Source organism: Pseudomonas batumici, assembly GCF_000820515.1.
Lineage (GTDB): Bacteria > Pseudomonadota > Gammaproteobacteria > Pseudomonadales > Pseudomonadaceae > Aquipseudomonas > Aquipseudomonas batumici.
This window is the reverse complement of record NZ_JXDG01000018.1, coordinates 1-57,224: the sequence shown is the minus strand read 5'-3', so window position 1 is coordinate 57,224 and position 57,224 is coordinate 1. Positions and strand designations below refer to the sequence as shown.

General features: G+C 61.9%; 52 protein-coding genes (1 of these 52 running past the window's edge). 26 read left to right on the top strand and 26 right to left on the bottom strand.

What is annotated here, in order from left to right; all coding sequences use genetic code 11:
* The 3 genes from fabB to UCMB321_RS08330 all read left to right on the top strand — a co-directional run.
* Nucleotides 1-492, top strand: partial view of a beta-ketoacyl-ACP synthase I gene (gene fabB, locus UCMB321_RS08340; protein ID WP_040065310.1) — the final stretch only. It extends 729 nt beyond the left edge of the window; the window shows 492 of its 1,221 coding nt (coding positions 730-1,221); its start codon lies beyond the left edge, outside the window; the stop codon is at nt 490-492.
* A 175-nt stretch (nt 493-667) separates the two neighbouring features.
* The gene (locus tag UCMB321_RS08335) at nt 668-1,084 is read left to right on the top strand and encodes an OsmC family protein (RefSeq protein WP_040065308.1); all 417 of its coding nucleotides are present in this window, start codon (nt 668-670) and stop codon (nt 1,082-1,084) included.
* A gap of 59 nt (nt 1,085-1,143) precedes the next feature.
* Nucleotides 1,144-2,034: a pirin family protein gene (locus UCMB321_RS08330; protein ID WP_040065307.1), complete on the top strand. Its 891-nt coding sequence runs from the start codon at nt 1,144-1,146 to the stop codon at nt 2,032-2,034.
* 150 nt (nt 2,035-2,184) lie between these two features.
* Here the strand turns inward: UCMB321_RS08330 and UCMB321_RS08325 are convergent, their stop codons facing one another.
* From UCMB321_RS08325 to UCMB321_RS08310, 4 genes are all read right to left on the bottom strand, one after another.
* The gene (locus tag UCMB321_RS08325) at nt 2,185-2,913 is read right to left on the bottom strand and encodes a dienelactone hydrolase family protein (RefSeq protein WP_040065306.1); all 729 of its coding nucleotides are present in this window, start codon (nt 2,911-2,913) and stop codon (nt 2,185-2,187) included.
* Between the two features lie 66 nt (nt 2,914-2,979).
* A complete protein-coding gene (gene htpG / locus UCMB321_RS08320) occupies nt 2,980-4,884 on the bottom strand; it encodes a molecular chaperone HtpG (protein WP_040065518.1) in 1,905 nt (634 codons plus the stop codon).
* An 88-nt stretch (nt 4,885-4,972) separates the two neighbouring features.
* A complete protein-coding gene (locus UCMB321_RS08315; protein ID WP_040065305.1) occupies nt 4,973-5,428 on the bottom strand; it encodes a PaaI family thioesterase in 456 nt (151 codons plus the stop codon).
* Nucleotides 5,425-5,901, bottom strand: a complete 477-nt coding sequence (locus tag UCMB321_RS08310; protein ID WP_040065513.1) for a PaaI family thioesterase — start codon at nt 5,899-5,901, stop codon at nt 5,425-5,427. The genes UCMB321_RS08315 and UCMB321_RS08310 overlap by 4 nt, the downstream gene beginning before the upstream one ends.
* A 167-nt stretch (nt 5,902-6,068) precedes the next feature.
* Between UCMB321_RS08310 and UCMB321_RS08305 the strand changes: the two genes are divergently transcribed.
* Nucleotides 6,069-6,323, top strand: coding sequence for a hypothetical protein (locus UCMB321_RS08305; protein WP_040065303.1), 255 nt, complete (start codon nt 6,069-6,071; stop codon nt 6,321-6,323).
* Between the two features lie 101 nt (nt 6,324-6,424).
* Here the strand turns inward: UCMB321_RS08305 and brnQ are convergent, their stop codons facing one another.
* The 10 genes from brnQ to sdhC form a co-directional block, all read right to left on the bottom strand.
* Entirely contained in the window at nt 6,425-7,738 is a 1,314-nt protein-coding gene (gene brnQ, locus UCMB321_RS08300) for a branched-chain amino acid transport system II carrier protein (protein WP_040065302.1), read from the bottom strand.
* A 293-nt stretch (nt 7,739-8,031) separates the two neighbouring features.
* The gene (sucD, locus tag UCMB321_RS08295; protein ID WP_040065301.1) at nt 8,032-8,913 is read right to left on the bottom strand and encodes a succinate--CoA ligase subunit alpha; all 882 of its coding nucleotides are present in this window, start codon (nt 8,911-8,913) and stop codon (nt 8,032-8,034) included.
* The gene (sucC, locus tag UCMB321_RS08290) at nt 8,913-10,079 is read right to left on the bottom strand and encodes an ADP-forming succinate--CoA ligase subunit beta (protein ID WP_040065299.1); all 1,167 of its coding nucleotides are present in this window, start codon (nt 10,077-10,079) and stop codon (nt 8,913-8,915) included. Before sucC ends, sucD begins: the two co-directional genes overlap by 1 nt.
* A 197-nt stretch (nt 10,080-10,276) precedes the next feature.
* The gene (gene lpdA / locus UCMB321_RS08285; RefSeq protein WP_040065297.1) at nt 10,277-11,716 is read right to left on the bottom strand and encodes a dihydrolipoyl dehydrogenase; all 1,440 of its coding nucleotides are present in this window, start codon (nt 11,714-11,716) and stop codon (nt 10,277-10,279) included.
* A gap of 112 nt (nt 11,717-11,828) precedes the next feature.
* A complete protein-coding gene (gene odhB, locus UCMB321_RS08280; RefSeq protein WP_040065294.1) occupies nt 11,829-13,058 on the bottom strand; it encodes a 2-oxoglutarate dehydrogenase complex dihydrolipoyllysine-residue succinyltransferase in 1,230 nt (409 codons plus the stop codon).
* A 42-nt stretch (nt 13,059-13,100) separates the two neighbouring features.
* Entirely contained in the window at nt 13,101-15,932 is a 2,832-nt protein-coding gene (locus UCMB321_RS08275) for a 2-oxoglutarate dehydrogenase E1 component (RefSeq protein ID WP_040065292.1), read from the bottom strand.
* A 293-nt stretch (nt 15,933-16,225) separates the two neighbouring features.
* Nucleotides 16,226-16,930, bottom strand: coding sequence for a succinate dehydrogenase iron-sulfur subunit (locus UCMB321_RS08270; RefSeq protein WP_040065291.1), 705 nt, complete (start codon nt 16,928-16,930; stop codon nt 16,226-16,228).
* A gap of 12 nt (nt 16,931-16,942) precedes the next feature.
* Nucleotides 16,943-18,715 (bottom strand): succinate dehydrogenase flavoprotein subunit, encoded by a 1,773-nt coding sequence (sdhA, locus tag UCMB321_RS08265; RefSeq protein WP_040065289.1) that lies wholly within the window; start codon nt 18,713-18,715, stop codon nt 16,943-16,945.
* A gap of 3 nt (nt 18,716-18,718) precedes the next feature.
* Nucleotides 18,719-19,087: a succinate dehydrogenase, hydrophobic membrane anchor protein gene (gene sdhD, locus UCMB321_RS08260; protein WP_040065287.1), complete on the bottom strand. Its 369-nt coding sequence runs from the start codon at nt 19,085-19,087 to the stop codon at nt 18,719-18,721.
* Nucleotides 19,081-19,455 carry a succinate dehydrogenase, cytochrome b556 subunit gene (sdhC, locus tag UCMB321_RS08255; protein ID WP_040065285.1) on the bottom strand — a complete coding sequence of 125 codons (375 nt, stop codon included), beginning with the start codon at nt 19,453-19,455 and terminating at the stop codon, nt 19,081-19,083. The genes sdhD and sdhC overlap by 7 nt, the downstream gene beginning before the upstream one ends.
* Nucleotides 19,456-19,819: 364 nt before the next feature.
* Here sdhC and gltA point away from each other — a divergent pair, with 364 nt between their 5' ends.
* On the top strand, nt 19,820-21,109 hold the full coding sequence (gene gltA / locus UCMB321_RS08250; RefSeq protein WP_040065283.1) for a citrate synthase: 1,290 nt from the start codon (nt 19,820-19,822) through the stop codon (nt 21,107-21,109).
* 303 nt (nt 21,110-21,412) lie between these two features.
* Here the strand turns inward: gltA and UCMB321_RS08245 are convergent, their stop codons facing one another.
* The 3 genes from UCMB321_RS08245 to UCMB321_RS08235 all read right to left on the bottom strand — a co-directional run bounded on the left by UCMB321_RS08245 (nt 21,413) and on the right by UCMB321_RS08235 (nt 24,456).
* Complete coding sequence (locus UCMB321_RS08245; RefSeq protein ID WP_040065281.1) at nt 21,413-23,071, bottom strand: cation acetate symporter; 1,659 nt, start codon at nt 23,069-23,071, stop codon at nt 21,413-21,415.
* Nucleotides 23,068-23,379, bottom strand: coding sequence for a DUF485 domain-containing protein (locus UCMB321_RS08240; RefSeq protein WP_040065279.1), 312 nt, complete (start codon nt 23,377-23,379; stop codon nt 23,068-23,070). The genes UCMB321_RS08245 and UCMB321_RS08240 overlap by 4 nt, the downstream gene beginning before the upstream one ends.
* A 228-nt stretch (nt 23,380-23,607) precedes the next feature.
* Nucleotides 23,608-24,456 carry a glycine betaine ABC transporter substrate-binding protein gene (locus tag UCMB321_RS08235; protein ID WP_040065277.1) on the bottom strand — a complete coding sequence of 283 codons (849 nt, stop codon included), beginning with the start codon at nt 24,454-24,456 and terminating at the stop codon, nt 23,608-23,610.
* A gap of 331 nt (nt 24,457-24,787) precedes the next feature.
* On the opposite strand from UCMB321_RS08235, the gene UCMB321_RS08230 reads away from it, so the two are divergent.
* Nucleotides 24,788-26,380: a glycoside hydrolase family 17 protein gene (locus tag UCMB321_RS08230; protein WP_052451098.1), complete on the top strand. Its 1,593-nt coding sequence runs from the start codon at nt 24,788-24,790 to the stop codon at nt 26,378-26,380.
* Nucleotides 26,381-26,531: 151 nt separating this feature from the next.
* On the opposite strand, the gene UCMB321_RS08225 is transcribed toward UCMB321_RS08230, so the two are convergent.
* A complete protein-coding gene (locus tag UCMB321_RS08225; RefSeq protein WP_040065275.1) occupies nt 26,532-26,891 on the bottom strand; it encodes a hypothetical protein in 360 nt (119 codons plus the stop codon).
* A 236-nt stretch (nt 26,892-27,127) separates the two neighbouring features.
* Here UCMB321_RS08225 and UCMB321_RS08220 point away from each other — a divergent pair, with 236 nt between their 5' ends.
* The 3 genes from UCMB321_RS08220 to UCMB321_RS08210 all read left to right on the top strand — a co-directional run bounded on the left by UCMB321_RS08220 (nt 27,128) and on the right by UCMB321_RS08210 (nt 30,198).
* Nucleotides 27,128-28,426, top strand: a complete 1,299-nt coding sequence (locus UCMB321_RS08220; protein WP_040065272.1) for a serine/threonine protein kinase — start codon at nt 27,128-27,130, stop codon at nt 28,424-28,426.
* Nucleotides 28,419-29,207: an MlaA family lipoprotein gene (locus tag UCMB321_RS08215; RefSeq protein WP_040065271.1), complete on the top strand. Its 789-nt coding sequence runs from the start codon at nt 28,419-28,421 to the stop codon at nt 29,205-29,207. Before UCMB321_RS08220 ends, UCMB321_RS08215 begins: the two co-directional genes overlap by 8 nt.
* Nucleotides 29,208-29,388: 181 nt before the next feature.
* On the top strand, nt 29,389-30,198 hold the full coding sequence (locus UCMB321_RS08210) for a Cof-type HAD-IIB family hydrolase (RefSeq protein ID WP_040065270.1): 810 nt from the start codon (nt 29,389-29,391) through the stop codon (nt 30,196-30,198).
* Between the two features lie 16 nt (nt 30,199-30,214).
* Here UCMB321_RS08210 and UCMB321_RS08205 read toward each other — a convergent pair whose 3' ends face one another.
* Both UCMB321_RS08205 and UCMB321_RS08200 read right to left on the bottom strand, forming a co-directional pair.
* On the bottom strand, nt 30,215-31,393 hold the full coding sequence (locus tag UCMB321_RS08205; protein WP_040065269.1) for a patatin-like phospholipase family protein: 1,179 nt from the start codon (nt 31,391-31,393) through the stop codon (nt 30,215-30,217).
* Between the two features lie 62 nt (nt 31,394-31,455).
* Entirely contained in the window at nt 31,456-32,388 is a 933-nt protein-coding gene (locus UCMB321_RS08200) for a lipid A biosynthesis lauroyl acyltransferase (RefSeq protein ID WP_040065268.1), read from the bottom strand.
* A 121-nt stretch (nt 32,389-32,509) separates the two neighbouring features.
* On the opposite strand from UCMB321_RS08200, the gene minC reads away from it, so the two are divergent.
* The 7 genes from minC to UCMB321_RS08170 all read left to right on the top strand — a co-directional run bounded on the left by minC (nt 32,510) and on the right by UCMB321_RS08170 (nt 39,402).
* Complete coding sequence (minC, locus tag UCMB321_RS08195; protein ID WP_040065509.1) at nt 32,510-33,247, top strand: septum site-determining protein MinC; 738 nt, start codon at nt 32,510-32,512, stop codon at nt 33,245-33,247.
* A gap of 204 nt (nt 33,248-33,451) precedes the next feature.
* Complete coding sequence (gene minD / locus UCMB321_RS08190; RefSeq protein ID WP_040065266.1) at nt 33,452-34,264, top strand: septum site-determining protein MinD; 813 nt, start codon at nt 33,452-33,454, stop codon at nt 34,262-34,264.
* 3 nt (nt 34,265-34,267) lie between these two features.
* A complete protein-coding gene (minE, locus tag UCMB321_RS08185; RefSeq protein WP_040065264.1) occupies nt 34,268-34,522 on the top strand; it encodes a cell division topological specificity factor MinE in 255 nt (84 codons plus the stop codon).
* Between the two features lie 188 nt (nt 34,523-34,710).
* Nucleotides 34,711-35,346, top strand: coding sequence for an RluA family pseudouridine synthase (locus UCMB321_RS08180; RefSeq protein WP_040065263.1), 636 nt, complete (start codon nt 34,711-34,713; stop codon nt 35,344-35,346).
* A gap of 131 nt (nt 35,347-35,477) precedes the next feature.
* Nucleotides 35,478-36,767 carry a M18 family aminopeptidase gene (locus tag UCMB321_RS08175; RefSeq protein WP_040065261.1) on the top strand — a complete coding sequence of 430 codons (1,290 nt, stop codon included), beginning with the start codon at nt 35,478-35,480 and terminating at the stop codon, nt 36,765-36,767.
* Nucleotides 36,768-36,990: 223 nt separating this feature from the next.
* Nucleotides 36,991-37,167 carry a hypothetical protein gene (locus tag UCMB321_RS31045; protein ID WP_167337430.1) on the top strand — a complete coding sequence of 59 codons (177 nt, stop codon included), beginning with the start codon at nt 36,991-36,993 and terminating at the stop codon, nt 37,165-37,167.
* 63 nt (nt 37,168-37,230) lie between these two features.
* On the top strand, nt 37,231-39,402 hold the full coding sequence (locus UCMB321_RS08170) for a mechanosensitive ion channel family protein (RefSeq protein WP_040065258.1): 2,172 nt from the start codon (nt 37,231-37,233) through the stop codon (nt 39,400-39,402).
* Nucleotides 39,403-39,555: 153 nt separating this feature from the next.
* On the opposite strand, the gene phnR is transcribed toward UCMB321_RS08170, so the two are convergent.
* Nucleotides 39,556-40,269, bottom strand: a complete 714-nt coding sequence (gene phnR / locus UCMB321_RS08165; RefSeq protein WP_040065256.1) for a phosphonate utilization transcriptional regulator PhnR — start codon at nt 40,267-40,269, stop codon at nt 39,556-39,558.
* A 386-nt stretch (nt 40,270-40,655) separates the two neighbouring features.
* Between phnR and UCMB321_RS08160 the strand changes: the two genes are divergently transcribed.
* From UCMB321_RS08160 to UCMB321_RS08135, 6 genes are all read left to right on the top strand, one after another.
* A complete protein-coding gene (locus UCMB321_RS08160; protein WP_040065253.1) occupies nt 40,656-41,723 on the top strand; it encodes an ABC transporter substrate-binding protein in 1,068 nt (355 codons plus the stop codon).
* Nucleotides 41,724-41,859: 136 nt separating this feature from the next.
* Nucleotides 41,860-42,666 carry an alkaline phosphatase family protein gene (locus tag UCMB321_RS08155; protein ID WP_040065251.1) on the top strand — a complete coding sequence of 269 codons (807 nt, stop codon included), beginning with the start codon at nt 41,860-41,862 and terminating at the stop codon, nt 42,664-42,666.
* Complete coding sequence (locus UCMB321_RS08150) at nt 42,663-43,508, top strand: ABC transporter permease (protein WP_040065249.1); 846 nt, start codon at nt 42,663-42,665, stop codon at nt 43,506-43,508. Before UCMB321_RS08155 ends, UCMB321_RS08150 begins: the two co-directional genes overlap by 4 nt.
* On the top strand, nt 43,495-44,292 hold the full coding sequence (locus UCMB321_RS08145) for an ABC transporter permease (protein WP_040065247.1): 798 nt from the start codon (nt 43,495-43,497) through the stop codon (nt 44,290-44,292). The genes UCMB321_RS08150 and UCMB321_RS08145 overlap by 14 nt, the downstream gene beginning before the upstream one ends.
* Entirely contained in the window at nt 44,289-45,278 is a 990-nt protein-coding gene (locus UCMB321_RS08140; RefSeq protein ID WP_040065245.1) for an ABC transporter ATP-binding protein, read from the top strand. The genes UCMB321_RS08145 and UCMB321_RS08140 overlap by 4 nt, the downstream gene beginning before the upstream one ends.
* A 34-nt stretch (nt 45,279-45,312) precedes the next feature.
* On the top strand, nt 45,313-45,966 hold the full coding sequence (locus tag UCMB321_RS08135; protein ID WP_040065243.1) for an HAD family hydrolase: 654 nt from the start codon (nt 45,313-45,315) through the stop codon (nt 45,964-45,966).
* A gap of 105 nt (nt 45,967-46,071) precedes the next feature.
* Here UCMB321_RS08135 and UCMB321_RS08130 read toward each other — a convergent pair whose 3' ends face one another.
* Nucleotides 46,072-47,034, bottom strand: coding sequence for a zinc-binding dehydrogenase (locus UCMB321_RS08130; protein ID WP_040065241.1), 963 nt, complete (start codon nt 47,032-47,034; stop codon nt 46,072-46,074).
* Nucleotides 47,035-47,217: 183 nt separating this feature from the next.
* Between UCMB321_RS08130 and UCMB321_RS08125 the strand changes: the two genes are divergently transcribed.
* Nucleotides 47,218-49,302: a carboxy terminal-processing peptidase gene (locus tag UCMB321_RS08125; protein WP_209437145.1), complete on the top strand. Its 2,085-nt coding sequence runs from the start codon at nt 47,218-47,220 to the stop codon at nt 49,300-49,302.
* Nucleotides 49,303-49,438: 136 nt separating this feature from the next.
* Entirely contained in the window at nt 49,439-51,214 is a 1,776-nt protein-coding gene (locus UCMB321_RS08120) for a bifunctional diguanylate cyclase/phosphodiesterase (RefSeq protein WP_040065238.1), read from the top strand.
* 41 nt (nt 51,215-51,255) lie between these two features.
* On the opposite strand, the gene UCMB321_RS08115 is transcribed toward UCMB321_RS08120, so the two are convergent.
* The 4 genes from UCMB321_RS08115 to bamJ form a co-directional block, all read right to left on the bottom strand.
* A complete protein-coding gene (locus UCMB321_RS08115; RefSeq protein ID WP_040065236.1) occupies nt 51,256-51,627 on the bottom strand; it encodes a hypothetical protein in 372 nt (123 codons plus the stop codon).
* Nucleotides 51,624-51,965, bottom strand: a complete 342-nt coding sequence (locus tag UCMB321_RS08110; RefSeq protein ID WP_040065235.1) for a helix-turn-helix domain-containing protein — start codon at nt 51,963-51,965, stop codon at nt 51,624-51,626. Before UCMB321_RS08110 ends, UCMB321_RS08115 begins: the two co-directional genes overlap by 4 nt.
* A 112-nt stretch (nt 51,966-52,077) precedes the next feature.
* On the bottom strand, nt 52,078-52,533 hold the full coding sequence (locus UCMB321_RS08105; protein ID WP_040065234.1) for a YkvA family protein: 456 nt from the start codon (nt 52,531-52,533) through the stop codon (nt 52,078-52,080).
* Nucleotides 52,534-52,841: 308 nt separating this feature from the next.
* On the bottom strand, nt 52,842-53,555 hold the full coding sequence (gene bamJ / locus UCMB321_RS08100) for a BamJ family beta-barrel-assembly machinery protein (RefSeq protein WP_040065233.1): 714 nt from the start codon (nt 53,553-53,555) through the stop codon (nt 52,842-52,844).
* 258 nt (nt 53,556-53,813) lie between these two features.
* On the opposite strand from bamJ, the gene UCMB321_RS08095 reads away from it, so the two are divergent.
* Both UCMB321_RS08095 and UCMB321_RS08090 read left to right on the top strand, forming a co-directional pair.
* Entirely contained in the window at nt 53,814-55,628 is a 1,815-nt protein-coding gene (locus UCMB321_RS08095; protein ID WP_425338540.1) for a di-heme-cytochrome C peroxidase, read from the top strand.
* A 37-nt stretch (nt 55,629-55,665) separates the two neighbouring features.
* Nucleotides 55,666-56,802, top strand: coding sequence for a catalase family protein (locus UCMB321_RS08090; protein WP_040065232.1), 1,137 nt, complete (start codon nt 55,666-55,668; stop codon nt 56,800-56,802).
* The last annotated feature ends 422 nt before the right edge of the window (nt 56,803-57,224 follow it).

The window sequence follows — 57,224 nt, the reverse complement described above, 5'->3', positions numbered from 1 at the left end:
GCCCTGGCCCGCGGCGCGAAGATCTACGCCGAAATCGTCGGCTACGGTGCCACCTCCGACGGCTACGACATGGTCGCGCCAAGCGGTGAAGGCGCCGTGCGTTGCATGCAGATGGCGATGTCCACCGTGGACGGCCCGATCGACTACCTGAACACCCACGGCACCTCGACCCCGGTCGGCGACGTCGCGGAAATGAAAGGTGTGCGTGAAGTCTTCGGCGACAAGGCTCCGGCCATCAGTTCGACCAAGAGCCTGTCCGGTCACTCCCTGGGCGCTGCCGGTGTTCACGAAGCGATCTACTGCCTGCTGATGATGGAAGGCAAGTTCATCGCCGGCTCCGCCAACATCGAAGAGCTGGACCCGGAAGTCGCCGACCTGCCGGTCCTGACCAAGACCCGCGAAAACGTCGAGCTGAACAACGTGATGAGCAACAGCTTCGGCTTCGGCGGCACCAACGCCACCCTGGTCCTGAAGCGCTGGCAGGGCAAGTAAGCCCGGCCTGATCGCAAGATGAAAAAAGCCCCGACTGGTTCGGGGCTTTTTTTTGCCCGCAGGGAGAGGCGCGCTGCACAATCGGGCACGACCGCGAAAAAAGCTGAACACCTCCCTCGCCGAGTGTTCTATAAGGTTCAGGGTCTTTTCCCGTCACTCTCTCCACGAGGCTTTCATGACCATCACCATCAACACCGAATCCAGCGAAGGTTTCCGTCACCGCGTGCAGATCGATGATCACCAGTTGTTCGCCGATGTGCCCAAGGCGGCAGGTGGCGAAGGCTCCGCCCCGGAACCCCACGACTATTTCGACGCTGCCCTGGGGACGTGCAAGGCCCTGACGCTCAAGCTTTACGCGCAGAAGAAAGGCATCCCGCTGACCGGGGTCACAGTCGAGGTCAAGCGCGACAACAGCCAGGAACAGAAAGGCAGGTATGGCCTGCAGGTCAAGCTGACCCTCAAGGGTGCGCTCAGCGATGCCCAGCGCGAAGAACTGCATAAAGTCGCCGACCGCTGCCCCGTGCACAAGTTGATGACCAGCACCGAAGTCAGCATCGAAACCCTGCTGGCCGAAGGCGCCTTCAGCCAGTAAAGGCACCGGCCAAAAAGCGGGTTATGCTTGACGCATTGCCCGCTGAGCCAGGAAGCCCCATGAACACACCACTGGTGATCCGCCCTCGCGCCGAGGATGTCGAAGGTCAACCGATCCTGCGCCCCCTGCCCTCGGCCCAGTGCCGCAGCGTCGGGCCCTTCGTGTTTTTCGACCATATGCTGGAAACCCGCTATCCGCCGGGGCATGGGATGAATGTGCGGCAGCACCCGCATATCGGCCTGTCGACCCTGACCTACCTGTTCGACGGCGAGCTCGTGCACAAGGACAGCCTCGGCTCCGATCAGCACGTCAAGCCTGGCGATGTCAGCTGGATGACCGCCGGCAGCGCCATCGCCCATGTCGAACGCACCCCCGCCGAACTCGTCGCCAGCGGCTCCAGCCTGCACGGCCTGCAGATCTGGCTGGCATCACCCAAGGCCCTGGAACAGGGTCCCGGCCATTACAGCCATCACCCCGCCGCCAGCCTGCCCAGCAGCGACAACCTGGGGGTGAAGATCCGCCTGATCGCCGGCAGCGGCTTTTGCCTGACCTCACCGGTACCGGTACTGTCGCCCACGCTGTATGCCGACATCCGGATGGAAAGCGGAACCACCCTGCTGATTCCGGATGAGTATGCAGAGCGCGCGGTCTATGTGCTGGAAGGCGAAGTGCAGCTGGAGGGCGAAGCGTTGGAGCCGCACAGCCTGGTGGTGCTGCCGACGGGAGCCAGCCCCACGCTGTTCGCCGAAGGCGAGTGTCATCTGGTGGTGATCGGTGGTGCGCCGCTGGACGGGCCACGGCGGATGAACTGGAACTTCGTCGCCAGCGATCCGGCGCTGATCGACAGCGCCCGCCAGCGCTGGGCGGCCGGCGACTGGCCGAAGGTGCCGGGGGAAAGCGAGCGAATCGAGCTGCCGACACGCCCTGACAGGCAAACGCAAACCTTGTAGGAGCCGGCTTGCTGGCGATGGCGGTGGTGAATTGCACATCGCCATCGCGGGTGTTTTGCGGCGTCCTTGCGGACGCCATCGTCGGAACGCCGCCCGCAGCAAGCCGGCTCCTACAGGTCGGTGCAGGGCCGTTGGTTCAGCATGAAGCCCTCAGCCCTTGAACACTTCTTCCAGCAGGTTGTGCATCGACACGAACGCGCGAGCGGCGGTCTTCGCGTCGTACATCATCATGCCCGGCACATTGGCATGCGGGTCAGTGAAGGAATGCACCGCGCCGCCATAACTCAACAGCTGCCAATCGACACCCGCGGCATTCATTTCGTCTTCGAAGGCCGGCAGTTGCTCTTTCGGCACCAGTGGGTCGGACGCGCCATGCAGCACCAGCACCGAGCCCTTGATGTTCTTCGCATCCGCCGGATTCGGCGTGTCCAGGGTGCCATGGAACGACACCGCCGCTTTCAACGGCGCGCCGGTACGGGCCAGCTCCAGCGAGCAGCAACCGCCAAAGCAGAAACCGAAGGTCGCCAGCTTCGCCGTATCCACCGCCGCCAGCGCCTGGCCTTGCAGTGCTTCGAAGGCCGCCTGCATACGCTTGCGCAGCAGGGCGCGATCGTTTTTCAACGGCATCATCGCCGCGCCGGCTTCATCGCCATTGCTCGGACGCACCGACTGACCGTAGAGGTCGGCGATCAACACCACATACCCCTTGGCCGCCACCGCCTCGGCGATCTTCTCGGCACCGGCGCTGACGCCCATCCAGTTCGGCGCCATCAGCAGGCCCGGACGTGGCCCCTTGTGACCGGCGTCAAAGGCCAGACGACTCTCATAGGACTGGCCATCGATCTGATAGACCACCGAACTCACAGTAACTTGGCTCATTTCGGACTCCGATAAAAACATCCAAGGATAAAAAAACCCGCCGAAGCGGGTTTTCGTGCTACGTGCTTAAACCGACAGTTCAACCAGCAGCTTGTTCAGCCGACGGACATAAGCCGCCGGATCCTTCAGGCTGTCGCCGGCCGCTAGGGCCGCCTGGTCGAGCAGGATGTGCGACAGATCGCCGAAGCGGTCTTCGTCCGGCTCGCCGTCGAGCTTCTCGATCAGCGGGTGCCCCGGATTGAATTCGAAGATCGGCTTGGAGTCCGGCACCTTCTGCCCGCTCGCCTCGAGGATCTGGCGCATCTGCAGGCCCAGGTCCTGCTCGCCGATGGCCAGGATCGCCGGGGAATCGGTCAGGCGGTGGGAAACCCGCACTTGGCTGACCGCGTCGCCCAGGGCAGTCTTGATGCGCTCCACCAGGCCTTCCTTGGTCTTGGCGACTTCCTCGGCAGCCTTCTTGTCCTCTTCCGAGTCCAGGTTGCCCAGGTCCAGGTCACCGCGCGCGACGTCGACAAAGCTCTTGCCGTCGAACTCGTTGAGGTAGCTCATCAGCCACTCGTCGATACGGTCGGTCAGCAGCAGCACTTCGATGCCTTTCTTGCGGAAGACTTCCAGGTGCGGGCTGTTCTTGACCTGGGCGTAGGTTTCGCCGGTCAGGTAGTAGATCTTGTCCTGACCTTCCTTGGCGCGGGCCAGGTACTCGGCCAGGGACACCACCTGCTCACCGTCTTCACCCTGGGTCGAGGCAAAACGCAGTAGGCCAGCGATTTTTTCCTTGTTGGCGAAATCTTCCGCCGGGCCTTCTTTCATGACCTGGCCGAAGTTTTTCCAGAAGCCCTTGTATTGCTCGGGCTCGTTCTTCGCCAGTTTTTCCAGCATGTCGAGGACACGCTTGGTCAGCGCAGACTTCATCGAGTCGATGATCGGGTCTTTCTGCAGGATTTCCCGCGACACGTTCAGGGACAGGTCGTTGGAGTCGACCACGCCCTTGATGAAGCGCAGGTACAGCGGCAGGAAGGATTCGGCCTGGTCCATGACGAAGACGCGCTGCACGTACAGCTTGAGGCCTTTCGGCGCTTCACGCTGGTACAGGTCGAACGGAGCACGGGCCGGCACGTAGAGCAGCGAGCTGTATTCCAGCTTGCCTTCGACCTTGTTGTGGCTCCAGCTCAGCGGGTTCTCGAAGTCATGGGCGATGTGCTTGTAGAACTCCTGGTATTCCTCGTCCTTCACTTCGGTGCGCGGACGGGTCCACAGGGCACTGGCACGGTTGACGGTTTCCCATTCCAGCGCCGGCTTCTCCTCGCCTTCGACAGCGGCCACTTCTTTCGGCAACTCGATCGGCAAGGCGATATGGTCGGAGTACTTCTTGATGATGTTGCGCAGGCGCCAGCCATCGGCGAACTCGTTCTCACCCGACTTCAGGTGCAGGACGATGCGGGTACCCCGGTCGGCTTTCTCGAGGGTGGCGACTTCGAACTCGCCCTCGCCCTTGGACGACCAGTGCACGCCTTCGCTGGCAGTCAGGCCGGCGCGACGGCTGAACACTTCAACCTGCTCGGCGACGATGAAGGCCGAGTAGAAGCCCACGCCGAACTGACCGATCAGGTGCGAGTCCTTCTTCTGGTCGCCGGAGAGATTCTTCATGAAATCGGCGGTGCCGGACTTGGCGATGGTCCCCAGGTGGGTGATCACATCGTCGCGGCTCATGCCGATGCCGTTGTCTTCGAGGGTGACGGTGTTGGCGTCCTTGTCGAAGCTCACACGGATTTTCAGTTCCGCGCCACCTTCCAGCAACTCGGGCTTGGACAGGGCTTCGAAACGTAATTTGTCGACAGCGTCGGAGGCGTTGGAGATCAATTCGCGAAGGAAGATTTCCTTGTTGGAATACAGCGAATGGATCATGAGGTGCAGCAGTTGCTTCACCTCGGTCTGGAAGCCCAGGGTTTCCTTTTGAGTTTCCACACTCATGGTCATCAAACTCCAATTGGATGGCAGTGGCCGCCCCGTGAGGGTTGGCGGCGGGTTGTCATCAGAGTTGGGGACGGTGTCGGGGATTTCAAGTGCCGGGGAGCGTTTCCTCGATCTTGAAGTGGGCCCGGGCGGTGGCAATCGGCTCGGCCTCGGTAGTCTGCCAGGCGGTGATCGCGACGTTCGCCACTCGTCGCCCCTGGCGACAGACCTGGCATTGGGCGTAGGTGTCGCGATATTGCCCGGCACGCAGGTAATCGACGGAAAAGTCGATGACCTTGGGCACGCCCGGCGAACCGGTGAACACCAACAGATGCAGGGCCGCGGCCAGTTCCATGAAGCCGGCGATCGCGCCACCGTGAATCGCCGGGAGCAAGGGGTTGCCGATGTTGTCCTGGTTGGCCGGCAGGCAGAACAACAGCTCATCGCCCAGCCGTGAGCACTGGATGCCGATCAACTTCGCATAGGGGATAAGCTGCAGCAATTGCCCGTAGTCGCCCTGCTGGTGGGCCTGCTGCAGCTGTTTCTTGAAGTCGTCGCTCATGCGGCACCGCCATTGATCGAGCCGCTGAAGCCCTGAGTGCCCTTGATCCCCTTGCCCATCCGCATGAAGGTGCCCACCACATGGGCGATGGGTCGTTCAGGATCATCCTGATAGGCGAAGCCGCGGGCGAAGATGATGTCGCGGGTGACCCGGTAGCACTCGGCGAAACCGTAGACATCCTGCTGGGGCGCGGCCGGATGCATGTAGTCGATGCGCAGGTCCAGCGTCGGACACACCTCGAACTCGGGCAGGACACACAAGGTGGCCATGCCACAGGCGGTGTCCATCAGGGTGCTCAGCGCCCCGCCGTGGATGACCCCGGTTCGCGGGTCGCCGACGATGTCGGCACTGTACGGCAGAATCAGGGTCAGCCCCTGGGCATCGGCGCTGTGCAAGCGCAGCCCGAGTACCTGGCAGTGCCGGATAGCGCTGAGAAAGCGGGTGGCGCGCTCGAAAAGGGGACTCTGGGTCATGAACTGATGGCTCTCATCCGGAGAAAAGTGCCCGATAAAACGAAACACTGGGAAAAAGTTCCGTTCGGTCGGTACTTATATATCTTTTAAAATCAAGGAACTTAACCCTGGGGGGTGTGTTCTGAATGGCCAGTAGTCAGTGATATTCACAAAGGAGCAACACCCCCATGCGTAAGACTTTAGCTATTGCCTTGATGTTGACCGCTTCCCTCGGTCTCGCCGCCTGCGATAAAAAAACCGAGGACAAAGCTCAAGACGCCACCAAACAAACCACCGAGCAAGTGCAGAAGAGCCTCAGCCAGGCTCAGGATAAGGTGAACGAGGCCGTCAAGGAAAACGTCGATGCTGCCAAAGCTCCGGCTGATTCCAGCAAAGCGCCGGTAGAAGCGCCAGCCCCAGCCAAGGCCGCCACCGGCTCCTGATTGGCCGAAGTTTCCTGCAAGCACCTGTTTGCAAAAACCGCCAAACAAAATAAAACCCGCCTTGCGCGGGTTTTATTTTGTCGGATGTCTGTAGGAGCCAGTCAGGCCAGGGCTTCGCTGCGCTTGCCGAGCAAGCGGTCGATCACCACCGCAATCACCAGCATCACCACCGAAGGCACCAGCCACGCCAGGCCCTGCTCGCTCAACGGCAGGTGCGACAGCTGCGTCGGCATCCAGTCCGCCAGCCCGGCCCCCTTGAGGGCGTCGATCATGCCGAACAGAAACGACACCAGCATCACCGGGCCGACGATACGCCCCTGCGCATGCCAGAACGATTGGCAGAAACTCAGGGCCACCAGGGCGATGCACGGCGGGTAGATCGCGGTCAGGACCGGGATGGAAAACGCAATCAGCTTGGTCAGCCCCAGGTTCGACACCAGCAGCGAGAACGCCGCCAGGATGATCACCAGGCTCTTGTACGACAGTGGCAGGATGCCGCTGAAGTACTCGGCGCAGGCGCAGGTCAGGCCTACCGCCGTCACCAGGCACGCCAGGGAGATCAGCACCGCGAGGAAACCGCTGCCCAGGGAGCCGAAGGTATGTTGCACATAGGCGTGCAGTACCGCCGCGCCGTTGCTGGCACCGGCCGCCACTTCATGGCTGCCCGCGCCCAGCCGGAACAGGCTGATGTACACCAGCGCCAGGCCGACACCGGCGATCAGGCCGGCAATGATGGCGTAGCGGGTGATCAACCGTGGCGAATCGACGCCGCGGGAGCGGATGGCATTGACGATGACGATGCCGAACACCAGGGCGCCCAGGGTATCCATGGTCAGGTAGCCATTGATGAAACCCTGGGAGAACGGTGCCGCGACGTACTCGGGAGTGGCCGTGCCGATATCGCCGGCCGGCAAGGCGAACGCCGCGATCCCCAGGACCGCCAGGGCAATGATCTTCAACGGCGCGAGGAATCGGCCAACGGTATCCAGCAAGCGCCCGGGGTACAGGGAGATGAAGAACACCAGCAGGAAATACAGCGAACTGTAGATCAGCAGCGCCAGCGGGCTTTCGCCGGTCAACGGCGCCAGGCCGACTTCAAAGGACACGGTGGCGGTGCGCGGCGTGGCGAACAGCGGACCGACCGCCAGGTAGCAGGCAGCGGCCAGCAAGCCGCCGGCAACCTTGCCGATGGGGCTGCTCAGGGCGTCCATAGCACCGCCGACCTTGGCCAGCGCGACCACGGTGATGACCGGCAGGCCCACCGCGGTGATCAGGAAGCCCAGCGCCGCCATCCAGACATGGGGTCCGGACTGCAAACCGACGATCGGTGGGAAGATGATGTTGCCGGCCCCGACGAACAAGGCAAAGGTCATGAAGCCAAGCGCCAGGATGTCCTGGCCTTTCAACACTTTCATTTTAAGGAAATACCACACTGCTGAATCGGAATTTAGAGAGGGATTTCCCGTGGGGTGAGGGAAATGCTGTCGGCCCGTATGGGGTCGACCCGTTTAGCGCGCGGCGGCCTTGTGGGCAGCGGACGCAAAAAGTGGCGGCCACCCTAACAAATTCGGGTGAAAAACGCACTGTTAGAGGGCAAATATTGTCCTGCCAGCGACGACCTTATGTCGCATTTATATATGAAGCTCAGAAAGCACAAAGGCCACCCGAAGGTGGCCTTTGTTGGTTTTGCGTCAGTTAAGCGCGAGGCTTACTTGACGGCCCAACCGGTCAGCTCGGCCAGGGCCTTGCCGATGTCTGCCAGCGAACGCACGGTTTTCACGCCGGCGTCTTGCAGGGCAGCGAACTTCTCGTCCGCAGTGCCTTTGCCGCCGGAGATGATTGCACCCGCATGGCCCATGCGCTTGCCCGGAGGAGCAGTCACACCCGCGATGTAGGAAACAACCGGCTTGGTCACGTGAGCCTTGATGTAGGCCGCCGCTTCTTCTTCAGCCGAACCGCCGATCTCGCCGATCATCACGATCGCTTCGGTCTTCGGGTCTTCCTGGAACAGCTTCAGGATGTCGATGAAGTTCGAGCCCGGGATCGGGTCACCGCCGATGCCGACGCAAGTCGACTGACCGAAACCGGCGTCAGTGGTCTGCTTCACAGCTTCGTAGGTCAGGGTGCCGGAACGGGAAACGATACCGACCTTGCCTGGCAAGTGAATGTGACCTGGCATGATGCCGATCTTGCATTCGCCTGGAGTGATCACGCCTGGGCAGTTAGGGCCGATCAGGGTGATACCCAGCTCGTCGCACTTGACCTTGGCATCCAGCATGTCCAGGGTAGGAATGCCTTCGGTGATGCAGACGATCAGCTTGATGCCGCCGAAAGCTGCTTCCAGGATCGAGTCCTTGCAGAAAGGAGCCGGAACGTAGATCACGCTGGCGGTGGCGCCAGTGGCGGCTACAGCTTCTTTCACGGTGTTGAACACCGGCAGACCCAGGTGCTCGGTGCCGCCTTTGCCCGGAGTTACGCCACCGACCATCTTGGTGCCGTATTCGATGGCTTGCTGGGTGTGGAAGCTGCCCTGCGAACCGGTGATACCCTGGCAGATAACCTTGGTGTCTTTATTGATCAGGACGCTCATTATTTGCCCTCCGCAGCTTTGACAACTTGTTGAGCAGCGTCGGTCAGGCTGGTAGCAGCGATGATGTTCAAGCCGCTTTCTGCCAGTACTTTAGCGCCCAGTTCAGCGTTGTTGCCTTCAAGGCGAACAACAACCGGGATTTTCACGCCGACTTCTTTCACAGCGCCGATGATGCCTTCGGCAATCATGTCGCAGCGAACGATGCCGCCGAAGATGTTGACCAGTACTGCAGCGACGTTGGTGTCGGACAGGATGATCTTGAACGCTTCGGTTACGCGTTCCTTGGTTGCACCGCCGCCCACGTCGAGGAAGTTGGCTGGCTTGCCGCCATGCAGGTTGACGATGTCCATGGTACCCATGGCCAGGCCGGCACCGTTGACCATGCAACCGATGTTGCCTTCCAGGGCTACGTAGTTCAGTTCGAACTTGGCAGCGTGCGCTTCGCGCGGATCGTCCTGGGACGGATCGTGGAAGGTTTTCAGCTTAGGCTGACGGTACATGGCGTTGGCGTCGATGTTGATCTTGGCATCGAGGCAATGCAGATCGCCGTCGGCCTTGATCACCAGCGGGTTCACTTCCAGCAGGGCCAGGTCGTGGTCCTGGAACAGCTTGGCCAGACCGACGAAGATCTTGGCGAACTGGGAAACCTGCTTGCCTTCCAGACCCAGCTGGAATGCCAGCTCGCGACCCTGGAATGGCTGGGCGCCAACCAGTGGATCGATAGTGGCCTTGAGGATTTTCTCAGGGGTGTCGTGAGCGATTTTCTCGATGTCCACGCCACCTTCGGTGGAAGCCATGAACACGATGCGACGGCTCGAACGGTCAACGACAGCGCCCAGGTACAGCTCTTTAGCGATATCAGTGCACGATTCAACCAGGATCTTGGTGACAGGCTGGCCATTGGCGTCAGTCTGATAGGTCACCAGACGCTTGCCCAGCCACTGCTGTGCGAAGGCTTTGGCGTCTTCTTTGCTGCGAACCAGCTTTACGCCGCCCGCTTTACCGCGACCACCGGCGTGGACCTGGGCTTTTACAACCCACTCGGAACCACCGATCTTGTCGCAAGCTTCTGCTGCTTCTTCCGGGGTGTCTACCGCGTAACCCTTGGATACTGGCAGGCCGTATTCAGCGAACAGCTGCTTACCCTGATACTCGTGAAGATTCATGCTTTTTACCGTCTTCGTTAGGTACTGCGCATTCGGTGCTGCACTGATTGCAGTGCCGCACCACCTGTGACTGCTGCTTGCGTCGCCTTCCGGTCGCCCGGTGAAACAACGCAAGACTGCGTCCAGCGGACGTTCCGCGGTGAGTCTTGCGCGCAAGGCTCACGACGGGCGGGCCGCCGTGGTTTCTTATTATCCGCTTAGCGTTTTTTCTTGTTGGCCACGTGGATGGCGCCGCCATTCACTGCCAATGCCGCTTCGTGCAACGCTTCGGACAGGGTCGGATGGGAGAAGACCATCATGCCCAGGTCCTCGGCACTGGTGCCGAATTCCATACCGATCGCGCCTTGCTGTACCAGCTCGGCAGCGCTTGGGCCAATCACGTGGACGCCCAGAACGCGGTCGGTCTTGGCATCGGCGATGACCTTGACGAAACCGCCGGTATCGTTGGCTGCCATGGCACGGCCACTGGCGGCGAACGGGAAGGTGCCGATGTTAACTTCAACGCCTTCGGCTTTCAAAGCCTGTTCGGTCTTGCCGACCCATGCGATTTCCGGATGGGTGTAGATAACCGAAGGGATCAGGTCGTAGTTCATCTGGGCCTTGTGGCCCTTGATGCGCTCAACCACCATGATGCCCTCTTCCGAGGCCTTGTGTGCCAGCATCATGCCACGAACCACGTCACCGATGGCGTAGACGCCCGGTACGGCGGTCGCGCAATGGTCGTCGACGTGCACGAAACCGCGCTCGTCCAGGACCACGCCGCAATCAGCGGACAGCAGGTCGGTGGTCACCGGACGACGGCCAACGGCAACGATCAGCTTGTCGAAGGTGATGGTCTGCTCGCCGGCGGAGTCGGTGTAGGTCACCACGACTTCCTTGCCCTTGTTGACCTTGGAACCGGTCACGCGTGCGCCCAGCTTGATGTCCAGACCCTGTTTGGTCAGGGTTTTCAGCGCTTCCTTGGAAACGGCGGTGTCGGCAGCCATCAGGAAGGTGTCCAGGGCTTCCAGGACCGTGACCTGGGCACCCAGGCGGGACCAGACGGAACCCAGTTCCAGACCGATCACACCGGCACCGATCACGCCCAGGCGCTTCGGCACTTCCTGGAACTCCAGGGCACCGGTGGAGTCGACGATCACGTTCTGGTCGACCGGAGCCGGTGGAATGTCGATCGGACGCGAGCCCGGAGCCAGGATGACGTTCTCGGCCTCGATCACTTCAACCGTGCCGTCTGGCTTGGTCACTTCGACTTTCTTGCCGGCCAGCAGCTTGCCGTGGCCTTCGATCGAGGTGACGCCATTGGCCTTGAACAGCATGGCCACGCCGCCGGTCAGGTTCTTGACGATACCGGCCTTGCGACCGACCATCGCCGGCACGTCCATCTTGACGGCACCGGTGGAGATACCGTGGACGGCGAACCCGTCCTTGGCTTCATGGTACTTCCAGGAGCTGTCCAGCAGCGCCTTGGACGGAATGCAGCCAACGTTCAGGCAAGTACCGCCGAGGGCCAGCTTGCCCTCTTTATCCTGGTACTTCTCGATGCAGGCAGTCTTGAGACCAAGTTGCGCTGCCTTGATGGCGGCTACATAGCCGCCAGGGCCCGCGCCAATCACTACCACGTCGAATTTCTGAGTCATGTGTCATTCCTTATCGAATCAAACCGGACGGCCCCTCGTGGGGACCGTCGTGGGACGAAGCTGATCGTTCACACAACGGGCAAGACGCAAGCGCCCTGCCCCTTGGGCGCAATCAGATATCCAGCAGCAGACGAGCCGGGTCTTCCAGCAGGTTCTTGATGGTCACCAGGAAAGACACTGCTTCCTTGCCGTCGATCAGGCGGTGATCGTAGGACAGCGCCAGGTACATCATCGGCAGGATCACCACTTCACCCTTGACCGCCATCGGGCGCTCATTGATGTTGTGCATGCCCAGGATGGCGGCTTGTGGCGGGTTGACGATCGGAGTCGACAGCAGGGAACCGAATGTACCACCGTTGGTGATGGTGAACGTACCACCGGTCATTTCGTCGATGGACAGCTTGCCGTCACGGGCCTTCTTGCCGAAGGTGGCGATGCCGTTCTCGATCTCGGCCAGGCTCATCAGCTCGGCGTTGCGCAGCACCGGGACCACCAGGCCACGGTCGCTGGACACCGCGACACCGACGTCGGAGTAGCCGTGGTAAACGATGTCGCCGCCGTCGATGGAAGCGTTGACCGCCGGGAAGCGTTTCAGCGCTTCGGTGGCCGCTTTCACGAAGAACGACATGAAGCCCAGGCGCACGCCATTGTGGGTCTTCTCGAACAGGTCCTTGTACTTCGAACGCAGGTCCATGATCGGCTTCATGTTCACTTCGTTGAAGGTGGTCAGCATCGCCATGTTCGACTGCGCTTCGACCAGGCGCTTGGCCACGGTGGCGCGCACGCGGGTCATCGGCACACGCTTCTCGACGCGGTCGCCGGCGGCGAACACAGGCGCGGCAGCGGCCGGAGCGGCAGCCTTGGCTGGAGCTGCGGCTGGTGCGGCTTTCTTGGCGGCAACAGCAGCCACCACGTCTTCCTTGGTCACACGACCGCCCTTGCCGGTGCCGGCAACGGAAGCGATGTTGATACCGTTTTCTTCAGCCAGCTTGCGAGCCGCCGGTGCAGCCACCGGATCGTCTTCGCCAGCAGCGGCAGGCGCGGCAGCCTGGGCAGCAGCCGCTGGAGCAGCGGCAGCGGCGGCAGGTGCAGCGGCGGCGGCGCCGCCTTCAACGATGGAGCCCAGGACTTCGTCGGACAGCACGGTGTCGCCTTCGCCCTTGACGATCGCGCCCAGCACGCCGTCGGCGGTCGCCAGTACTTCCAGGACCACTTTGTCGGTTTCGATGTCGACGATCAGCTCGTCACGCTTGACAGCGTCGCCCGGTTGCTTGTGCCAGGTGGCAACGGTGCCATCGGCAACCGATTCCGGGAAAGTGGGGGCTTTGATCTCGATAGCCATTATCTGTGGTTCCTTAAATTCGGTTTCAGGTGCGCGAAGGCGTTAAACAGTAAAAGCATCTTGCAGCAGTTTTTCCTGCTGCTCAGCGTGCATCGATGCATAACCACAAGCCGGTGCGGCAGAGGCCTCACGGCCGGCGTACTCAAGTACCAGCGACTTGTTGTGACCCGCAACGATACGACGCATGTGATGCTGGCTGCTGTACCAGGCGCCCTGGTTCATCGGCTCTTCCTGACACCAGACGATGTGCTTGAGGTGCTTGTACGGTGCCAGGACTTCGATCAGGTCGTCTTCAGGGAACGGATACAGTTGCTCGATACGCACGATGGCGATGTCGTCACGCTCTTCGGCACGGCGTTTTTCCAGCAGGTCGTAGTAGACCTTGCCGCTGCACAGAATCAGGCGCTGGACCTTTTTCGGATCCAGGGCGTCGATTTCCGGGATAACGGTCTGGAACGAACCTTCGGCCAGATCTTCCAGCGTGGAAATAGCCAGTTTGTGACGCAGCAGCGACTTCGGCGTCAGCACGATCAGCGGCTTGCGCAGCGGACGGATGACCTGGCGACGCAGCAAGTGGTAGATCTGTGCCGGGGTAGTCGGTACGCAGACCTGGACGTTGTGCTCGGCGCACAACTGCAGGTAGCGTTCCAGACGGGCCGAGGAGTGCTCCGGACCCTGACCTTCATAACCGTGCGGCAGCAGCATGGTCAGGCCGCACAGACGACCCCACTTGTGCTCGCCACTGGTGATGAACTGGTCGACAACCACCTGGGCACCGTTGGCGAAGTCGCCGAACTGGGCTTCCCAGATCACCAGCGCATTCGGCGTGGTGGTCGAGTAACCGTATTCGAATGCCAGTACCGCTTCTTCCGACAGGAACGAGTCATACAGGTCGAAGCGTGGCTGACCTTCGTACAGGTTCTGCAGCGGAATGTAGGTGCTTGCATCCTTCTGGTTGTGCAGCACGGCATGACGGTGCGAGAACGTACCGCGGCCGATGTCCTGGCCGGTCATGCGAATCGGGTGACCTTCGAACGCCAGGGTCGCGTACGCCATGGTTTCGGCGTAACCCCAGTTGATCGGCAGGCCGCCGGCTTGCATCTTCTGACGGTCTTCGTAGATCTTCGCGACCTGACGCTGGACCACGAAGCCTTCCGGGATCTCCAGCAGCTTGGCGGACAGTTCCTGCAGGGTCTTCAGGTCGAAGCGGGTGTCATGACGTGCGGTCCACGCGTGACCCAGGTATGGGCGCCAGTCGACGAACAACTCCTTGTTCGGTTCCTTGACCAGGCTCTTCACCACGTGCAGACCGTTGTCCAGGGCGCTGCGGTATTCATCGACCTTCGCCTGAACCCGCGCGTCATCCAGCACCTTGGCCTGGACCAGGCGCTCGGCATACAGCTCACGAGTGGTGCGCTGCTTGGTGATCTGCTGATACATCAGCGGCTGGGTACCGCTAGGTTCGTCGGCTTCGTTGTGGCCACGACGACGGTAGCAGACCAGGTCGATCACCACGTCGCGCTTGTACTGCATGCGGTAGTCGACCGCCAGCTGGGTCACGAACAGCACGGCTTCCGGATCATCACCATTCACATGGAGGATCGGCGCCTGGATCATTTTCGCGACGTCGGTGGCGTACTCGGTGGAACGCGAGTCCAGCGGGTTGCTGATGGTGAAACCGACCTGGTTGTTGATCACGATGTGGATCGTGCCGCCCGTCTTGAAGCCGCGGGTCTGCGACATCTGGAAGGTTTCCATGACCACGCCCTGACCGGCAAATGCCGCGTCACCGTGGAGGGAAATCGGCAGAACCTTGTCACCGCTGGCATCGTTGCGACGGTCCTGGCGGGCACGTACCGAACCCTCGACCACCGGGGAAACGATTTCCAGGTGGGATGGGTTGAACGCCATGGCCAGGTGGACTTCACCGCCGGTGGTCATCACGTTGGACGAGAAGCCCTGGTGGTATTTCACGTCACCGGAACCCAGCTCGACCTTCTTCTTGCCTTCGAACTCGTCGAACAGCTCACGCGGGTTCTTGCCGAAGGTGTTGACCAGCACGTTCAGGCGACCACGGTGGGCCATGCCGATGACGATTTCCTTGGTGCCGTAGGAGCCGGAACGCTGGATCATCTCGTCCAGCATCGGGATCAGGCTCTCGCCACCTTCCAGGCCGAAACGCTTGGTGCCCGGGTACTTGGTGCCCAGGTATTTTTCCAGGCCTTCGGCGGCGGTGACGCGCTCGAGCAGGTGGCTCTTGATGTCCGCGGAGAAGGTCGGACGGCCGCGCACGCTTTCCAGGCGCTGCTGGAACCAGTGGCGCTGCTCGGAGTCGACGATGTGCGTGAATTCAGCGCCGATGGTGCGGCAATATGTCTGCTGCAACGCTTCGTGAATTTCGCGTAGGCTCGCTTCCTCCTTGCCGATGAACAGGTCGCCGGCACGGAAGGTCGTATCAAGATCGGCATTGGTCAAGCCGTAATGATTGATCGACAGGTCTGCGGGTGCAGGACGCTGCCACAGTCCCAGCGGGTCGAGCTGGGCTGCCTGGTGGCCACGCATCCTGTAGGCCTGGATCAATCGCAGCACTTCAACCTGCTTCTTTTCGTGCTCACTGCTCACGCTGCCGGCGGAAACCGGTTGGGCGCGGCGCTGGTTCTTTGCCAGCAAGACGAAATGATCGCGGATTGTCGAGTGCGAAACATCAGTGGCAGCGTTGCCGTCAGCGGGCAACGTCTGGAATTTGGTGCGCCACTCTTCTGGCACAGCGTTAGGGTCGTGCAGGTAGAGCTCGTAGAGCTCTTCCACATAGGCAGCGTTACCACCTGAAAGATAGCCGCTATTCCACATGCGCTGCATCACGCTTTCTTGCATGCTTGGTCACCCTCGGTTAGGGGACACCATCGGCGAAAACACCGCGCAAGCTTGCAGAAGTCCGAATGCAGCGACAAAAACAAGCCACTTGGGATCACGCTGATAGTCCGGGTACCGGCCCGGATGCCCCTGCTGGTCTCATTTCTTCAAAAATAAGAGCCACAGCTTTATGAGCCGTTGCTCTGGTTATAGCCGGGGCGCGGGTTGAAGCCCACGCCCTGGCCTTTCTACGGTTACAGCGGTGCCACTTTTTACAACAACCGATTTACAGCAGCCGGGTTACAGCCGCTGAATCACACGCCGCTTTGCAGCAGCATGTTACGGATGTGACCGATGGCCTTGGTCGGATTGAGGCCCTTCGGACATACGTTGACGCAGTTCATGATCCCGCGGCAGCGGAAGACGCTGAACGGGTCATCCAGCGAAGCCAGACGCTCGCTGGTCTTGGTGTCGCGGCTGTCTGCCAGGAAGCGGTACGCTTGCAGCAGGGCGGCCGGGCCCAGGAACTTGTCCGGGTTCCACCAGAAGGACGGGCAGGAGGTCGAGCAGCACGCGCACAGGATGCACTCGTACAGACCGTCCAGCTTCTCGCGCTCTTCCGGAGACTGCAGACGCTCGATGGCCGGGGCCGGCGTGTCGTTCTGCAGGAATGGCTTCACCTTCTCGTATTGCTTGTAGAAGATGCTCATATCGACGACCAAGTCACGGATCACCGGCAAACCTGGCAGCGGACGCACCACCAGCTTGTTGCCCTTGACCACCGAGGACAGCGGCGTGATGCACGCCAGGCCGTTCTTGCCGTTGATGTTCATGCCATCGGAACCGCACACGCCTTCACGGCAGGAGCGACGATAGGAGAAACCTTCGTCCTGCTCTTTGATCAGGGCCAGTACGTCCAGCACCATCAAGTCCTTGCCACCGGTGTCGACCTGGAAAACCTGGGTTTTCGGCGCGGAATCGGTGTCAGGGTTGTAACGATAAACTTCGACTTGCAACATATCGATTACCCCTTAGTAAGTCCGGACTTTTGGTTCGAAAGTCGGAACGGTCTTCGGCGAGAAGTTAACGGCACGCTTGGTCACACGCTTCTCACCCGGGAAGTACAGGGTATGGCACAGCCAGTTTTCGTCGTCGCGCTCTTCAAAGTCTTCACGGGCGTGAGCACCGCGGGACTCTTTGCGATGCTCGGCAGCAATCGCGGTGGCTTCCGCCACTTCCAGCAGGTTTTGCAGCTCGAGGGCTTCGATACGCGCGGTATTGAAGGCCTGGGACTTGTCGTTGATCTTGACGTTGGCGATACGCTCGCGCAGGCCAGCCAACTGGGCGATACCCTTCTGCATGTATTCGCCGGTACGGAATACACCGAAGTAGTTCTGCATGCAGCTTTGCAGCTCGCGGCGCAGGGTGGCGACGTCTTCGCCGTCGGTGCGCTCGTTGAGCTTGGCCAGACGGTTCAGCGCCACATCGATGTCGGTGTCGCTGGCGTTGCGGTATTCGATACCTTCGGACAGCGCCTTTTCCAGGTGCAGGCCGGCCGCACGGCCGAAGACCACCAGGTCGAGCAGCGAGTTGCCGCCCAGGCGGTTGGCACCGTGAACCGATACGCACGCCACTTCACCGACCGCGAACAGGCCAGGAATGATGGTGTCGACGCCGTTGGCGTCCTGGGTGATCGCCTGACCATGGATGTTGGTGGCAACGCCGCCCATCATGTAGTGGCAAGTTGGAACCACCGGAACCGGAGCAACCACCGGATCGACGTGGGCGAAGGTCTTGGACAGTTCGCAGATGCCTGGCAGGCGGCTGTGCAGCACTTCCTCGCCGAGGTGGTCGAGCTTGAGCAGCACGTGGTCGCCGTTCGGGCCACAGCCGTTGCCGGCGATGATTTCCTTGACCATGGAACGGGCAACCACGTCGCGGCCGGCCAGGTCCTTGGCGTTCGGAGCATAACGCTCCATGAAACGCTCGCCGTGCTTGTTGATCAGGTAACCGCCTTCACCGCGGCAACCTTCGGTGACCAGTACACCGGCGCCGGCGATGCCGGTCGGGTGGAACTGCCACATTTCGATGTCTTGCACCGGTACGCCGGCACGCAAGGCCATGCCGACGCCGTCACCGGTGTTGATCAGGGCGTTGGTGGTGGACGAGTAGATACGACCTGCACCGCCGGTCGCCAGTACGGTGGCGTTGGCACGGATGTAGGAAGTTTCACCGGTTTCGATGCAGATCGCGATCACACCGACGAATGCGCCGTCCTGGTTCTTCACCAGGTCAACCGCGTAGTACTCGTTCAGGAAGGTGGTGCCCGCCTTCAGGTTGCCCTGATAGAGGGTGTGCAGCAGGGCGTGACCGGTACGGTCGGAAGCCGCGCAGGTACGTGCCGCCTGGCCGCCCTTGCCGAAGTCCTTGGACTGGCCGCCGAACGGACGCTGGTAGATGCGACCGGTTTCGGTACGGGAAAACGGCAGACCCATGTGGTCCAGTTCGAAGACCGCAGCCGGGCCTTCCTGACACATGTATTCGATAGCGTCCTGGTCACCGATGTAGTCGGAACCCTTGACGGTATCGTACATGTGCCAGCGCCAGTCGTCGTTCGGGTCGGCGGACGCGATGGCGCAGGTGATGCCGCCCTGGGCCGATACGGTGTGCGAACGGGTCGGGAACACCTTGGTGATCACCGCCGTCTTGTGACCGCCCTGGGCCAGTTGCAGCGCGGCACGCATGCCGGCACCGCCGCCGCCAATGATGATGGCGTCGAAAGAAATCGTTGGAATGTTAGCCATGAATCAGATACCCCAGAGAATCTGCACACCCCAGACGAAGTACGCGAACATCGCAACGCCGCATACCACCTGGAAAAGGAAACGCACGACAGTCGCGGACTTGCCGAACGCCATCGGCGTCAGGTAGTCGGTCGCGATGGTCCACATGCCGACCCAGGCGTGAGCGCCCAGGGCCACCAGGGCCAACAGACTGAAGATGCGCATCCCGCTGTGGGCGAACAGCCCGTGCCACTGGGCATAGCCCAGGCCCGGATTCGCAATGACGTATCCGATCAGGAAAATGAAGTAAGCCGCGAGAACGACCGCCGACACGCGCTGTGCCATCCAGTCATAGAGGCCCGAGCGCGAGAGGTTTGTGACGTTGGTTACCATATCCAGACTCCTGCCAGCACGATGATCACCACGGAAACGGCGATAACGATTTTCGAGCCCAGCTTGCCGCCTTCCAGCGTCTCACCGATGCCCATGTCCATGATCAGATGGCGCACGCCGGCAACCAGGTGATACAGCAAGGCGGACAGGATGCCCCAAATCACTAGCTTGGCTAGCGGACTGGTCAGACACGCTTTCACCTGACCGAAGCCTTCCTCGGAGCTCAGCGACTTGTCCAATGCGTAAAGCATGATGGCCAGGCTGACAAAGAGGATGACACCGGAAATACGGTGAAGAATGGACGTGTAAGCAGTGACTGGGAGTTTGATGGTCCTTAGGTCTAGGTTTACAGGTCGTTGGCTTTTCACGGCTTTTTTTTCACTGATGAGCCCTAACGATCAGGGCAAAGTTGTTGGGCAAGTGCACTGGTCAGGTACCCACCACCCAGGGAGTGACGACCCCCAATGAAAACAGGCCCAAAAGCCTCTGGCGGTCGGCTGCCGAGTATAGACAGTTAGGCTACTAATGACAACGCAAAGGACTACCCCTAATGGTGCATTGCGTTAGCGGGATAAAAGGCGTAAATAGCCGTCAATTTCGAGGAAAAGCTCCGCCCGAAGCCGCCTACAACAAGACTTTTGGCAAATTGACATTCGAATTTATCTCACTATAGTGGTGCGGGCCCTGCGTGGGGGGCCTGTCTGATGATTTCAAGCATAAATAGGAGGCCACATGGCTGACAAAAAAGCGCAGTTGATCATCGAGGGCGCAGCCCCCGTCGAGCTGCCCATTTTAACCGGCACCGTTGGTCCCGATGTAATCGACGTGCGGGGCCTGACGGCCACGGGCCGGTTCACATTCGACCCTGGCTTCATGTCGACCGCTTCCTGCGAGTCGAAGATTACCTATATCGACGGCGATAACGGCATCCTGCTGCACCGCGGCTACCCGATCGAGCAACTCGCCGAGAAATCGGACTACCTGGAAACCTGCTACCTGCTGCTCAACGGCGAACTGCCGACCGCAGAACAGAAAGCCCAGTTCGTCAGCACCGTGAAGAACCACACCATGGTGCACGAGCAGTTGAAGAGCTTCTTCAACGGCTTCCGTCGCGACGCCCACCCGATGGCCGTCATGTGCGGCGTAGTCGGCGCCCTGTCGGCCTTCTACCACGACTCGCTGGACATCAATAACGCCCAGCACCGCGAGATTTCCGCCATTCGCCTGGTCGCCAAGATGCCGACCCTGGCCGCGATGGTGTACAAGTACTCCATGGGCCAACCCATGATGTACCCGCGCAACGACCTGTCGTACGCGGAAAACTTCCTGCACATGATGTTCAACACCCCGTGCGAGATCAAACCGATCAGCCCGGTGCTCGCCAAGGCCATGGACCGGATCTTCATCCTCCATGCCGACCACGAGCAGAACGCTTCGACCTCCACCGTGCGCCTGGCGGGCTCCTCGGGTGCCAACCCGTTCGCCTGTATCGCCGCCGGTATCGCCGCGCTCTGGGGCCCTGCCCACGGCGGTGCGAACGAAGCGGTATTGACCATGCTCGATGAAATCGGCGATGTCTCGAACATCGATAAGTTCATCGCCAAGGCCAAGGACAAGAACGATCCGTTCAAGTTGATGGGCTTCGGTCACCGGGTCTACAAGAACCGCGACCCACGCGCCACCGTGATGAAGCAGACCTGCGACGAAGTGCTGAAAGAGCTGGGCATCAAAAACGATCCGCAGCTGGAACTGGCCATGCGTCTCGAAGAGATCGCCCTGACCGATCCGTACTTCATCGAGCGCTCGCTGTACCCGAACGTCGACTTCTACTCGGGGATCATTCTCAAGGCGATCGGCATTCCAACCAGCATGTTCACCGTGATCTTCGCCCTGGCGCGGACCGTGGGCTGGATCTCCCACTGGAAGGAAATGCTCTCCAGCCCGTACAAGATCGGCCGTCCGCGCCAGCTGTACACCGGCTACGAGTCCCGCGACATCACCAAGCTGGAAGACCGCAAGTAAGGTTTGCCTCGCGGTAACACCTTAGCTGCAACTGAAACGGCCTCTCGATAGAGGCCGTTTCTGTTTCTGGAGAACCTGCAAACGACACAAATCTGTAGGAGCCGGCTTGCTGGCGATGAACGATAACGCGGTGCACCTGATGCACCGCGTCGCACCTATCGCCAGCAAGCCGGCTCCTACAGGTCCGCGTCGCCCAAAGGCAATCTGCTAGACACCTGCATTACAGTGCGCGACAGCCTAATAAAAATGCCCCGGTCTCTCGACCGGGGCATTTCGTTTCAGCGCAGCTTATATGGACAACCCTTAGTGGGAAACCGCCCCGCTCGCCCCCAGGCCCGTCTGCGAACGCACGAACTGCGGGAAGAACAGCGCCCGCTCATTCTCGGCCGCCGTCGACTTGTCGGTGATGGAGAAGAACCAGATCCCGACGAAGGCAATGGCCATCGAGAACAGCGCCGGATACTCATACGGGAAAATGGCCTTCTCATGATGCATGATCTGCACCCAGATGGTCGGGCCGAGGATCATCAGGCCCACCGCACTGACCAACCCCATCCAACCGCCAATCATCGCGCCGCGGGTGGTCAACTTCTTCCAGTACATGGAAAGCAGCAGCACCGGGAAGTTGCAGCTGGCGGCAATGGAGAACGCCAGGCCGACCATGAACGCGATGTTCTGGCTTTCGAACAGGATGCCCAGGACGATCGCCAGCACGCCGAGGAGGATGGTGGTGATCTTCGAGACGCGGATCTCATCCTTTTCGTTGGCCTTGCCCCTCCTGATCACGTTGGCATACAGGTCATGGGACACCGCCGAAGCCCCGGCCAGGGTCAGACCGGAAACCACCGCCAGGATGGTGGCAAAGGCCACGGCCGAGATAAAACCGAGGAAGACATTGCCGCCCACTGCGTTGGCCAGGTGCACCGCCGCCATGTTGTTACCGCCGAGCAACGCGCCCGCGGCATCCTTGAACGCCGGATTGGTGCTCACCAGCAGGATCGCGCCAAAACCGATGATAAAGGTCAGGATATAGAAGTAGCCGATGAAACCGGTGGCGTACAACACACTCTTGCGCGCTTCCTTGGCATCGCTCACGGTGAAGAAGCGCATCAGGATGTGCGGCAGGCCGGCGGTGCCGAACATCAACGCCAGGCCCAGGGAGAAGGCCGAGACCGGATCCTTGACCAGGCCACCGGGACTCATGATCGCCTCGCCCTTGGGGTGAACCTTGATCGCTTCGGCAAACAGCGTGTTGAAGTCGAAGTTGACGTGCTTCATCACCATCAGCGCCATGAATGAAGCACCGGACAGCAACAACACCGCCTTGATGATCTGCACCCAGGTGGTGGCCAGCATGCCGCCGAACAGCACATAGAGGCACATCAGGACCCCCACCAGGATCACGGCCACGTAGTAGTCCAGGCCAAACAGCAACTGGATCAGCTTGCCGGCGCCGACCATCTGGGCGATCAGGTAGAACGCCACCACCACCAGCGAACCGCAGGCCGACAGCGAGCGGATCTGGGTTTGCCCGAGGCGATAGGAGGCGACGTCGGCAAAGGTGTACTTGCCCAGGTTGCGCAGGCGCTCGGCGATCAGGAACAGAATGATCGGCCAGCCCACCAGGAAGCCGATGGAGTAGATCAGGCCATCATAGCCCGAGGCGTAGACCAGCGCGGAAATCCCCAGGAAAGACGCCGCCGACATGTAGTCGCCGGCAATCGCCAGGCCGTTCTGGAGACCGGTGATCCTGCCGCCCGCGGCATAGTAGTCGGCCGCCGAACGGTTGTGCTTGGCAGCCCAGTAGGTGATGCCCAGGGTTGCGCCGACGAACACCACGAACATCGCAATGGCCGACACGTTGAGAGGTTGCTTGTGCACTTCGCCGGTCAGGGCGTCAGCCGCCAGGACCAGGGGCGCGAAGGCCGAAGCGGCCAATACCGCCAATAGACGTCGGATCATTGCCGGGCCTCCTTGAGAATCTCGTTGTTCAGGTCGTCGAATTCGCCATTGGCGCGACGCACATAGATGGCCGTCAGGACGAACGCCGAGACGATCAATCCGACACCCAACGGGATGCCCCAGGTAATGGAAGAGCCAGGGCTGATTTTCGCGCCCAGGATCTGTGGCCCATAGGCGATCAGCAGAATGAAAGCCGAGTAAAGCCCGAGCATGATCGCCGAGAGTATCCAGGCGAAGCGCTCCCGTTTCCTGACCAGCTCCTTGAAGCGGGGGCTGTTTTGAATCGAGAGGTAAATGCTGTCGTTCATTGTTTTTATCCTCGCAGCACAGATGAGTTGGAACGTATTCCACTTTAGGCGGCTATCGAACGGATTCCAGACGACCTTAGTATTAGAACGACATTACCTTTTCGCCAGTTTTTGGCCGAATAAACCCTCCTCCTGCAGGAGCAGCCGCAGCGCCTGGGTGCCAGACGCAAAAAGGCCGCATGACACGATGTCATGCGGCCTTTTCAGGGTATTACAGCGGTGGGAGGGTTACTTGGTCCACTCGGCTACGCGGTCCGGGTGCTTGGCAACCCAGTCCTTGGCCGCGGCATCCGGCTTGGCGCCGTCCTGGATGGCCAGCATGACTTCGCCGATCTCATCCTTGGACGCCCACTGGAACTTCTTCAGGAACGCCGCCACTTCCGGCGCCTTCGTCGCCAGCTCCTTGCTGCCGATGCTGTTGACGGTCTCGGCCGCGCCGTAGACGCCTTTCGGGTCTTCCAGGAAGCGCAGTTTCCACTTGGCGAACATCCAGTGCGGCACCCAACCGGTCACGGCAATGGATTCTTTCTTCTCTTCGGCACGGGTCAGTTCGGCGATCATCGCCGCGCCCGAACTGGCTTGCAGTTTGTAGTCCAGGCCATAGTCCTTGATCGCCTGATCGGTCTTGAGCATCACGCCCGAGCCCGCATCGATGCCGACGATCTTGTTCTTGAAGGTGGTGTCGGTTTTCAGATCGGCGACGGATTTGGCCTGGACATACTCAGGCACGATCAGGCCGATCTTGGCATCCTTGAAGTTGGGACCGTAGTCGACCACCTTGTCCTTGTTCTTGGCCCAGTACTCGCCGTGGGTCACCGGCAGCCAGGCCGAGAGCATGGCATCGAGCTTGCCGGTGGCAACGCCCTGCCACATGATCCCGGTCGCCACGGCCTGCAGCTTCACGTCGTAACCCAACTTCTGCTTGATCACCTCGGCCGCCACGTTGGTGGTGGCAACGCTGTCGGACCAGCCATCGACATAACCGATGGTCACTTCCTTGGCCGCGGCACTCACCTGGGTGGAGCCGATCGCAAGTGCCAGAACGGCACCGGCGCCTAAGAGTCGTCGCATCTTCATCGTTACTTCCCCGAAATGCTGCACCCGACGACTGCCGGGCGACGTCAACGTATTGTTATGGTGCACAGCGCCCCCATCACGCCTCATCGCCAAACCCGTTCGATCATCAGCGGAGTACTGACGCCCTGATCATCAACCTGACTCACCCATCGACCTGCTCTGACAGCGACCTCAAGGCAGCGAGAAACGACATCAGAACGCCAGTAATCGGGGGGCCTGAGAATGCCCCTCATTTGTTGCGCCCGAACTTTGCATGACAAAACACTGCGCGGCCCGACAGCCTGGGGAAATCCGGGTAATATGCGCGGCTTTGTTCCCATACGGCCCGACCATGTCCGCCACTGTCCGCTTCCCGATCCTCGCTTATTTGTTCGCCTGCCTGCTCGGCCTCCTGGCTCTCGGCGGCTTCTGGTATGGCCTCGGCCAGCCGGTGATCCTGCCCGATGCGGCGACACCGACCCACAAGCTGCAATGTGCCTCCTATACCCCGTTCGACAAGGACCAATCGCCCTTCGACCAGCCGTTCACCCCGCGCCTGGAACGCATGGACGCCGACCTGGCCCTGCTGGCAACGCGCTTCGAGTGCATTCGCACCTACTCCATGACCGGCCTCGAAGCGCTGCCGGAACTGGCGCGCAAGCACGGTCTGAAAATGATGATCGGTGCCTGGGTCAGCAGCGACCCGCTGGCCACCGAGAAGGAGGTCGACGCCCTGATCGCTTCGGCCAACGCCAACGCCGATGTGGTCAGCGCGGTGATCGTCGGCAATGAAGCGCTGCTGCGCAAGGAGGTCACCGGCGATCAACTGGTCAAGTTGATCCACAAGGTCAAGGCCCATGTGCAGCAGCCGGTGACCTATGCCGACGTCTGGGTGTTCTGGCTCGAACATCCGCAGGTCGCCCCCGCCGTGGACTTCCTGACCATTCACCTGCTGCCGTACTGGGAAAACGATCCCTCCGGCATCGACCGCGCCCTTGATCATGTCGCCCAGGTGCGCGAGGTGTTCGGCAAGCAGTTCGCGCCCAAGGACATCCTGATCGGCGAAACCGGCTGGCCGAGCGAAGGCCGCCAGCGCGAAACCGCGCTGCCGAGCCGGGTCAACGAAGCCAAGTTCATTCGCGGCTTCGCCGCCCTGGCCGAGCAGAACGGCTGGCACTACAACCTGATCGAGGCCTTCGACCAGCCGTGGAAACGCGGTAGCGAGGGCGCCGTCGGCGGCTACTGGGGCCTGTTCGATGCCGATCGCCAGGACAAGGGCGTGTTGGCCGGTCCCGTCTCGAACCTGCCGTACTGGCCACAGTGGCTGGGGTTGGGTGGGCTGATCTTCCTCGGCACACTGCTGCTCGCCGGGCGCGTACGCAACACGCGGGCGGCGCTGCTGTTACCGTTGCTCGGGGCGTTGGCGGGCTGTTCCATTGGCGCCTGGGGCGAGCTGGCGCGGGTCACCAGCCGGTTTACCGGCGAATGGATCTGGGCCGGCTTGCTGCTGGTATTGAACCTGCTGGTACTGGCGCATGCGGCGCTGGCCCTCGGTAGCCAGGCCGGCTGGCGTGCCGGGCTGTTCAAAGGGTTGGAGCAACGCGCCGGCTGGCTGCTGGCAGGCGCCGGCTTTGCCGCCGCGGTGATGATGCTGGAGCTGGTGTTCGATCCGCGCTACCGCAGCTTTCCTAGCGCGGCCTTGCTGTTGCCGGCGTTGGTGTTCCTGGTGCGTCCGGTAGCGGGTCCGCGTCGGGAGATCGGCCTGCTGGCACTGATCATCGGGGCCGGGATTGCCCCGCAACTGTACCGTGAAGGCCTGGAAAACCTGCAGGCCTGGGGCTGGGCGCTGGTCAGCGTGATGATGGTTGCGGCGCTGTGGCGCAGCGTGCGGGTGGGTAAACTACAGGTAGATCTTGCTTCCGGGCTCGACGCTATTTCGCGCTGAAACACCACCTTGTGGGAGCCGGCTTGCTGGCGATGAGGCCCTCAAGCCTTGCACCGTTCATACGGACGCTATCGCCGGCAAGCCGGCTCCCACAATTGACCGCGCAGGCCGTAGTGGTGAGTTCAGGGTCGAGACCGCAGCTATAGCCCCATCAGGCCGATCGCACCAACCGCAACCCCGCAATCACCAGCGCAAATACCGCGAGGCTGGTGTTGTACAACGCCAGCGCCGGAAACCCGGCCAGCAGCGCCAGCACCGCCAACCCTCGCCCCAAGCGACCCGGTGCCACAAAAGCCAACACTGCCGCGCCCAGTGCCGTCCAGCCCAGCGCCTCGAAGTGGATCAACCAGCCCAGGTTGGAACGCGCCTGGCACTGCCAGCGCAGCGCCTCATCCACGCACACCCCGACCCACTGGCCGTCCTCCATCAACCCATAACGCACGCCATAACTGGCGGCCAGCCACAACGGCAGGACAATAAGCAGCAGGACCAGCGGCAAACGGCGAGACATGGACAACTCCGATAAGCGAAAACGGCGCCCAGCATAATCGCCAGAATCGCCTATGCAAGCTCCCGCAACACATAACTGTCCGGCAAACTGCGGCAAAGTGTATCGTTGCGCGGGAATTATCCATGGTGCCCCTGTCTAAAATGCTTTTTTAGCGTCGGGACATGGCACTTCAGCAGTAGCCCGGTGGTCATAACCTGCGGTACTCATTCAGCATTTTCCTTCAAAGGGATGTAGTCATGCTCCTTTCTCTGCGCGTCGCCGCCTTTCTCGGCGGTCTCATCCTGAGCGCGTCCGCCCTGGCCGTCGATGTCGACGCTGCCAGCTATGGCTACCCGTTGACCAACCCGTTCGAAGCGACCATCGCCACCACGCCGCCGAACCTGCGACCGACACTGCCCGACGACGACAGCATCCGGCAAGCGGACTACAGCCTCAAACTGCGCCCGGAACGCGACTTCATCCTCCCGGACAATTTCTGGGCGGTGAAGAAGCTCACCTACCGCCTGGCCCGACAGGATCACCCCGCCCCGCTGATCTTCCTGATCTCCGGCACCGGCGCGCGCTACGACAGCAGCATCAACGAATACCTGAAGAAGCTCTACTACCAGGCCGGCTACCACGTCGTGCAGTTGTCGTCGCCCACCAGCTTCGACTTCATGAGCGCCGCCTCGCGCTTCGCCACCCCCGGCGTCAGCAAGGAGGATGCGGAAGACCTGTACCGGGTCATGCAGGCCGTGCGCGCCCAGCAGCCGAACCTGCCGATCACCGACTTCTATCTCAGCGGCTACAGCCTCGGTGCCCTGGACGCGGCCTTCGTCAGCAAACTGGATGAAACCCGGCGCAGCTTCAACTTCAAGAAAGTCCTGCTGCTCAATCCGCCGGTCAACCTCTACACCTCGGTCACCAACCTGGACAAGCTGGTCCAGACCGAAGTCAAGGGTGTCACCAACACCACCACCTTCTATGAGCTGGTGCTCGGCAAGCTGACCCGCTACTTCCAGAAAAAGGGCTACATCGACCTCAACGACGCCCTGCTCTACGACTTCCAGCAGTCCCGGCAACACCTGAGCAACGAACAGATGGCCATGCTGATCGGCACCACCTTCCGCTTTTCGGCGGCGGACATTGCCTTCACCTCGGACCTGATCAACCGCCGCGGCCTGATCACCCCGCCGAAATATCCGATCACCGAAGGCACCAGCCTCACGCCCATGCTCAAGCGCGCCCTGCAATGCGATTTCGACTGCTACCTGACCGAACAGGTGATCCCGATGTGGCGCGCCCGCACCGACGGCGGCAGCATCTTGCAACTGATCGACCAGGTCAGCCTCTACGCCCTCAAGGACTACCTGCACGACAGCCGGAAAATCGCCGTGATGCACAACGCCGACGACGTGATCCTCGGCCCCGGCGACCTGGGCTTCCTGCGCCGCACCTTTGGCGATCGTCTGACGGTCTACCCCCATGGCGGCCACTGCGGCAACCTCAATTACCGCGTCAACGCCGACGCCATGCTGGAGTTCTTCCGTGGCTAAATCTCTCCTGCTGCTCGCGGCGTTGTTCTGCGCAGCCCCTGCCCTGGCCGACAACAGCAAGGCGCACGATCCCGTGGTGCCGGACCCGGACGGTTTCACCGAACCGTTGAAACGGCTCAAATTCAATCCGGGCCTGGACCAGCGTGAATTCGAACGTTCGACCCTCAACGCCCTGAGCGTCTACGACCCGCTGGAGTCCTGGAACCGCCGGGTCTACCACTTCAACTACCGTTTCGACGAATGGGTGTTCCTGCCGGCGGTCGATGGCTACCGCTACGTGACGCCGACCTTCCTGCGCGAGGGCGTGAGCCACTTCTTCAGTAACCTGGGGGATGTCACCAACCTGCTCAACAGCCTGCTCCAGTTCAAGGGCAAGCGGGCACTGGACACCACCGGACGCCTGCTGCTCAACACCACCATCGGCATCGCCGGCCTGTGGGACCCGGCCACCAAAATGGGCCTGCCGCGCCAGGCTGAGGACTTCGGCCAGACCCTGGGCTTCTATGGCGTGCCGGGCGGGGCGTATCTGGTGCTGCCGTTCTTCGGTCCGTCGAACCTGCGCGATACCGGTGGGCTGGTGTTCGACTTCGCCGCCGCATCGCAGATCAACTTCCTCAACGTCTCGCAGGTCAGCTCTGACCATCCGGAAATCTATCTGCTGGAGGCCATCGACAAGCGCTACACCACCAACTTCCGCTACGGCCAGTTGAACTCACCGTTCGAATACGAGAAAGTCCGTTACGTGTACACCGAGGCGCGCAAGTTGCAGATCGCCGAATAACCCCGGACCTGGAAACGCCGCGAAACCTGTAGGAGCCGGCTTGCTGGCGATGGCGTCCGTATGAGCACCACAGGGCTCGAGGGCCTCATCGCTGCGGTGCGGCGTCCCGACAAGCCAGCTCCTACAGGGTGGTGCTGTGTTCTCGAATATCAAGACCCACAGGCCTGACAAGGACTCAAGCATGTACCACCTGATCGCCACCGACCTGGACGGCACCCTGCTGCTACCGGACGACCGCATTGGCGAGTATTCCCACGGGGTGCTCAAGCGTCTGCTGGACGCCGGCAAGCAGGTGGTCATCGCCACCGGGCGCAGCCAACCCGACGTCGAGTCGATCCTGCGGCCCTATGACTTGCCGGTTCACCTGATCACCGCCAACGGCGCGCGGATCAGCAGCGCCTGCAAGGGCCTGGACGCCAGCGAGTACATGGCGCCGCAGGCGGTGCGGGCCCTGCTGGATGCCACCCGGCACGAGCCGAACCTGGTGACCAACCTGTATTGCCAGTCCCGCTGGATCACCAACGCCGATGGCCAACTGCTGGAGGCGTTCAACCGGCACGAAGGGTTCCGTCCCACGGTGCTGGCCCCCGATGAATTCCCGACCGAGGCGGTGGAGAAGATCTTCTTTATCCACAAGGACCGGGACCACGAGGCCCTGGTGGTTCTCGATGAACAGCTCAAGCGCCGGCTCGGCACCCAGGTGCACAGCACCTTTTCCTCGCCCTGGTGCCTGGAAATGATGGCAAGCGGCGTATCCAAGGGTCATGCCCTGAAGAAACTCGCGCAGTTCCTGCAAGTGCCGCTGAGCCAGTGCATCGCCTTTGGCGACGGCATGAACGATGTGGAAATGCTCTCGAGCACCGGCAAGGGCCTGGTGATGGGTACGGCGCACGCCAAGGTGTTCCAGGCTCTGCCCGGGCATGAAGCCCTGGGCAGTTGCAGCGAGGAGTCGGTGGCCCGTTACCTGGCGGCGCACCTGCTGGCGCAGTAACGCACAGGCCCGGTGCCTAAAGCACCGACGCCGCCTGCGACACCAGCGAAGCCTGCGGCAACCCCAGAAACCGGCACAGCTCCTCGCGCTTGGCCATCGCATCGCGACGCCCCAGCTCGATCAACTCGCTGCAATAGGCCGCCTCGAACAGCAGGTAACTCAAGACCCCCGCACCGCTGGTCCGGGTCGCACCCGGCCCGCGCAGGAAAAACCGCAACGCCGCCGGCAACTCATGCCGATGTCGCGCGGCGATTTCATCGATCGGCTGACTGGGCGCGATCACCAGCACATCCACCGGCGCCAGGCCCAGGCTGCGCGGTTGCGGCGGCAACAGCCGGCTGAACTGATTCAAGCGCTGCAACAGCTCGATATCGCTTTCCAGGCTGTCGATGAAGGTACTGTTGAGCATATGCCCACCGATCTGTGCCAGGCTCGGCTGCTGCCCGACATAGGTGCGCTCGGTGTCGGTGTCGACACCCCGGGGGTTGCCGCTGACGCCCACCACCAACACCCGGGTGGCCCCCAGGTGCAACGCCGGGCTGATCGGCGCGGACTGGCGCACCGCCCCATCGCCGAAATACTCCCGGCCGAGCTTGACCGGAGCGAACAGCAGCGGGATCGCCGAACTGGCCAGCAAGTGCTCGACGGTCAGCCGGGTCGGCATGCCGACCCGCCGATGGCGCAACCAGGAGTCGATGGCCCCCTTGCTCTGATAGAAGGTCACCGCCTGACCGGACTCATAGCCAAAAGCAGTCACCGCCACGGCGTGCAACTGCTGTTGCTCGATGGCGTGGTCGATACCCGGCAGGTGCAGTTTGTCATTCAGCAGGTCGCGCAGGGGCGAACTGTCGAGCAGCGCCACCGGCACCTGTGCGCCCATGCCCAGCAGGCTGTGGCTGACGAAGCGGCTGGCCTGGCGAATCACCCCCGGCCAATCGCTGCGCAACACCAGGTGGCTGCGAAAGCCCTGCCAGAACGCGGTCAGGCGTTCGATGGCGGCGCTGAAGTCCATCGCCCCACTGGCCAGGCTGACCGCATTGATCGCCCCCGCCGAAGTCCCGACTATCACCGGAAAGGGATTGGCCGCCCCGGCCGGCAACAGTTCGGCAATCGCCGCCAGCACACCCACCTGATAGGCCGCTCGCGCGCCCCCGCCGGAAAGAATCAGACCGGTGACCGGTTCAGCTGGGCTCATCGCGACACTCCATCAATCAGGTAATATCCTGATACACCACCCCCGCCCCCTGCGGCAAGGGATTATCCGCGTTTCGGGTAGAGCTTGGGCTCGCCCGGCGGCCGGCTCTTGAACCGGCGATGGGCCCAGAGGTACTGCTCCGGGCATTGGCGCAGCGCCACCTCGACCCATTGGTTGATCCGCAGGCAGTCGGCCTCTTCGCTTTCCCCCGGGAAGTTGCTCATCGGCGGATGAATCACCAGCTTATAGCCACTGCCGTCCGCCAGGCGCTCCTGGGTAAACGGCATCACCAGCGCCTTGCCCAGGCGGGCGAACTTGCTGGTGGCGGTCACGGTCGCCGCCTGGATACCGAACAGCGGCACGAACACGCTCTGCTTGATGCCGTAGTCCTGGTCCGGTGCGTACCAGATCGCCCGACCGGCGCGCAGCAGCTTGAGCATGCCACGCACGTCGTCGCGCTCCACCGCCAGGGAATCGAGGTTGTGCCGCTCGCGTCCACGGCGCTGGATAAAATCGAACAGCGCATTGTTGTGCTCACGGTACATGCCGTCGATGGTGTGCTGCTGGCCGAGCAGGGCCGCGCCGATTTCCAGGGTGGTGAAATGCAGGGCCATCAGGATCACGCCCTGGCCATCGCGCTGGGCCTGCTGCAGATGTTCGAGGCCTTCGACATGGGCCAGGCGCGCCAGACGGGGCTTGGGCCACCACCAGCTCATGGCCATTTCGAAGAAGGCGATCCCGGTGGAAGCGAGATTCTTGCGCAGCAGACGGTCGCGCTCGGCGTCGGACAACGCCGGAAAGCACAACTTCAAATTCAGAGCGGCAATCGTCCGTCGGTCGGCCGACACCCGGTACATCACGGCGCCGAGAAAACGCCCGAGAAACAACAGGCACCCGTAGGGCAACTGGACAATCAGCCACAGCAAGCCCAACCCCAGCCATAGCGGCCAGTAACGGGGATGAAGAAAAGCAGCTCGAAAACGCGGGCGATCCATGGGTGATTCCGGACAGACAACAAGGCCGCGCATTCTACAACGGTTCGCGCCGGCTTGCGGCCCGAGGGCGTTCTCGTTATAAGTCTCGGCACTTTTAGTGACAAGCTGCGTTATGCCGACCATGAGCCAAACCGAACCGCTAGACCAGGATCCCGTGTTCCAGCTGAAGGGCAGCATGCTCGCCATCACGGTGCTGGAACTGGCGCAGAACAACCTCGACGCCCTCGATCGGCAATTGGCGGCCAAGGTCGCCCAGGCCCCGAACTTCTTCAGCAACACGCCGCTGGTGCTGGCGCTGGACAAACTGCCGGACGGCCAGGGCCCCATCGACCTGCCCGGCCTGATGCGCGTCTGCCGCCACCACGGCCTGCGTACCCTGGCGATCCGCGCCAACCGCATCGAAGACATTGCCGCCGCCATTGCCATTGACCTGCCGGTGCTGCCACCGTCCGGCGCCCGGGAACGAGCGGTCGACCCGAACGAAGGCCTGGAAAAGAAAAAACCGGAAAAACCACCGGAGCCGGTGGTCAAGCCGACGAAAATCATCACCTCGCCGGTGCGCGGCGGCCAACAGGTCTACGCTCAGGGCGGCGACCTGGTGGTGATCTCTTCCGTCAGCCCCGGCGCGGAACTTCTGGCCGATGGCAACATCCATGTTTATGGCCCCATGCGCGGTCGCGCCCTGGCGGGTATCAAGGGCGACACCAAGGCACGGATTTTCTGCCAGCAACTGAGTGCCGAGCTGATCTCGATCGCCGGACAGTACAAGGTTTCCGAGGATTTACGCCGCGATCCGCTGTGGGGCGCCGGTGTTCAAGTCAGCTTGTCCGGGGACGTGTTGAACATCATCCGTCTTTAACGGATACTTGCCGCCATTTCCAAAATGTCACCTTCTCGTAGCGAAAACAGCTCGAACGGTGTGGGAAATCGCGAAAGGAAAGAATAACCCGAGGTACTTCAGACTTTTCCTCGCTTTCCAACCGACGCTGCACGACTACAGTTATTTTTTTAGTGACGTTCTTCAGGGGCTGAAAGTCCTTTATTCCTTTAGGGGTGATACACCTTGGCCAAGATTCTCGTGGTTACATCCGGCAAGGGTGGTGTGGGTAAGACCACCACCAGCGCCGCCATCGGTACCGGCCTCGCGCTGCGGGGCCACAAGACAGTGATCGTCGACTTCGACGTCGGCTTGCGTAACCTTGACCTGATCATGGGTTGCGAGCGTCGCGTGGTGTATGACTTCGTCAACGTCGTCCAGGGCGAAGCCAACCTGCAGCAGGCCCTGATCAAGGACAAGCGCCTGGAAAACCTCTACGTGCTGGCCGCCAGCCAGACCCGTGACAAGGAAGCGCTGACCAAGGAAGGCGTGGAAAAAGTCCTGATGGCCCTCAAGGAAGACTTCGAGTTCGTCGTCTGCGACTCCCCGGCCGGTATCGAGACCGGTGCCCACCTGGCCATGTACTTCGCCGACGAAGCCATCGTCGTGACCAACCCCGAAGTGTCCTCGGTGCGTGACTCCGATCGGATGCTGGGCCTGCTGGCGAGCAAGTCGCGCCGCGCCGAGAACAACGAAGACCCGATCAAGGAACACCTGCTGCTGACCCGCTACAACCCCGAGCGCGTGAGCAACGGCGAGATGCTGGGCGTCGAAGACGTCAAGGAAATCCTCGCGGTGACCCTGCTGGGCGTGATCCCCGAATCCCAGGCGGTGCTCAAGGCCTCCAACCAGGGTGTGCCGGTGATTCTCGACGACCAGAGCGATGCGGGCCAGGCCTACAGCGATGCGGTCGACCGCCTGCTGGGTAAAACCCTGGAACATCGCTTCCTCGATGTGAAGAAGAAAGGACTCTTCGAGCGCCTGTTTGGAGGCAACTAAGCAATGAACCTTTTTGACTTCTTTCGTGCCAGCAAAAAAGTAAGCACCGCGTCGGTCGCGAAAGAGCGTCTGCAGATCATCGTGGCGCACGAACGCGGCCAACGCAGCACCCCGGATTACCTGCCCGCCTTGCAGAAGGAACTGGTGGAGGTGATCCGCAAGTACGTCAATATCGGAACCGACGACGTGCACGTGGCGCTGGAAAACCAGGGCAGCTGCTCGATCCTGGAACTCAATATCACCCTGCCCGATCGTTGATCGATCCGGCTGGAGCCACGGCGGCCCGGTGATGTTCACGCTTGCTGTTGTGGGAGCCGGCTTGCTGGCGATACGGTCAACTCGGTTTATCAGGTAAACCGCGTCGATACGATCGCCAGCAAGCCGGCTCCTACAGCAAGGGTGAATATCGTCGGGCCGCCGTTGGCGTTTGTCACGAGACTGCTTTAATGCCGCTGTCCAATATCCGCATCCTCCATCAGGACGCCGCCGTGCTGGTGGTGGACAAACCGACCCTGCTGCTCTCCGTTCCGGGTCGGGCCGATGACAACAAGGACTGCCTGATTACCCGCCTGCAGGAAAACGGCTACCCCGAAGCCCGTATCGTCCACCGACTGGACTGGGAAACCTCGGGAATCATCCTGCTGGCCCGCGACCCGGACAGCCATCGCGAACTGTCGCGACAGTTCCACGACCGGGAAACCGAAAAAGCCTACACCGCCCTCTGCTGGGGCCAGCCGGAGCTGGACAGCGGCAGCATCGACCTGCCGCTGCGCTACGACCCGCCGACCAAGCCACGCCACGTGGTCGACCACGAGTTCGGCAAGCATGCGCTGACCTTCTGGAGGGTGCTGGAGCGTTGCGGCGACTGGTGCCGCGTGGAACTGACCCCGATCACCGGGCGCTCGCACCAGTTGCGGGTGCATATGCTGTCCATCGGTCATCCGTTGCTGGGCGACGGCCTGTATGCGCATCCCCAGGCGCTGGCCGCCTGGCCACGGCTGTGCCTGCACGCCAGCATGCTGAGCTTCACCCACCCGCAAACCGGCGAACGCCTGCGCTTCGAGTGCCCGGCACCGTTCTGAGCCTCGGAGTGAGGGGTTACCTGTAGCGAGGGGGCTTGCCCCCTCGTCACAAAGATCGCTCCGACATCGAGTCCTCCGCAAAACTGCCAACCAATACGGTAAACTCCCGACACTGCTGTCTGGAGCTACTTATGCGCGAAGAGTTGAACCAAGGCCTGATCGACTTCCTCAAGGCCTCCCCCACCCCGCTCCATGCCACCGCCAGCCTGGTTCAGCGCCTGGAAGCGGCGGGTTACCAGCGCCTCGACGAGCGCGAAACCTGGCACACCGAGGCCAACGGCCGCTACTACGTCACCCGCAACGACTCGGCGATCGTCGCCATCAAGCTCGGTCGCGCCTCGCCGTTGCTCGGCGGCATCCGCCTGGTCGGCGCCCACACCGACAGCCCGTGCCTGCGGGTCAAGCCGCAACCGGAACTGCAACGCCAGGGTTTCTGGCAGTTGGGTGTCGAAGTCTACGGCGGCGCCCTGCTCGCCCCCTGGTTCGACCGCGACCTGTCGCTGGCCGGGCGCGTCACCTTCCGTCGCGACGGCAAGGTCGAGAGCCAGCTGATCGACTTCAAGCTGCCCATCGCCACCATTCCCAACCTGGCGATCCACCTCAACCGCGAAGCCAACCAGGGCTGGGCGATCAATCCCCAGAACGAGCTGCCGCCGATCCTGGCCCAGTTCGCCGGTGACGAGCGGGTCGACTTCCGCGCCGTGCTCACCGAACAACTGGCCCGCGAGCACGGCCTGAACGCCGACGTGGTGCTCGATTACGAGCTGAGCTTCTACGACACCCAGGCCGCCGCGGTCATCGGCCTGAACGGCGATTTCATCGCCGGTGCGCGCCTGGACAACCTGCTGTCCTGCTACGCCGGCCTGCAAGCGCTGCTCGGCGCCGACAGCGAGGAAACCTGCGTACTGGTCTGCAACGACCATGAGGAAGTCGGTTCGTGCTCGGCCTGCGGCGCCGACGGCCCGATGCTGGAACAGACCCTGCGCCGCCTGCTGCCCGAAGGCGACGAGTTCGTGCGGACCATCCAGAAGTCCCTGCTGGTCTCGGCGGACAACGCCCACGGCGTGCATCCCAACTATGCCGACAAGCACGATGCCAACCATGGTCCGAAGCTCAATGCCGGCCCGGTGATCAAGGTCAACAACAACCAGCGCTACGCCACCAACAGCGAAACCGCCGGGTTCTTCCGTCACCTGTGCATGGCCGAGGAAGTACCGGTGCAAAGCTTCGTGGTGCGCAGCGACATGGGTTGTGGCTCGACCATCGGCCCGATCACCTCCAGCCACCTGGGGGTGCGTACCGTGGACATCGGCCTGCCGACCTTCGCCATGCACTCGATCCGCGAGCTGGCCGGCAGCCACGACCTGGCGCACCTGGTGAAAGTCCTGAGCGCGTTCTACGCCAGTCGCGAACTGCCATAGGACCTGAAACGACACAAAACCTGTAGGAGCTGGCTTGCCAGCGATGAGGCCCGCAAGGACGATGCCAGTCACAAGGGCCCCATCGCCGGCAAGCCGGCTCCCACAGTGGCCGTGTTGACCGTAAGAGAATATCCACAGCCCCTGATCTGCGCAGATACACATAACCCCCACCCCCGCCAAACCGACCTAGACTCAAGGTAACCCCCTCGACCAGGTCGTTGTCATGATCTCGCCCTTCGCTTTCCACACCATGCTCATTCCCATCCTGGGCGGTATGTTGATGCTGGCCGTCGGGTTCAACTTTCGCGAGCGCAACGCCGGGGTCCTGCTGCTCTGGGTCGGCATGCTGTTCATCCTCGGTACCGTGGTCTACAAGATCCTCGCCCAACTGAGCGATTAAATGCATTGGCCCCACGCCTGACGTACACTTCGTCGACCCGTATCGTCGATGGTTGACTGCCTAGTGTTCGCCCGCCTTTTCGCCCTGCCCGCCCTTCTGTTCACCTGCCTGCTGACGCTGGTGCCGCTGGCCGGCGCCGAGGCAGCCGGCCTGCCGAGCCTGCTCTCCAACGCGGAAAAAGCCCAGCCGACACCCAGCGAACCCCTGGCGCAATCGCTGGATGACGTGATCAAGAACCTGGAGAACGACCAGCAGCGCGCCAAGCTCCTGAGCGACCTGAAAAAACTCCGCGACAGCACCAGGAAAGCCCAACCGGCCACCGAGGAAGGCGTACTGGGGTTGATCGGCAACACCCTCGCCGGCTTCGAAAAGCAGTTTTCCGGAGACGACAGCCCCCTCAGTCGCTGGTCGACAGAGTTCGACCTGGCCAAGGGCGAGCTGATGGACCTGATGCTGCCGGCCAGCGAATGGCTGCCGATGGTCTTCGCCTTCGCCCTGATCCTGGCACTCTGGAGCTTCCTCGCCTGGGCCATGATCTGGCTCGGCCGCCAGGTCCGCCTGCGCTTCGGCCTCAGCGAAGAACTGCCGCAACACCCGCGCACCGTCGACCTGCTGCGTTTCGCCCTGCGCAAGCTCGGACCCTGGCTGATCGCCCTGCTCATCACCGTGTACATGAGCTATGCGCTGCCCTCGTCCCTGGGCAAGAACCTGGCGATGGTGCTGGCCTACGCCCTGGTAGTGGGCACCTGCTTCTCGGCCATCTGCGTGATCGCCTTCTCCGTGCTCGACGGCCAGCATCGCCACCAGGCCCTGTATATTCTGCGGCGCCAGGCCTTCCGCCCGCTGTGGCTGATCGGCAGCTTCGCCGCCTTTGGCGAGGCGCTCAGCGACCCGCGGATGATCGCCAGCCTCGGCGGCCACCTGGCCCACACCGCCGCCACCTTCGCCAACGTCATGGCGGCGCTGTCCAGCGGCCTGTTCATCGTGCGTTTCCGCCGGCCCATCGCCCACCTGATCCGCAACCAGTCGCTGTCCCGGCGCCTGACCCGTCGCGCCCTGAGCGACACCCTGTCGATCCTCGGTACCTTCTGGTTCGTCCCGGCGCTGATCCTGGTGGCGATCTCGCTGGTCGCCACCTTCGTCTCCGCCGGCGATACCAGCACCGCCCTGCGCCAGTCGCTGATCTGCACCGTGCTGGTGGTGTTGTGCATGGTGATCAACGGCCTGGTCCGCCGTCATGCCCTCAAGCCCGAACGTGGGAACAGGCGTCACGCCCTGTACTCCGAGCGCCTGACCAACTTCGGCTACACCCTGGTGCACCTGGCCGTGTGGCTGGTGTTCATCGAGTTGGGGCTGCGGGTCTGGGGCATGTCGCTGATCCGCTTCACCGAGGGCGAGGGTCATGAAGTCAGCGTCAAGCTGTTCAGCCTGGGCGGCACGCTGATCTTCGCCTGGCTGGTGTGGATTCTCAGCGACACCGCCGTGCACCATGCCCTGACCCGCTCGCGCAAGGGCCTGGCCAATGCCCGGGCGCAGACCATGATGCCGCTGATCCGCAACGTGCTGTTCGTGGCGATCTTCATCATCGCGCTGATCGTCGCCCTGGCGAACATGGGCATGAACGTCACGCCGCTGCTGGCCGGTGCCGGCGTGATCGGCCTGGCCATCGGTTTCGGTGCGCAGTCGCTGGTGGCGGACCTGATCACCGGCCTGTTCATCATCATCGAGGACTCGCTGGCCATCGACGACTACGTCGACGTCGGCGGCCACCTCGGCACGGTGGAGGGGCTGACCATCCGCACGGTGCGCCTGCGCGACATCGACGGCATCGTCCACACCATTCCGTTCAGCGAGATCAAGAGCATCAAGAACTACTCGCGGGAGTTCGGCTACGCGATCTTCCGGGTGGCGATCCCGTACAACATGGCCATCGACAGTGCGATCAAACTGATGCGCGATGTCGGCCAGAAGATGCGCACCGACCCGCTGCAACGGCGCAATATCTGGTCGCCACTGGAGATCCAGGGGGTGGAGAGTTTCGAGTCCGGCAGCGCGATACTGCGCGCCCGCTTCAAGACCGCGCCGATCAAGCAGTGGGAGGTTTCGCGGGCGTTCAACCTGGCACTCAAGCGCACCATGGACGAGGCCGGGCTGGACCTGGCGACACCGCGCTTGAGTGTGCAAGTGGTCACCGCGGGCGGTGATCCGGAGACGGAATCCACACCGAAATCTTGAACCCGCCACCCAACCTGTAGGAGCCGGCTTGCTGGCGATAGCGGTTTTCCAGTCGACGACGATGTCGGCCATCAGATCGCATCGCCAGCAAGCCGGCTCCTACAGGTTGGGGTTTCAACACAACAATTTCGTCAGGCGCAAAAGCCGGGCCGGCTAGACCACATCCACCCCGACATGAATCGCATCATGTCGCCAGAACTCCAGATCGCAGTCGATCAGCCGTCCGTGCTGGTCGTAGTTGACCCGGGCGATACGCAAGCCCGGACTCCCCACCGATACCCGCAACGCCGCCGCCGCCTCGACCTGCAATGAGGTCGGCACGATCTCGAACCTGACCCGCCCGTAATGCAGGTCGTAATGCCGGGCATACAGCTCGGTGATCGACTGGTTCAGGTCGAACTCCAGGATCCCCGGAAAGTACTGCGGGTTGAGGTAATGCTCGACATACAACACCAGCCGCTCGTCGATCCGCCGCGCCCGGCAGATCTGGATCACGCTGGACAACGCCGGCAACTGCAACCAGTCACACACCGCCGCCGACGCCGGCTGCAAACGCGCCGAGATCACCTGGGTCGACGGCACCCGCCCCTGGGCACTGACCATCGCGTGGAAGTGACTACGCTGCATCAGGTTGTAGGCCAGCCGCGGCGGCGAAATGAACCAGCCGCGACGCTCCTCGCGATAGATCAGCCCCTGGGCCTCCAACTGCAACAAGGCCTCGCGCACGGTGATCCGGGTGGTACCGAACAACTCACTGAGCTTGCGCTCGGCGGGCAACTTGCTACCCGGTGGCAGCAGGCCGTGTCCGATCTGCTCATGCAGGGCCTGACCGATGGCTGTCACCGCCTTTGGTGCCTCTTCACGCATCAACGTTACCTATCTGGACTAGACCAGCACTGTTTGAGGGCAGAACCGCGCAGGATCGCGGTCTCCAGTTGTAGCGCTCAGCCTAGGCAATGCACATGACTGATATGTGACATAGCGACGAAACGGTGCACATGGACGGCCGTACCATAAAGATAAAATCCTTAAATATCAGTTAATTACATATGGTCTACGCTTGAGGAAGTGCTCATGAGCAGCACTGGTAAAAAACCCTGCAGGACTGATGCCGACATCAAAGTGTCATCCAGTAGGCTTAAATTGGCTCAGGTATTGCTGACCTAGACCAATCCAGATCCAACCAACCGCACCACGTTCATAACAACCACCGATAAAAATCGCCGCGTTGAAAACGCCCAAAGGAGCTTCGGATGAAACAGCTTTTCCTGGCATCACTGTTAGGCTCGACCATTGCCCTGTGCACCTCTGCCATGGCCGCTGACACCGATTTGAAAGCACTGGAAGCCGCCGCCAAGAAAGAAGGCGCCGTGAACAGCGTCGGCATGCCCGATGACTGGGCGAACTGGGCGGGCACCTGGAAAGACCTGAGCGACAAGTACGGCCTCAAGCACATCGACACCGACATGAGCTCGGCCCAGGAAGTGGCCAAGTTCGCGGCCGAGAAAGACAACGCCAGCGCCGACATCGGCGACGTCGGTGCCGCCTTCGGCCCGATCGCGGTCAAGCAGGGCGTGACCCAGCCGTACAAGCCGAGCACCTGGGAGCAGGTCCCGGCGTGGGCGAAGGACAAGGACGGCAACTGGGCACTGGCCTACACCGGCACCATTGCGTTCATCGTCAACAAGAAGCTGCTGCACGGTTCCGAAGCCCCGAAAAGCTGGGCTGACCTCAAGACCGGCAAATACAAGGTGTCCATCGGTGACGTGAGCACCGCCGCCCAGGCCGCCAACGGTGTACTGGCCGCCGCCCTGGCCAACGGCGGTGACGAGAAGAACATCCAGCCTGCGCTGCTGATGTTTGCCGAGATCGCCAAGCAAGGTCGCCTGTCGCTCGCCAACCCGACCATCGCCACCATGGAAAAGGGTGAAGTGGAAGTCGGCGTGGTCTGGGACTTCAACGGCCTGAGCTACAAGGCCAAGATGGCCAACCCGGACGACTACGTGGTGCTGATCCCATCGGACGGCTCGGTGATTTCCGGCTACACCACCATCATCAACAAATACGCCAAGCACCCGAACGCGGCCAAGCTGGCTCGCGAGTACATCTTCAGCGACGCCGGCCAGACCAACCTGGCCCGTGGCAACGCACGTCCCATCCGTGCCGAGCACCTGACCCTGCCGGAAGACGTGAAGGCCAAGCTGCTGCCTAACGAGCAGTACAAGAAAGTCACGCCGATCAAGGACGCCGATGCCTGGGAGAAGACCTCCAAGGCGCTGCCGCAGAAGTGGCAGGAAGAAGTCATCATCAACATGCAATAACCCTGAACTTGTGGGAGCCGGCTTGCTGGCGATCGCATCGACGCGGTTTACCTGATAAACCGTGTTGACCGTATCGCCAACAAGCCGGCTCCCACATCAGGTTTTGTTCGATTCTAATCAGAGGGAGGTCTGGTTTATGCCGCACAACGTTATCCTGGTCGTGCTCGATGGCCTGAACTACGAGGTCGCCCGGCACGCCATGGGCCACCTCCAGGCTTACGCAGGCGCAGGACGCGCGGCGTTGTACAAACTGGAATGCGAGTTGCCTTCGCTCTCCAGACCGCTCTACGAATGCATTCTCACCGGTGTGGCTCCGATCCAGAGCGGCATCGTGCACAACCACGTCTCTCGCCTGTCCAACCAGCGCAGCGTGTTCCATTACGCCCGCGACGCCGGCCTGACCACCGCGGCGGCGGCCTATCACTGGATCAGCGAACTCTACAACCGCTCGCCCTTCGTCGCCGCCCGCGATCGACATACCCGGGATGAAAGCCTGGCGATCCAGCACGGCCATTTCTACTGGGTCGACCACTACCCCGATTCCCATCTGTTCGCCGACGCCGAAAGCCTGCGCCTGCAACACGCGCCGAACTTCCTGCTGGTGCACCCGATGAACATTGACGACGCCGGCCACAAGCACGGCCTCGACAGTGCGCCCTACCGCAACAGCGCGCGCTCGGCCGACATCATCCTCGCCGACTACCTGCAAGGCTGGCTCGACGCAGGCTACCAGGTCTTGGTAACCGCCGACCACGGCATGAACAACGACCGCTCGCACAACGGCCTGCTGGCCGAAGAACGTGAAGTGCCGCTGTTCGTCCTCGGCGACGCCTTCAGTTTCAATCCCGATGCCACGCCCGCGCAGACGCAACTCTGCGGCACGATCTGCGAACTGCTGGGCGTCCCCCATGACAAACCTGTATGCCGGGAGCTGTTGAAGTGAATTCACTCACCCGTGGCAAATGGCTCGCCGTGCTCTGCCTGGTGCCCTTTGCCCTGTTCTTTATCGTGTTCGAGATCGCGCCGCTGGCCTGGGTGCTGATCAACAGCCTGCAATCGGAAGAAAGCGGCTGGGGCCTGGCCAACTTCAGCAGGATCTTCAACTCGAAGTTCTACCTGCAAGCGATCCAGTACAGCCTGGAAATCAGCTTCTGGTCGAGCGTGTTCGGCATGCTCATCGCGGTGCTCGGCGCCTATTCCCTGCGCCGGGTCGACTCGCGCCTGCGGGATTTCGTCAACGCCTTCGCCAACATGACCAGCAACTTCGCCGGTGTGCCCCTGGCCTTCGCGTTCATCATCCTGCTGGGCTTCAACGGCACCATCACCATCATGCTGAAGCAGGCCGGGATCATTCAGGATTTCAACCTGTACTCGAAGACCGGCCTGATCATTCTCTACACCTACTTCCAGATTCCCCTGGGCGTGCTGCTGCTCTACCCGGCCTTCGACGCCCTGCGCGAAGACTGGCGCGAGTCCGCCGCGCTGCTCGGCGCCGACGGCTGGCAGTTCTGGCGGCATATCGGCCTGCCGGTGCTGACCCCGGCGCTGCTGGGCACCTTCGTGATCCTGCTGGCCAACGCCCTCGGTGCCTACGCCACGGTGTATGCCCTGACCACCGGCAACTTCAACGTGTTGCCAATCCGTATCGCCGCCATGGTCTCCGGCGACATCAGCCTCGACCCGAACATGGCCAGCGCGCTGGCGGTGATCCTGGTGGGCATGATGACCTTCGTGACCGTGATCCATCAGTGGCTGTTGAAGAGGAGCTACCATGTCGCGCGCTGAACCCTCCGCGGCCCTATACCACCGCGTGGTGGTCCGCCTGTTGTTCCTGATCCTGTTGCTGCCGCTGGCCGGAACCCTGGTGTACTCGATTGCCAGCAGCTGGTCGGCAACCGTCCTGCCCAGCGGTTTCACCTTCAAGTGGTACCTGCAACTGTGGAGCGATCCGCGTTTCCTCGATGCGTTCGGCCAGTCGCTGATCGTCTGTGTCGGCTCGCTGGCGTTGTCGGTGGCGCTGATCCTGCCGCTGCTGTTCGTGGTGCACTACCACTTCCCCAAGCTCGACGCACTGATGAACATCCTGATCCTGCTGCCCTTCGCAGTACCGCCGGTGGTGTCCTCGGTGGGCCTGTTGCAGCTGTACGGTTCCGGGCCGTTCGCCATGGTCGGCACGCCGTGGATCCTGATCGGCTGCTATTTCACCGTGGCCTTGCCGTTCATGTACCGGGCCATCACCAACAACCTGCAGGCGATCAACCTGCGCGACCTGATGGACGCCGCCCACCTGCTCGGCGCCAGCACCTGGCAGGCGGCCTTCCTGGTGGTGTTGCCCAACCTGCGCAAGGGCCTGATGGTCGCGTTGCTGCTGTCGTTCTCGTTCCTGTTCGGCGAGTTCGTGTTCGCCAACATCCTGGTGGGTACCCGCTATGAAACCCTGCAGGTGTACCTGAACAACATGCGCAACAGCAGCGGCCACTTCACCAGTGCGCTAGTGATCTCTTACTTTCTCTTCGTGCTGGTGCTCACTTGGGTCGCCAACCATTTGAACAAGGACAAAAGCCAATGAGCTTCATCAGTGTCCAGAACCTGAAAAAAACCTACGCCGGCACCACGGTGTTCAGCGACATCAACTGCGAAATCGCCAAGGGCGAGTTCGTCACCCTGCTCGGCCCGTCCGGTTGCGGCAAGTCCACGCTGCTGCGCTGCATCGCCGGCCTGACCCCGGTGGACAGCGGCCAGATCCTGCTCGACGGCCAGGACATCGTCCCGCTGAGCCCACAGAAACGCGCGATCGGCATGGTGTTCCAGAGCTACGCGCTGTTCCCCAACATGACCGTGGAACAGAACGTCGCCTTCGGCCTGAAGATGCAGAAGGTCAACGCCGACGACAGCCACAAACGGGTGATCGAAGCCCTCAAGCTGGTGGAACTGCACGACTTCGCCAGCCGCTACCCGCACCAGTTGTCCGGCGGCCAATGCCAGCGCGTGGCCCTGGCCCGCTCGCTGGTCACCCGCCCGCGCCTGCTGCTGCTCGATGAGCCGCTGTCGGCGCTGGATGCGCGGATTCGCAAGCACCTGCGCGAGCAGATCCGGGCGATCCAGCGCGAGCTGGGGCTGACCACGATTTTCGTCACCCACGACCAGGAAGAAGCCCTGACCATGAGTGACCGGATCTTCCTGATGAACCAGGGCAAGATCGTCCAGAGCGGCGACGCCGAATCCCTCTACACCGCACCGGTCGATGTGTTCGCCGCCGGCTTCATCGGCAACTACAACCTGCTCGATGCCGACGCTGCCAGCCGCCTGCTGCAACGACCGATCAACAGCCGTATCGCCATCCGCCCGGAAGCCATCGAGTTGCGTACCGAGGGCGTGCCGGACGCGCTGATCCGCGGCCACAGCCTGCTGGGCAACGTCATCCGTTATCGGGTCGTGGCCCGGGGCGTGGAACTGGTGGTGGATGTGCTCAACCGCTCGGCCGCCGACTTGCATCCCGAAGGTCGGCGTTTGTCGCTGTCTATCGATCCCAGCGCGCTGTGTGAGGTAGCCTGATGTCCTTGGCACGTTTGAAGAGAGAGCGGTACTGATGGCCCTGGCAATTTTTGATCTGGACGAAACCCTGATCCACGGCGACTGCGCCACCCTCTGGAGCGAGCAGATGGGGCGCCTGGGCTGGGTCGACCCGGAGTCGTTCATGCAGCGCAACAACGAGCTGATGGACGCCTACGGCAGGGGCGAACTGGCCATGGAAGACTACATGCTGTTCAGCCTGGAGCCGATGGCCGGGCGCACCCCGGAGGAAATCGCCCACCTGGTGGCGCCCTGGGTCGAGGACGTGATCGAGCCGCTGATCTACAGCGACGCGTGCAAGGCCATCGCCGCCCACCGCGCGGCGGGTGACCGGATCCTGGTGATCTCGGCGTCCGGTATTCACCTGGTCAAGGCGATTGCCGAGCGCGTGGGCGTCGACGAAGTACTGGGCATCGACCTGGAAGTGCTGCACGGCGTCTATACCGGCCACACCGTCGGCACCCTCACCTACCGCGAAGGCAAGATCGTGCGGTTGCTGGAGTGGCTGGATGCCGAAGGCGAGAACCTGGAAGGCGCGAGTTTCTACTCGGACTCGCGCAACGACCTGCCGTTGTTGCGCAAGGTGGACCATCCGCATGTGGTGAACCCCGATCCGCTGCTGCGCGAGCAGGCGGAAAAGGCCGGCTGGCCTGTTCATCACTGGCAGTAATCACAACGCGAACGGCAGGAGCGGGACCTGGTCCGGCCGGCGTTCCGACGCAGAGCCACAGGTCCCTGGAAGCGTCGCCAGCAAGCGACGCTCCTGCAGCGAGAACTATCCCAGCGTCTCGTCGATCACCAACACCAGCTTCCCCGCCACCTGGTTGCTCGCCAGCGTCTCGAACGCCGTCTCGGCATCCCGGATCGGGAACGCCTTGGCCAGTTGCGGGCTCAGGCGCTTCTCGGCAAACAACGGCCAGACATGCTCACCCAGGTCACGCAACAGATCGGCCTTGAACTGATCGCTGCGACTGCGCAACGTCGAGCCCAGCAACTGGATCCGCTTGGCGAGGATCTTCGCCAGGTCCAGTTGGGTTTCCCGACCGCCCATCAGGCCGATCAGCACCCACCGTCCGTCAGCTGACAAAAGTTTCACGTTCAGCGCCGCGTAGTTCGCACCGACCGGATCGAGGATCACATCGAAGGGGGCGAAGTCGCTCAGGCCCTCGATATCGTCGCCCCGCACCGCCCCGCCCTGGGCGCCCAGGGCCTCGCAATAGGCCAAGCGATCCGCCGAACCGACACTGACCCAGCAGGGGTTGCCGAAGGCCTTGCACAGCTGGATCGCCGCCGAACCGACACCACTGGCACCGGCATGCAACAGCACTTTTTCACCCGGCTTGAGCCCCGCCAACTGGAACAGATTCAACCAGGCCGTGGCGTAGACCTCAGGCAGCGCAGCCGCTTCGACCAGGCTCAGGCCCTCCGGCACCGGCAGCACATGCCGTCCGTCGACCACCACTTCCTCGGCCATGCCGCCGCCGGCCAGCAGTGCGCAGACACGGTCGCCGACCTGCCAGGACGCTCCCGGCCCGACTTCGCTGATCACCCCGGAGCACTCCAGGCCCAGCACCTGGCTGGCCCCGGGCGGCGGCGGATACAGCCCGGCTTTCTGCAACAGATCGGCGCGATTGAGCCCCGCGGCCGCCACCCGGATCCGAACCTGTCCCACGTCGCACGTCGGACTCGGCTCTTCAACCCACTCCACTTGACCTTCAACGCCTTGCAATGCTTTCACAGTGCCTCCATAGTGAGTCTGGACTGAGCCCGAAGCTGTAGCACCGGGCTTTTTGCATTATGCGACCGGACCGAGGGTCGTACGAAAACTCGCAAACGCAGTTTTTGGTACACATTCCCGCGGAACCGGCGACTTTAAAGACGGCCTAATATGCGTTATCAATTGCCCCCGCGTCGACTCAGCATGAAGCATCTGTTCCCCAGCACAGCACTTGCTCTTTTCATTGGCCTTGGCTTCTCCACGCTGTCGGCCAATACGTTCGCAGCCAATAGCTGGGACAATCTTCAGCCCGACCGCGACGAGGTGATTGCCAGCCTGAACGTCGTCGAGTTGCTCAAGCGTAATCACTACAGCAAGCCGCCGCTGGACGACGCGCGCTCGGTGATCATCTACGACAGCTACCTCAAGCTGCTCGACCCGTCGCGCAGTTATTTCCTGGCCAGTGACATCGCCGAATTCGACAAGTGGAAAACCCACTTTGACGATTTCCTCAAGAGCGGCGACCTGAATGCCGGGTTCACCATCTACAAGCGCTACCTGGACCGGGTCAAATCGCGTCTGGACTTCACCCTTGCCGAGCTGAACAAGGGTGTCGACAAGATGGACTTCACCAGCCAGGAATCCTTGCTGATCGATCGCAAGGACGCCCCGTGGCTGAAGACCACGGCCGAGCTCGACGACCTGTGGCGCAAACGCGTCAAGGACGAAGTGCTGCGCCTGAAGATCGCCGGCAAGGAACCCAAGGCGATCCAGGACCTGCTGACCAAGCGCTACAAGAATCAGTTGGCACGCCTGGACCAGACCCGTTCCGAAGATATCTTCCAGGCCTATATCAATACCTTTGCGATGTCCTACGACCCGCACACCAACTATCTGTCACCCGATAGCGCGGAAAACTTCGACATCAACATGAGCCTGTCCCTGGAAGGCATCGGCGCCGTGCTGCAGAGCGACAACGACCAGGTCAAGGTCGTGCGCCTGGTGCCGTCAGGCCCGGCGGACAAGACCAAGCAGGTGGCCCCGGCCGACAAGATCATCGGGGTCGCCCAGGGCGACAAGGAAATGGTCGACGTGGTCGGCTGGCGCCTGGACGAAGTGGTCAAGCTGATCCGTGGTCCGAAAGGCTCGGTGGTGCGCCTGGAAGTGATTCCGGCGAGCAATGCGCCGAACGACCAGACCAGCAAGATAGTGTCCATCACCCGCGAATCGGTGAAACTGGAGGACCAGGCGGCCAGCAAGTCGATCCTGCACCTCAAGCAGGACGGCAAGGACTACAAGCTGGGGGTCATCGATATCCCGGCCTTCTACCTGGACTTCAAGGCGTTCCGCGCCGGCGATCCGGACTACAAGAGCACCACCCGCGACGTCAAGAAACTGCTGGGCGAGTTGCAGAAGGACGGCGTCGACGGCGTGGTCATCGACCTGCGCAACAACGGCGGCGGTTCCCTGCAGGAAGCCACCGAACTGACCAGCCTGTTCATCGACAAGGGCCCAACCGTGCTGGTGCGTAACGCCGAAGGCAAGGTCGACGTCCTCGAAGACGAAAGCCCGGGTGCCTTCTACAAAGGCCCGATGGCGCTGCTGGTCAACCGCCTGTCCGCCTCGGCTTCGGAGATCTTCGCCGGCGCCATGCAGGACTATCACCGGGCCCTGATCATCGGCGGCCAGACCTTCGGCAAAGGCACCGTGCAGACCATCCAGCCGCTCAACCATGGCGAGCTGAAGCTGACCCTGGCGAAGTTCTACCGGGTTTCCGGGCAGAGCACCCAGCACCAGGGCGTGCTGCCGGACGTGGATTTCCCGTCGATCATCGACACCAAGGAAATCGGCGAGAGCGCGCTGCCGGAAGCCATGCCGTGGGACACCATTCGTCCTTCGATCAAGCCACCGGTGGATCCGTTCAAGCCGTTCCTGGCCCAGCTCAAGGCTGACCACGAGGCGCGTGCGTCGAAGGATGCGGAGTTCATCTTCATTCGCGACAAGCTAGCCCTGGCCGAGAAGCTGCTCAAGGAAAAAACCGTGAGCCTGAACGAGAGCGAGCGTCGTGCCCAGCGCACCGATATCGACGCCAAGCAGCTGGTCATGGAGAACGCCCGTCGCAAGGCCAAGGGCGAAGAGCCGCTCAAGGAACTGAAGAAGGAAGACGACGACGCCTCGCCGGTGGATCCGGACAAGAAGATCAAGCCCGAGGACGACGCCTACCTGAGTGAGACCGGACGTATCCTGCTGGACTACCTGCGTCTGAACACGGCAATCGCGAAACATTGACAAATGATGGCAATTTAATGTGAAGCTGCTTCTGAGCGTCATCAAATAGTCATCATTCTGTCGTGAAATAAAGGACTGGGCATTGCTCTTGTAGAAAGGGCCATGCCCGGTCCTTTTTTTATCGATCGAGACAGCCATGACCATGACCGAACAGCTGAACGCCTTGAGTTCAATCCTGGCTCAGAATGGTCTGCACAGCCTGTTCCAACCGATCATCTCGCTGTCCGAACGCCGGATCCTCGGCTATGAGGCACTCAGTCGGGGGCCGTCCAACAGTCCGCTGCACTCGCCTATCAGCCTGTTCGCCGTGGCCCGCCAGGCCGGTCGCCTCAGCGAGCTGGAAATGCTCTGCCGCCTCAGCGCCTGCCGACGCTTCAGCGAACAGCAACTGCCGGGCAAACTCTTTCTCAACGTCTCGCCGGAATCGTTGCTGGAACCGACCCATCAGCCGGGCCGCACATTGCAGCTGCTGCAGGACTTCGGCATCGATCCCAGCAACGTGGTGATCGAACTCACCGAACAGACCCCCACCGACGATTTCCAGCTGCTGCAAAACGCCTTGCACCACTATCGCGCCATGGGTTTTTCCATCGCCCTGGACGATCTCGGGGCCGGCTATTCCAGCCTGCGCCTGTGGTCGGAGCTGCGCCCGGACTATGTGAAGATCGACCGGCACTTTATCGACGGTATCCACCAGGATGCCCTCAAGCGCGAATTCGTCGGCTCCATCCTGCAGATCGCCAAGGCCTCCCGGGCCCTGGTGATCGCCGAGGGCATCGAGCTGCCGGAGGAACTGGCGGTGCTCACCGAGATGGGCGTCGACCTGGTCCAGGGCTATCTGCTCTGCCGTCCCCAGGAACATCCGCCGCAGGAAGCCCGCGCGCTCCTGCCCAAGCTCGAGGCCACTCCGACGGCCCTCAGCGAGGAAGGCAGCGACCTCGGCGCCCTGCTCAACGAGCAACCGGCGGTGGCCCTGGATACCCCCACGGCGAACGTGCTGGAAGCCTTCCGCCGCCAGGCCAACCTCAACTCCCTGGCCGTCCTGGACGAGCATGGCCACCCGTGCGGCATCGTGCACCGGCATTCGCTCTCGGACGTGCTGCTCAAGCCCTTTGCCACCGACCTGTTCGCCCGCAAGCCCATCAGCCGGCTGATGAGCGAGGACTTCCTGGCGGTGGAGTCGAGTCAGTCCCTGCAGCAGGTCAGCCGCTTGATCACCAGCCGGGCCCGGCAGCGTATCGAGGAAGATTTCATCATTACCCACCAAGGCCGGTACCTGGGGCTGGGGCGGGTCATCGATGTGTTGAAACTGATTACCGAACTGAAGATCCAGCAAGCCCGCTATGCCAATCCGCTCACCCTGCTGCCGGGTAACGTGCCGATCCAGCAATGCCTGACACGGCTGTTGCAACAGGCCCGGGAGTCGGTGATCTGCTACGTGGATATCGACAGTTTCAAGCCGTTCAACGATATCTATGGCTACGGTCGTGGGGATGAAGTCCTGCTGTGCCTGGCGCAATGCCTGAACGATCGCGTCGACCCGAGCCGGGATTTCGTCGGCCATATCGGCGGCGACGACTTCCTGCTGGTGCTGGGCGAGGAGGATTGGCGCAAGCGCCTGAATCAGTTGCTGGAGGATTTCCAGAGCCAGAGCCGGCGCTTCTACCGCGCCGAGCACCTGGAGGCCGGCTGCTTCATCGCCTCGAATCGGCAGGGCCAGCGCCAGGAGTTCCCGCTGCTGTCCCTGTCCATCGGCGTGGTGCATCTGAAGCCGCAGTCCTGCACGCTGCTGGACCCCGCGCAGCTGGCGGAGCTGGCCTCCCAGGCCAAGCACCACGCCAAGAATGTGCCGGGCCACAGCATTCACGTGATCGACTGCTGTGCAGTCACTTCACCTGAACAACCATTGTAGGAGCGTCGACCGGCTGCTCCTACAAACGGTATTGGGGCGTGTCAGGCCTCGGCCGACTCCGGGTAATCGTACTCGAACACCCGCACCACTTCCGACGCATGCCAGGACGCCGCCGCCACGCCGTCGGACGGGCCGGAAAAGCGCCCCAGACGCTCGACACACTCGAAGAAACCGGTACGCGGCAAGCGGCTCGCGCCCTGGCTGATTACCAGGGAGCTGCGCAGCGGCTGTTCGGCCTTGGCATCCAGGGCCGCCAGGTGCTCCAGCGCCGCCGTCAGGGTTTGCATGGCCGGGCTAGGCAACTGCAAGCGCTCCAGCAAGGCGCGATAGGTCAACAGATGACGCTGGCGACGCGCCTGGTCGAGCTCGCCCAGCAGTCCGTCCCAGTGCTGACGACTGATGCGCACGCTCACGATGCGTCCCTCCAGCCAGCCACACCCAACTCCCAGGCCAGGCTGCGACGAATCGCAGCATCAGGCTCGCGCTCACCGCTTTCGATCAGGCCCAGATACGAAGGGCTGATACCCACCGTACGCGCCAGGGTCTCGACCGCCAGGCCCTTGGCTTCGCGCAGGCTGCGCAACTGCTCGAACGCCGGTAAGGCATCGACCGCTGGCGCCGGGCTGGCAGGGGGAGATTGCGAAGGTTGCGGGCTGCTCAAACCGGCAGCCTTGAGTAACGATTGATACTGAGCCCAAGGCAGAACCGCATATTCCGGTTCGCCGTCACGTGTAATTATTTGAAGATCCATTACCACACCCCGTAGGACTTTTACACATAGCAAGTCGGCGCTTTCCTTGTAGCTTAATCTTAACAGCCGCCAAGGTCGCTAGTGTGTTGTTCTTCAAGGAAACGGATCGGCTTCAGTCCTTTTCGTGACGTTGCAGTTGCAACTGCCCGGGCGTGTCCGGCAGTTGCTCGATCGCCCGCAGCCGTTCCGGCGCCTGGCGTTCGAGCCAGAGCCGGAAAGCACTCAGTTCCTGGTCCAGGGTATTCATCACCCAGGCCAATACCGCGATGTCGTCAAGCATGCCGAACACCGGGATGAAATCGGGGATGGCGTCGAGCGGACTGAGGAAGTACATCAGGCCGGCCACCACGATGATCATCGACTTGACGCTGATATCCCGGTACTCACCGCGCCAGTAGGCCAGGCACAGGACCTGCAGCAGTTTCAGGTCCTCCTTGAGCTTGCCCAGCCGGGCGCCTTGAAGGGCGCTTTTGCTCGCCACGGCGAACAACAGCGCCGGCAGGCGGCCACGCAGCAACAGCCGTTGCGCCAAGGGCAGGAAGCGGACGAAACTCCAGGGTGCTTTCATGATCACTCCACTCCCCCTCTCTTCACTGAAAAGCCGTGCGAGGTTATCCACACATCTTGTGGATAACCTTGTGAACAGAGCCACTTTTCAACGCTGAAAGCCCCGCTTTACAAGGGCCCAACTCAGATCGGGCGTTTTTTACTCACTGAAAAAAAGCCATTATTTCATTGACTTGGCATCAGTCTACGATTAGGCCGATTAGCCGAATGTTAAGACTATACCTGCCTGTAGATGTTCGTTTTCTTACAGCTTACAACCCTCAGAAACGACAACGCCCCGATAACGGGGCGTTGTGCTGAGCGCGCGCCTTACTTGGCAGCGCCTTCCTTGGCCTGATCCTTGATGGCCAGCAGTTCCAGGTCGAAGACCAGAACCGAGTTGGCCGGGATCGCCGGGCTTGGGCTTTGTGCGCCGTAGGCCAGGTCGCTCGGGATGTACAGCTTGTACTTCTCGCCGACGTGCATCAGTTGCAGGCCTTCGACCCAGCCTGGAATCACACCGCTGACCGGCAGGTCGATGGGGCTGCCGCGATCCACGGAGCTGTCGAAGGTGGTGCCGTTGGTCAGCTTGCCGGTGTAGTGAACGGTCACCACGTCGGTCGGCTTGGGCTGAGGACCATCGGCTTTCTTGATGACTTCATACTGCAGGCCCGAAGCGGTGGTCACGACACCTGGCTTCTTGGCGTTTTCCTCGAGGAATTTCTTGCCGGCAGCCGCCGACTCTTCGCTCAGCTTGGCCATGCGCTCTTCGGCACGTTTCTGCAGAGCGGCAAAGGCTTCGACCAGTTCGTCGTCCTTGAGCTTCTGTGGCTTCTTGCCGACGGCATCTTCGATGCCCTGGGCCACGGCCTTGGAATCCAGATCATCCATGCCTTCCTGGGCCAGGCTCTTGCCCATGTTCAGGCCGATGCCGTAGGAAGCTTTTTGCGCCGGGGTTTTCAGCTCTACGCTGGAATGCGAGTCGCAGCCCGCAAGTACCAGGCCAACCAGGGCCACCGCCGCCGCCAACCGATGCTGTTTCATGCTATTTCCTTGTTCATGCGCCTAAAGGGCAATCGTATAAAGCCGCGAGCTTATCAGGCCGCCACGACCAATGGCTACCGGCATGAGAGGCTCAAACCGCCAATAAGTTCAGGTGTTTGGCGCATTTTACAAAACCCTGACAGTCTGCTTACGTCTGTCCTGATCCGGCTGTGGCGCCACGGGCCAGTAGTCACGGCCATCATGGCCACTTGATACCAGGCAATGGCTCAGGCATAAGAAGGAAACAACTCGACAAGGATGGTGATCTTGCGCATTTTTTACCGTGTATTACTGGCAACGACTCTCCTGCTTTGCCTCGGCATCGCGGTGCTCCTGTACTACGTCGTCAATCCGAAACTACCGGCTTACGTACCGGCCCAGGTGCGCTATCTGGAGCAATGGAGCGAAGCCGATCGCCAGACCTACTACTACACACCGCAGGGCACACAGGTCAAAGGCCTGCGCTATGAGTGGTTCACCGCCCTGGAGCTGCCGTTTTCCGAACAGCGCTTTGCCGAACCCGAATATCTGGCGCGCTTCGGCTTCCTGATCGACCCCCAGCGCAAGGCGAGCGCGGACAACCCCGGCAACCTGCCGGTGGGTTTCGCCCGTCATCAGGACCCCGGCAGCCACGAGCAGTATCTGGATATCACCTGTGCGGCCTGCCATACCGGCGAATTGCGCTACAAGGACCAGGCATTGCGGATCGACGGCGGCTCGGCCCAGCATGTGCTGCCTTCCAGCGTGCCGACGCTGCGCGGCGGCAGTTTCGGCCAGGCCCTGGTGGCGAGCCTGGCCGCCACCTATTACAACCCCTGGAAATTCAAGCGCTTTGCCCACAATGTCCTGGGTGACGACTATGACGCCCAGTACGACCAGTTGCGCACGGACTTCAAGCAGTCGCTGGACACCTTCCTGCGGGTGGCCTGGAACGATACCCATCGCGGCCTCTATCCGACCGAGGAAGGCCCGGGCCGCACCGACGCCTTCGGGCGAATCGCCAATGCCAGCTTCGGCGATGCCCTTTCCGAGAAGAACTACCGCGTCGCCAACGCCCCCGTGGATTACCCGCAGCTCTGGGACATCTGGACCTTCGACTGGGTGCAGTGGACCGCCTCGGCCCAGCAGCCCATGGCGCGCAATATCGGCGAAGCCCTGGGGGTCGGCGCGCCCCTGAACTTCTTCGACGCCAATGGCCAGCCGCTGCAAGGTGCGGACCGCTACCCTTCCGGCGTGCGCGTGCGCGACCTGCAGCGAATCGAGGAAACCCTCAAGCACCTCCAGCCGCCCAGTTGGCCGGAGGACCTGTTCGGCAAGGTCGACCTGGCGCTGGCCGCCAAGGGCCGCGGGCTGTTCGCCGAGAACTGCGCCGGCTGCCATGTGCCCCCGGTCACCTCGGAGAACGGTCGCCCGGTGAAACACCTGGTCTCCATCCCGCTCGCGGCGATTGGTACCGACCCCAATACCGCCAACAACATCGCCGACAATCGTTACGACCTGAGTTCACTGCAATGGGACCCGGCGGAACTGGCGAAACTGCCGGTCCATCTGCATCCCACGCCCGACAAGCCATTGGACATGACACAACTGTCGGTGGCCAAGGGCCTGGCCTACGTCACCGCCTTCGTCGAAGAGCGCGCCTATCGCGAAGCCAAGGTCACGCCTGAAGAGCGGCCGGCGATGGATGGCTTCGGCCTGCCCATCGGCGTACTCGAGCAACGCGCCTACAAGGCCCGGCCGCTGGCCGGCGTGTGGGCCACCTCGCCGTTCCTGCACAACGGTTCGGTGCCTTCGCTGTATCAACTGCTCTCGCCCCAGGACGAACGCCCCAGCACCTTCTATCGCGGCACCTTCGAATACGATCCGCGTCACCTGGGTTATCGCCCGGAAGCCTTCCCCAATGGCTTCCTGTACGACACCCGCATCAGCGGCAATCACAACAGCGGTCACGAATTCCGCACCGGCAAGCGTGGCAATGGCGTGATCGGTCGTCTGTTGCAGCCCGAAGAACGCTGGGCCCTGCTCGAATACCTGAAGGTATTGGGCGGCCCGCTGGAGGCGCAACTGCCATGACCCCCACCCTTAGTGCTCACGTTAAAAGGAAGCCTACATGCTGACCCGACTCTGGCTGCGCCTCGGCGCCTTTCTGGGCAAGAGCCTGCTGATCCTGATCGGTCTCGGGCTGGTGGGGTGGGCCCTGGCCAGCGGCTGGTACGCCTGGCGCCAGAGTGGCCCGGTGTCCGCCGAGGAACAGATTCCACCCGGTGAATCGGCCAGGACCCAGGCCATCATCCAGACCGCCATACGCGTCGTCGACCGGCATCGCGAGAGCACCCGCTACCTGCGCGATGCCCATGCCAAGGCCCACGGCTGCGTAAAGGCCGAAGTCCAGGTCCCCGCCGACCTGAGCGCGGATCTGCGCCAGGGCGTGTTTGCCGAACCGGGCAAGACCTGGCAGGCGTTGATACGAATGTCCAATGGCAACGCCTATCCGCAGTTCGACAGTATTCGCGACGCCCGTGGCATGGCGCTCAAGCTGCTCGACGTCCCGGGCAAGCAACTGTTGCCGGGGCAACAAGGGCGCAACGAGCAGGACTTCGTGATGTTCAGCCATCCGAACTTCTTCGTCAGCGATGTCGCCGAGTACCAGCAGAACATCGATGCCCAGGCGGAAGGCAAGCGGGTGATGGCGTTTTTCCCGAACTGGAACCCGACCACCTGGCAGGTTCGCCATCTGTTCATCGCCCTGGCGACCTTGGCGCCGGCGCCGGACAGTCCGACACAGACCAGCTACTTCTCGGTCTCGCCCTACAAGTTCGGCAATGACAACGCCAAGTTCCGTGTGGCCCCCGATCCCCAGAGCTGCCCGGAATATACATTGCCGGAACAGCAGCAGGAACTGCCGAACTTCCTCCGTAGCGCCCTGATCCAGCAGCTATCCACAGATCGCGTCCCGGCCTGTTTCGTCTTGCAGATCCAGCGGCAGAACGCCCATTTGTACATGCCGATCGAAGACACCAGCATCGAGTGGAAGGAGAGCGACGCGCCATTCCAGACCGTGGCGCGGATTCGGATTCCGGCCCAGGATTTCGACACGCTGGAACAGAACATCGCGTGTGACAACCAGTCGTTCAGTCCCTGGCATGGGCTGGAGGCACATCGGCCGATCGGTGGCATCAACCGACTGCGCAAGGCGGTGTACGACGCGGTCAGCGATTACCGGCACAGCCGCAACGCCGAGCAATAGCGCCTGGCCCTTGAGCCTTGTGGCGCCCATTCGGGCGCCATCGCCGGCAAGCCGGCTCCCACAGTGGTCCGCGCCGAACACAGGATTGGGGGATGACAAAAATCCTGTGGGGGCTGGCTTGCCAGCGATGGGCCCTTGAGCCTTGCGGTGTCCATACTGACGCCATCGCCGGCAAGCCGGCTCCCACAGTGGTCCGCGTCGAACACAGGATTGGGGGGATGACAAAAATCCTGTGGGAGCCGGCTTGCTGGCGATGGCGATATGAGATTCGCCACAACCATCGCAGGCAAACCGACTTCCACTGCTCAACAAACCCCAGACGACAAAAAGCCCGCACAAGGCGGGCTTTCTGTAATGACCTGGCGTTCAGTGGTCCAGATCATCGAATATGGCGCAGCGGACGGGACTCGAACCCGCGACCC

Excerpts from the sequence above, each read along its gene's own strand:
- UCMB321_RS08335 (WP_040065308.1), top strand. The coding sequence starts at position 668 with ATGACCATCACCATCAACACCGAATCCAGCGAAGGTTTCCGTCACCGC.
- UCMB321_RS08330 (WP_040065307.1), top strand. The coding sequence starts at position 1,144 with ATGAACACACCACTGGTGATCCGCCCTCGCGCCGAGGATGTCGAAGGT.
- UCMB321_RS08325 (WP_040065306.1), bottom strand. The coding sequence starts at position 2,913 with ATGAGCCAAGTTACTGTGAGTTCGGTGGTCTATCAGATCGATGGCCAG.
- htpG (WP_040065518.1), bottom strand. The coding sequence starts at position 4,884 with ATGAGTGTGGAAACTCAAAAGGAAACCCTGGGCTTCCAGACCGAGGTG.
- UCMB321_RS08315 (WP_040065305.1), bottom strand. The coding sequence starts at position 5,428 with ATGAGCGACGACTTCAAGAAACAGCTGCAGCAGGCCCACCAGCAGGGC.
- UCMB321_RS08310 (WP_040065513.1), bottom strand. The coding sequence starts at position 5,901 with ATGACCCAGAGTCCCCTTTTCGAGCGCGCCACCCGCTTTCTCAGCGCT.
- UCMB321_RS08305 (WP_040065303.1), top strand. The coding sequence starts at position 6,069 with ATGCGTAAGACTTTAGCTATTGCCTTGATGTTGACCGCTTCCCTCGGT.
- brnQ (WP_040065302.1), bottom strand. The coding sequence starts at position 7,738 with ATGAAAGTGTTGAAAGGCCAGGACATCCTGGCGCTTGGCTTCATGACC.
- sucD (WP_040065301.1), bottom strand. The coding sequence starts at position 8,913 with ATGAGCGTCCTGATCAATAAAGACACCAAGGTTATCTGCCAGGGTATC.
- sucC (WP_040065299.1), bottom strand. The coding sequence starts at position 10,079 with ATGAATCTTCACGAGTATCAGGGTAAGCAGCTGTTCGCTGAATACGGC.
- lpdA (WP_040065297.1), bottom strand. The coding sequence starts at position 11,716 with ATGACTCAGAAATTCGACGTGGTAGTGATTGGCGCGGGCCCTGGCGGC.
- odhB (WP_040065294.1), bottom strand. The coding sequence starts at position 13,058 with ATGGCTATCGAGATCAAAGCCCCCACTTTCCCGGAATCGGTTGCCGAT.
- UCMB321_RS08275 (WP_040065292.1), bottom strand. The coding sequence starts at position 15,932 with ATGCAAGAAAGCGTGATGCAGCGCATGTGGAATAGCGGCTATCTTTCA.
- UCMB321_RS08270 (WP_040065291.1), bottom strand. The coding sequence starts at position 16,930 with ATGTTGCAAGTCGAAGTTTATCGTTACAACCCTGACACCGATTCCGCG.
- sdhA (WP_040065289.1), bottom strand. The coding sequence starts at position 18,715 with ATGGCTAACATTCCAACGATTTCTTTCGACGCCATCATCATTGGCGGC.
- sdhD (WP_040065287.1), bottom strand. The coding sequence starts at position 19,087 with ATGGTAACCAACGTCACAAACCTCTCGCGCTCGGGCCTCTATGACTGG.
- gltA (WP_040065283.1), top strand. The coding sequence starts at position 19,820 with ATGGCTGACAAAAAAGCGCAGTTGATCATCGAGGGCGCAGCCCCCGTC.
- UCMB321_RS08245 (WP_040065281.1), bottom strand. The coding sequence starts at position 23,071 with ATGATCCGACGTCTATTGGCGGTATTGGCCGCTTCGGCCTTCGCGCCC.
- UCMB321_RS08240 (WP_040065279.1), bottom strand. The coding sequence starts at position 23,379 with ATGAACGACAGCATTTACCTCTCGATTCAAAACAGCCCCCGCTTCAAG.
- UCMB321_RS08235 (WP_040065277.1), bottom strand. The coding sequence starts at position 24,456 with ATGAAGATGCGACGACTCTTAGGCGCCGGTGCCGTTCTGGCACTTGCG.
- UCMB321_RS08230 (WP_052451098.1), top strand. The coding sequence starts at position 24,788 with ATGTCCGCCACTGTCCGCTTCCCGATCCTCGCTTATTTGTTCGCCTGC.
- UCMB321_RS08225 (WP_040065275.1), bottom strand. The coding sequence starts at position 26,891 with ATGTCTCGCCGTTTGCCGCTGGTCCTGCTGCTTATTGTCCTGCCGTTG.
- UCMB321_RS08220 (WP_040065272.1), top strand. The coding sequence starts at position 27,128 with ATGCTCCTTTCTCTGCGCGTCGCCGCCTTTCTCGGCGGTCTCATCCTG.
- UCMB321_RS08210 (WP_040065270.1), top strand. The coding sequence starts at position 29,389 with ATGTACCACCTGATCGCCACCGACCTGGACGGCACCCTGCTGCTACCG.
- UCMB321_RS08205 (WP_040065269.1), bottom strand. The coding sequence starts at position 31,393 with ATGAGCCCAGCTGAACCGGTCACCGGTCTGATTCTTTCCGGCGGGGGC.
- UCMB321_RS08200 (WP_040065268.1), bottom strand. The coding sequence starts at position 32,388 with ATGGATCGCCCGCGTTTTCGAGCTGCTTTTCTTCATCCCCGTTACTGG.
- minC (WP_040065509.1), top strand. The coding sequence starts at position 32,510 with ATGAGCCAAACCGAACCGCTAGACCAGGATCCCGTGTTCCAGCTGAAG.
- minE (WP_040065264.1), top strand. The coding sequence starts at position 34,268 with ATGAACCTTTTTGACTTCTTTCGTGCCAGCAAAAAAGTAAGCACCGCG.
- UCMB321_RS08180 (WP_040065263.1), top strand. The coding sequence starts at position 34,711 with ATGCCGCTGTCCAATATCCGCATCCTCCATCAGGACGCCGCCGTGCTG.
- UCMB321_RS08175 (WP_040065261.1), top strand. The coding sequence starts at position 35,478 with ATGCGCGAAGAGTTGAACCAAGGCCTGATCGACTTCCTCAAGGCCTCC.
- UCMB321_RS31045 (WP_167337430.1), top strand. The coding sequence starts at position 36,991 with ATGATCTCGCCCTTCGCTTTCCACACCATGCTCATTCCCATCCTGGGC.
- phnR (WP_040065256.1), bottom strand. The coding sequence starts at position 40,269 with ATGCGTGAAGAGGCACCAAAGGCGGTGACAGCCATCGGTCAGGCCCTG.
- UCMB321_RS08160 (WP_040065253.1), top strand. The coding sequence starts at position 40,656 with ATGAAACAGCTTTTCCTGGCATCACTGTTAGGCTCGACCATTGCCCTG.
- UCMB321_RS08155 (WP_040065251.1), top strand. The coding sequence starts at position 41,860 with ATGCCGCACAACGTTATCCTGGTCGTGCTCGATGGCCTGAACTACGAG.
- UCMB321_RS08145 (WP_040065247.1), top strand. The coding sequence starts at position 43,495 with ATGTCGCGCGCTGAACCCTCCGCGGCCCTATACCACCGCGTGGTGGTC.
- UCMB321_RS08140 (WP_040065245.1), top strand. The coding sequence starts at position 44,289 with ATGAGCTTCATCAGTGTCCAGAACCTGAAAAAAACCTACGCCGGCACC.
- UCMB321_RS08135 (WP_040065243.1), top strand. The coding sequence starts at position 45,313 with ATGGCCCTGGCAATTTTTGATCTGGACGAAACCCTGATCCACGGCGAC.
- UCMB321_RS08125 (WP_209437145.1), top strand. The coding sequence starts at position 47,218 with ATGAAGCATCTGTTCCCCAGCACAGCACTTGCTCTTTTCATTGGCCTT.
- UCMB321_RS08120 (WP_040065238.1), top strand. The coding sequence starts at position 49,439 with ATGACCATGACCGAACAGCTGAACGCCTTGAGTTCAATCCTGGCTCAG.
- UCMB321_RS08110 (WP_040065235.1), bottom strand. The coding sequence starts at position 51,965 with ATGGATCTTCAAATAATTACACGTGACGGCGAACCGGAATATGCGGTT.
- UCMB321_RS08105 (WP_040065234.1), bottom strand. The coding sequence starts at position 52,533 with ATGAAAGCACCCTGGAGTTTCGTCCGCTTCCTGCCCTTGGCGCAACGG.
- bamJ (WP_040065233.1), bottom strand. The coding sequence starts at position 53,555 with ATGAAACAGCATCGGTTGGCGGCGGCGGTGGCCCTGGTTGGCCTGGTA.
- UCMB321_RS08095 (WP_425338540.1), top strand. The coding sequence starts at position 53,814 with ATGGTGATCTTGCGCATTTTTTACCGTGTATTACTGGCAACGACTCTC.
- UCMB321_RS08090 (WP_040065232.1), top strand. The coding sequence starts at position 55,666 with ATGCTGACCCGACTCTGGCTGCGCCTCGGCGCCTTTCTGGGCAAGAGC.